55 protein-coding genes and 2 tRNA genes (1 of these 57 only partly in view) are annotated in these 55,524 nt (G+C 57.1%); 26 read left to right on the forward strand and 31 right to left on the reverse strand.

All coding sequences use genetic code 11. The annotated features are described in order from the left end of the window. Positions 1-200 precede the first annotated feature (200 nt). Complete coding sequence (locus EF096_RS07735) at positions 201-1,865, reverse strand: long-chain-fatty-acid--CoA ligase (RefSeq protein ID WP_123889056.1); 1,665 nt, start codon at positions 1,863-1,865, stop codon at positions 201-203. Between the two features lie 282 nt (positions 1,866-2,147). Here EF096_RS07735 and EF096_RS07740 point away from each other — a divergent pair, with 282 nt between their 5' ends. The 5 genes from EF096_RS07740 to EF096_RS07760 all read left to right on the forward strand — a co-directional run bounded on the left by EF096_RS07740 (position 2,148) and on the right by EF096_RS07760 (position 6,918). After that, positions 2,148-3,689 (forward strand): 2-isopropylmalate synthase, encoded by a 1,542-nt coding sequence (locus EF096_RS07740; protein ID WP_123889057.1) that lies wholly within the window; start codon positions 2,148-2,150, stop codon positions 3,687-3,689. Next, complete coding sequence (locus EF096_RS07745) at positions 3,689-4,468, forward strand: energy transducer TonB (protein ID WP_123889058.1); 780 nt, start codon at positions 3,689-3,691, stop codon at positions 4,466-4,468. Before EF096_RS07740 ends, EF096_RS07745 begins: the two co-directional genes overlap by 1 nt. Next, the gene (gene rimI, locus EF096_RS07750) at positions 4,465-4,917 is read left to right on the forward strand and encodes a ribosomal protein S18-alanine N-acetyltransferase (RefSeq protein ID WP_123889059.1); all 453 of its coding nucleotides are present in this window, start codon (positions 4,465-4,467) and stop codon (positions 4,915-4,917) included. The genes EF096_RS07745 and rimI overlap by 4 nt, the downstream gene beginning before the upstream one ends. A gap of 106 nt (positions 4,918-5,023) precedes the next feature. Continuing rightward, on the forward strand, positions 5,024-5,923 hold the full coding sequence (locus EF096_RS07755; protein ID WP_256671261.1) for a DMT family transporter: 900 nt from the start codon (positions 5,024-5,026) through the stop codon (positions 5,921-5,923). Next, positions 5,920-6,918, forward strand: coding sequence for an isocitrate/isopropylmalate family dehydrogenase (locus EF096_RS07760; RefSeq protein WP_123889061.1), 999 nt, complete (start codon positions 5,920-5,922; stop codon positions 6,916-6,918). The genes EF096_RS07755 and EF096_RS07760 overlap by 4 nt, the downstream gene beginning before the upstream one ends. A gap of 53 nt (positions 6,919-6,971) precedes the next feature. Here the strand turns inward: EF096_RS07760 and EF096_RS07765 are convergent. Next, positions 6,972-7,048 (reverse strand) — tRNA-Met (locus EF096_RS07765). Positions 7,049-7,197: 149 nt separating this feature from the next. Then, positions 7,198-10,182 carry a DUF748 domain-containing protein gene (locus EF096_RS07770; protein ID WP_123889062.1) on the reverse strand — a complete coding sequence of 995 codons (2,985 nt, stop codon included), beginning with the start codon at positions 10,180-10,182 and terminating at the stop codon, positions 7,198-7,200. Positions 10,183-10,438: 256 nt separating this feature from the next. On the opposite strand from EF096_RS07770, the gene EF096_RS07775 reads away from it, so the two are divergent. Further along, on the forward strand, positions 10,439-12,040 hold the full coding sequence (locus EF096_RS07775; protein ID WP_158611245.1) for an amidohydrolase: 1,602 nt from the start codon (positions 10,439-10,441) through the stop codon (positions 12,038-12,040). A 65-nt stretch (positions 12,041-12,105) separates the two neighbouring features. Here EF096_RS07775 and ychF read toward each other — a convergent pair whose 3' ends face one another. From ychF to EF096_RS07815, 8 genes are all read right to left on the reverse strand, one after another. After that, a complete protein-coding gene (gene ychF, locus EF096_RS07780) occupies positions 12,106-13,206 on the reverse strand; it encodes a redox-regulated ATPase YchF (RefSeq protein ID WP_123889064.1) in 1,101 nt (366 codons plus the stop codon). A gap of 38 nt (positions 13,207-13,244) precedes the next feature. Beyond that, entirely contained in the window at positions 13,245-13,832 is a 588-nt protein-coding gene (gene pth / locus EF096_RS07785; RefSeq protein ID WP_235869664.1) for an aminoacyl-tRNA hydrolase, read from the reverse strand. Between the two features lie 31 nt (positions 13,833-13,863). After that, the gene (locus tag EF096_RS07790) at positions 13,864-14,505 is read right to left on the reverse strand and encodes a 50S ribosomal protein L25/general stress protein Ctc (RefSeq protein ID WP_123889066.1); all 642 of its coding nucleotides are present in this window, start codon (positions 14,503-14,505) and stop codon (positions 13,864-13,866) included. A gap of 105 nt (positions 14,506-14,610) precedes the next feature. Further along, complete coding sequence (locus tag EF096_RS07795) at positions 14,611-15,552, reverse strand: ribose-phosphate pyrophosphokinase (protein WP_123889067.1); 942 nt, start codon at positions 15,550-15,552, stop codon at positions 14,611-14,613. Positions 15,553-15,669: 117 nt separating this feature from the next. Then, positions 15,670-15,744: transfer RNA gene (locus EF096_RS07800), tRNA-Gln, on the reverse strand. A gap of 35 nt (positions 15,745-15,779) precedes the next feature. Continuing rightward, complete coding sequence (gene ispE, locus EF096_RS07805) at positions 15,780-16,625, reverse strand: 4-(cytidine 5'-diphospho)-2-C-methyl-D-erythritol kinase (protein ID WP_123889068.1); 846 nt, start codon at positions 16,623-16,625, stop codon at positions 15,780-15,782. Further along, positions 16,622-17,239, reverse strand: a complete 618-nt coding sequence (gene lolB / locus EF096_RS07810) for a lipoprotein insertase outer membrane protein LolB (protein WP_123889069.1) — start codon at positions 17,237-17,239, stop codon at positions 16,622-16,624. The genes ispE and lolB overlap by 4 nt, the downstream gene beginning before the upstream one ends. 3 nt (positions 17,240-17,242) lie before the next feature. Further along, a complete protein-coding gene (locus tag EF096_RS07815; protein WP_235869665.1) occupies positions 17,243-18,961 on the reverse strand; it encodes a tetratricopeptide repeat protein in 1,719 nt (572 codons plus the stop codon). Positions 18,962-19,260: 299 nt separating this feature from the next. On the opposite strand from EF096_RS07815, the gene hemA reads away from it, so the two are divergent. The 6 genes from hemA (at position 19,261) to EF096_RS07845 (ending at position 24,648) form a co-directional block, all read left to right on the forward strand. Further along, positions 19,261-20,616: a glutamyl-tRNA reductase gene (hemA, locus tag EF096_RS07820; protein WP_123889070.1), complete on the forward strand. Its 1,356-nt coding sequence runs from the start codon at positions 19,261-19,263 to the stop codon at positions 20,614-20,616. After that, entirely contained in the window at positions 20,613-21,698 is a 1,086-nt protein-coding gene (gene prfA, locus EF096_RS07825) for a peptide chain release factor 1 (RefSeq protein WP_123889071.1), read from the forward strand. Before hemA ends, prfA begins: the two co-directional genes overlap by 4 nt. Further along, entirely contained in the window at positions 21,695-22,528 is an 834-nt protein-coding gene (prmC, locus tag EF096_RS07830; protein WP_123889072.1) for a peptide chain release factor N(5)-glutamine methyltransferase, read from the forward strand. The genes prfA and prmC overlap by 4 nt, the downstream gene beginning before the upstream one ends. Continuing rightward, positions 22,521-23,276 carry a molybdopterin-synthase adenylyltransferase MoeB gene (locus EF096_RS07835; RefSeq protein ID WP_177412308.1) on the forward strand — a complete coding sequence of 252 codons (756 nt, stop codon included), beginning with the start codon at positions 22,521-22,523 and terminating at the stop codon, positions 23,274-23,276. Before prmC ends, EF096_RS07835 begins: the two co-directional genes overlap by 8 nt. Next, on the forward strand, positions 23,273-24,058 hold the full coding sequence (murI, locus tag EF096_RS07840; RefSeq protein ID WP_123889073.1) for a glutamate racemase: 786 nt from the start codon (positions 23,273-23,275) through the stop codon (positions 24,056-24,058). Before EF096_RS07835 ends, murI begins: the two co-directional genes overlap by 4 nt. Before the next feature lie 62 nt (positions 24,059-24,120). Beyond that, positions 24,121-24,648 (forward strand): acyloxyacyl hydrolase, encoded by a 528-nt coding sequence (locus EF096_RS07845; protein WP_123889074.1) that lies wholly within the window; start codon positions 24,121-24,123, stop codon positions 24,646-24,648. A gap of 21 nt (positions 24,649-24,669) precedes the next feature. Here EF096_RS07845 and EF096_RS07850 read toward each other — a convergent pair whose 3' ends face one another. From EF096_RS07850 to EF096_RS07900, 11 genes are all read right to left on the reverse strand, one after another. Continuing rightward, positions 24,670-25,200: a DUF2878 domain-containing protein gene (locus tag EF096_RS07850; RefSeq protein ID WP_123889075.1), complete on the reverse strand. Its 531-nt coding sequence runs from the start codon at positions 25,198-25,200 to the stop codon at positions 24,670-24,672. A gap of 1 nt (position 25,201) precedes the next feature. Continuing rightward, positions 25,202-26,536, reverse strand: a complete 1,335-nt coding sequence (locus EF096_RS07855) for an SAM-dependent methyltransferase (RefSeq protein WP_123889076.1) — start codon at positions 26,534-26,536, stop codon at positions 25,202-25,204. Further along, positions 26,517-27,335, reverse strand: a complete 819-nt coding sequence (locus EF096_RS07860) for a DUF1365 domain-containing protein (protein WP_235869666.1) — start codon at positions 27,333-27,335, stop codon at positions 26,517-26,519. Before EF096_RS07860 ends, EF096_RS07855 begins: the two co-directional genes overlap by 20 nt. After that, positions 27,335-28,582, reverse strand: a complete 1,248-nt coding sequence (locus EF096_RS07865; protein WP_123889077.1) for an NAD(P)/FAD-dependent oxidoreductase — start codon at positions 28,580-28,582, stop codon at positions 27,335-27,337. The genes EF096_RS07860 and EF096_RS07865 overlap by 1 nt, the downstream gene beginning before the upstream one ends. After that, complete coding sequence (locus EF096_RS07870) at positions 28,582-29,355, reverse strand: SDR family NAD(P)-dependent oxidoreductase (RefSeq protein ID WP_123889078.1); 774 nt, start codon at positions 29,353-29,355, stop codon at positions 28,582-28,584. Before EF096_RS07870 ends, EF096_RS07865 begins: the two co-directional genes overlap by 1 nt. Beyond that, on the reverse strand, positions 29,352-29,783 hold the full coding sequence (locus EF096_RS07875; RefSeq protein ID WP_123889079.1) for a nuclear transport factor 2 family protein: 432 nt from the start codon (positions 29,781-29,783) through the stop codon (positions 29,352-29,354). The genes EF096_RS07870 and EF096_RS07875 overlap by 4 nt, the downstream gene beginning before the upstream one ends. Continuing rightward, positions 29,780-31,219 carry a deoxyribodipyrimidine photo-lyase gene (phrB, locus tag EF096_RS07880; protein ID WP_123889080.1) on the reverse strand — a complete coding sequence of 480 codons (1,440 nt, stop codon included), beginning with the start codon at positions 31,217-31,219 and terminating at the stop codon, positions 29,780-29,782. Before phrB ends, EF096_RS07875 begins: the two co-directional genes overlap by 4 nt. Further along, a complete protein-coding gene (locus EF096_RS07885; protein WP_123889081.1) occupies positions 31,216-32,121 on the reverse strand; it encodes a MerR family transcriptional regulator in 906 nt (301 codons plus the stop codon). The genes phrB and EF096_RS07885 overlap by 4 nt, the downstream gene beginning before the upstream one ends. A 7-nt stretch (positions 32,122-32,128) precedes the next feature. After that, complete coding sequence (locus tag EF096_RS07890; protein ID WP_123889082.1) at positions 32,129-33,091, reverse strand: YbgA family protein; 963 nt, start codon at positions 33,089-33,091, stop codon at positions 32,129-32,131. A 116-nt stretch (positions 33,092-33,207) separates the two neighbouring features. Beyond that, a complete protein-coding gene (locus tag EF096_RS07895) occupies positions 33,208-33,438 on the reverse strand; it encodes a TIGR02450 family Trp-rich protein (RefSeq protein ID WP_235869667.1) in 231 nt (76 codons plus the stop codon). Beyond that, a complete protein-coding gene (locus EF096_RS07900) occupies positions 33,435-34,421 on the reverse strand; it encodes an NAD(P)/FAD-dependent oxidoreductase (RefSeq protein ID WP_123889083.1) in 987 nt (328 codons plus the stop codon). The genes EF096_RS07895 and EF096_RS07900 overlap by 4 nt, the downstream gene beginning before the upstream one ends. 185 nt (positions 34,422-34,606) lie before the next feature. On the opposite strand from EF096_RS07900, the gene EF096_RS07905 reads away from it, so the two are divergent. Both EF096_RS07905 and hemH read left to right on the forward strand, forming a co-directional pair. Continuing rightward, a complete protein-coding gene (locus EF096_RS07905) occupies positions 34,607-35,497 on the forward strand; it encodes a TIGR01777 family oxidoreductase (protein WP_123889084.1) in 891 nt (296 codons plus the stop codon). Between the two features lie 31 nt (positions 35,498-35,528). Further along, positions 35,529-36,551, forward strand: coding sequence for a ferrochelatase (gene hemH / locus EF096_RS07910; RefSeq protein ID WP_123889085.1), 1,023 nt, complete (start codon positions 35,529-35,531; stop codon positions 36,549-36,551). 21 nt (positions 36,552-36,572) lie between these two features. Here the strand turns inward: hemH and EF096_RS07915 are convergent, their stop codons facing one another. Then, a complete protein-coding gene (locus EF096_RS07915) occupies positions 36,573-37,211 on the reverse strand; it encodes a LysE family translocator (protein WP_123889086.1) in 639 nt (212 codons plus the stop codon). A 66-nt stretch (positions 37,212-37,277) separates the two neighbouring features. Between EF096_RS07915 and EF096_RS07920 the strand changes: the two genes are divergently transcribed. The 6 genes from EF096_RS07920 to EF096_RS07945 all read left to right on the forward strand — a co-directional run bounded on the left by EF096_RS07920 (position 37,278) and on the right by EF096_RS07945 (position 43,483). Next, positions 37,278-38,240, forward strand: a complete 963-nt coding sequence (locus EF096_RS07920) for a 2-hydroxyacid dehydrogenase (protein WP_123889087.1) — start codon at positions 37,278-37,280, stop codon at positions 38,238-38,240. A gap of 147 nt (positions 38,241-38,387) precedes the next feature. After that, entirely contained in the window at positions 38,388-38,882 is a 495-nt protein-coding gene (pilV, locus tag EF096_RS07925; protein ID WP_123889088.1) for a type IV pilus modification protein PilV, read from the forward strand. Further along, positions 38,879-39,652 (forward strand): PilW family protein, encoded by a 774-nt coding sequence (locus tag EF096_RS07930; protein ID WP_123889089.1) that lies wholly within the window; start codon positions 38,879-38,881, stop codon positions 39,650-39,652. The genes pilV and EF096_RS07930 overlap by 4 nt, the downstream gene beginning before the upstream one ends. Positions 39,653-39,667: 15 nt before the next feature. Next, positions 39,668-40,171 (forward strand): pilus assembly PilX family protein, encoded by a 504-nt coding sequence (locus tag EF096_RS07935; RefSeq protein ID WP_123889090.1) that lies wholly within the window; start codon positions 39,668-39,670, stop codon positions 40,169-40,171. Further along, a complete protein-coding gene (locus EF096_RS20265) occupies positions 40,152-43,073 on the forward strand; it encodes a PilC/PilY family type IV pilus protein (RefSeq protein WP_158611246.1) in 2,922 nt (973 codons plus the stop codon). Before EF096_RS07935 ends, EF096_RS20265 begins: the two co-directional genes overlap by 20 nt. Next, a complete protein-coding gene (locus tag EF096_RS07945; protein ID WP_123889197.1) occupies positions 43,070-43,483 on the forward strand; it encodes a type IV pilin protein in 414 nt (137 codons plus the stop codon). Before EF096_RS20265 ends, EF096_RS07945 begins: the two co-directional genes overlap by 4 nt. Before the next feature lie 6 nt (positions 43,484-43,489). On the opposite strand, the gene EF096_RS07950 is transcribed toward EF096_RS07945, so the two are convergent. After that, complete coding sequence (locus EF096_RS07950; RefSeq protein WP_123889091.1) at positions 43,490-44,737, reverse strand: uracil-xanthine permease family protein; 1,248 nt, start codon at positions 44,735-44,737, stop codon at positions 43,490-43,492. Beyond that, the gene (gene upp, locus EF096_RS07955) at positions 44,737-45,378 is read right to left on the reverse strand and encodes a uracil phosphoribosyltransferase (protein WP_123889092.1); all 642 of its coding nucleotides are present in this window, start codon (positions 45,376-45,378) and stop codon (positions 44,737-44,739) included. Before upp ends, EF096_RS07950 begins: the two co-directional genes overlap by 1 nt. Before the next feature lie 169 nt (positions 45,379-45,547). On the opposite strand from upp, the gene EF096_RS07960 reads away from it, so the two are divergent. The 3 genes from EF096_RS07960 (at position 45,548) to EF096_RS07970 (ending at position 46,956) form a co-directional block, all read left to right on the forward strand. Further along, positions 45,548-46,105, forward strand: a complete 558-nt coding sequence (locus tag EF096_RS07960; RefSeq protein WP_123889093.1) for a hypoxanthine-guanine phosphoribosyltransferase — start codon at positions 45,548-45,550, stop codon at positions 46,103-46,105. Positions 46,106-46,109: 4 nt separating this feature from the next. Further along, positions 46,110-46,592: a hypothetical protein gene (locus EF096_RS07965; protein ID WP_123889094.1), complete on the forward strand. Its 483-nt coding sequence runs from the start codon at positions 46,110-46,112 to the stop codon at positions 46,590-46,592. A gap of 73 nt (positions 46,593-46,665) precedes the next feature. Continuing rightward, the gene (locus EF096_RS07970) at positions 46,666-46,956 is read left to right on the forward strand and encodes a PA4642 family protein (RefSeq protein ID WP_123889095.1); all 291 of its coding nucleotides are present in this window, start codon (positions 46,666-46,668) and stop codon (positions 46,954-46,956) included. A gap of 2 nt (positions 46,957-46,958) precedes the next feature. Here EF096_RS07970 and EF096_RS07975 read toward each other — a convergent pair whose 3' ends face one another. Then, positions 46,959-47,189 carry a hypothetical protein gene (locus EF096_RS07975; protein ID WP_123889096.1) on the reverse strand — a complete coding sequence of 77 codons (231 nt, stop codon included), beginning with the start codon at positions 47,187-47,189 and terminating at the stop codon, positions 46,959-46,961. 170 nt (positions 47,190-47,359) lie between these two features. Between EF096_RS07975 and EF096_RS07980 the strand changes: the two genes are divergently transcribed. Continuing rightward, positions 47,360-47,944, forward strand: coding sequence for a YajG family lipoprotein (locus tag EF096_RS07980; RefSeq protein WP_123889097.1), 585 nt, complete (start codon positions 47,360-47,362; stop codon positions 47,942-47,944). A 59-nt stretch (positions 47,945-48,003) separates the two neighbouring features. On the opposite strand, the gene EF096_RS07985 is transcribed toward EF096_RS07980, so the two are convergent. The 5 genes from EF096_RS07985 to gatC form a co-directional block, all read right to left on the reverse strand. Beyond that, entirely contained in the window at positions 48,004-50,061 is a 2,058-nt protein-coding gene (locus EF096_RS07985; RefSeq protein WP_123889098.1) for a BCCT family transporter, read from the reverse strand. 127 nt (positions 50,062-50,188) lie between these two features. Continuing rightward, positions 50,189-50,617, reverse strand: a complete 429-nt coding sequence (locus EF096_RS07990) for a septal ring lytic transglycosylase RlpA family protein (RefSeq protein ID WP_123889099.1) — start codon at positions 50,615-50,617, stop codon at positions 50,189-50,191. A gap of 63 nt (positions 50,618-50,680) precedes the next feature. Beyond that, complete coding sequence (gatB, locus tag EF096_RS07995; protein ID WP_123889100.1) at positions 50,681-52,129, reverse strand: Asp-tRNA(Asn)/Glu-tRNA(Gln) amidotransferase subunit GatB; 1,449 nt, start codon at positions 52,127-52,129, stop codon at positions 50,681-50,683. A gap of 14 nt (positions 52,130-52,143) precedes the next feature. Further along, complete coding sequence (gene gatA, locus EF096_RS08000; protein ID WP_123889101.1) at positions 52,144-53,595, reverse strand: Asp-tRNA(Asn)/Glu-tRNA(Gln) amidotransferase subunit GatA; 1,452 nt, start codon at positions 53,593-53,595, stop codon at positions 52,144-52,146. Positions 53,596-53,625: 30 nt separating this feature from the next. Then, on the reverse strand, positions 53,626-53,913 hold the full coding sequence (gatC, locus tag EF096_RS08005) for an Asp-tRNA(Asn)/Glu-tRNA(Gln) amidotransferase subunit GatC (protein WP_123889102.1): 288 nt from the start codon (positions 53,911-53,913) through the stop codon (positions 53,626-53,628). 305 nt (positions 53,914-54,218) lie between these two features. Here gatC and mreB point away from each other — a divergent pair, with 305 nt between their 5' ends. After that, positions 54,219-55,259 carry a rod shape-determining protein MreB gene (gene mreB / locus EF096_RS08010; RefSeq protein WP_123889103.1) on the forward strand — a complete coding sequence of 347 codons (1,041 nt, stop codon included), beginning with the start codon at positions 54,219-54,221 and terminating at the stop codon, positions 55,257-55,259. 111 nt (positions 55,260-55,370) lie between these two features. Beyond that, positions 55,371-55,524, forward strand: partial view of a rod shape-determining protein MreC gene (gene mreC / locus EF096_RS08015; protein WP_123889104.1) — the beginning only. It continues 782 nt past the right edge of the window; the window shows 154 of its 936 coding nt (coding positions 1-154); its start codon is at positions 55,371-55,373; its stop codon lies beyond the right edge, outside the window.

The following is a 55,524-nucleotide window of genomic DNA, read 5'->3' on the forward strand; positions in this document are numbered from 1 at the left end:
GGCTGGCGAGATAGCGCGATGGCTTCGCGCTTGAATTCAGGGCTGTATTTTCTGCGTTTGGACATGAACACTCCTTTGGCACATTGTGCCTCTTTTCAAGAGTGTCCGCAGTAACGGGGTAGAACCCCTTGCAGCTTGCAGCTTGCAGGGCAATAAAAAAGAGCGCCCTAGGGCGCTCTTGAGTGCAAAGCCGAGGGGAGTTAGGCTTCAGCGCGTCCCCACTCGATGTCCTGCAGGTGGCGCCACATGATCTTGCCCGTTGGCGACTTGGGAATGCTGTCGGCGAAGGAGACGATCTGCGGGCATTTGTAGGCAGCCATGTTTTCCTGGCACCAGTTGATAATGTCCTGCTCAGTTGTGTCTTGTTTGCCTGCACTCAGTACGACGACCGCCTTAACCGTTTCGCCGCGTCGCTCATGGGGTACAGAGATAATGCAGACTTCCTGAATGGCCGGGTGTGCGTACATGAGTGATTCAACTTCCGCGGGCCATACCTTGAAGCCCGACGCGTTGATCATTCGTTTTACGCGGTCTACCAGGAAAAAGTAGCCCTCTTCGTCATAATAGCCGAGGTCGCCAGAGCGGAAGAAGCGCTCGCCAGCTACCTCAACAAACGCCTCTTCGGTAGCATCAGGGCGGTTCCAGTAACCTTGGAAAATCTGTTCGCCGCGCATGATGATTTCACCGGTCACGCCGGGCTCGACTTCTTTTAACGTGTCAACGTCAATCACCCGTGAGTCAACACCAATGAAGGGAACACCCAGGCATTGGGGTTTGCAGGCATGGGGCGGATTTGCATGTGTTGCTGCGATCGTTTCGGACAACCCATAGCCTTCCATATAGATAAGGCCTGTCTTGTCCTGAAGCTTTTTAGCTACGGCTGCGGGCATAGCCGCTCCGCCACCGCCGATACCAGTGAGTGACCTGATGTCGTATTGATCGATATCGGGATCGGACAACATGTCGACCACCATCGTCGATATGTTGCGCCAGGTATTGATTTTCAGGCTTTCAATCAATTGTGCCGCTACCTTTCTATCCCAGCGGGTCATTACGACCAGGGTGCCGCCAGCGTAGAGAGTGGAGTTCATGCACGATTGCATACCAGTGACATGAAACATGGGTACCGACACCAGATGGATGCAGCTGTGCTGAGTGTTCACCCAGGCGGCTCCATACACAGTGGTAGCCATCGCGCTATGATGCGTGTGGACGCAGCCTTTTGGATTGCCGGTAGTGCCCGAGCTGTAAGGTATGACACACAGGTCATTTGGTCCTGCGGTTAAAGCGCTTGGCTTTATGTCAGCTTTCATCGCCGCTTGCCATGCAGTCAGCCCTGCTGCTGTAACCGGCTCGGCGGGCGCAGCCACGGCGTCGGGCAACGTAAGGTCTGTCGTTTCTACTACGTATTCGCTGTAGGCAGTGACAATCACTTCTTTTAACGCACTCTCGCCGATATGCGGCGCCACGAATTCGCTCAGCTCTTGCCCGCATAGCGCTACAGGCGCCTGGGTGTCTTCGATCAGGTAAGCGAGTTCGGCAGTGCGGTTCATGGGGTTAACCGGCACAACAACGGCGTTAGCACGCAAAATGGCGAAGTAGCCGATGATGTACTGTGGGCTATTCTGCATATACAGCAGTACGCGATCGCCGTTTTTTACGCCGGCTTGCTGTAGATAGCCCGCAAGGCGCTCGGCCTGATTCTGCAGCTCGCGGTAGCTGATGTTGCTACCGTAGTAGTGAATAGCTGGATGATCGGGGTAGCGAAGTGCGGAGACGGTGATGTTGTGGAACAAGTTGGTGGCGGGGACTTCAAGCTGCTTGGGTACTTGATCGGGCCACACGGCATAGTGACGGTCAAACATACATCCAATCTCCTGCTTTTTATGCAATTCAGACGAACCGTTCTCTGCGCGTTTTCAGCAGGACAGTCCTGTTATTAGATCAGCCGACAGAATAAGTCCCTACGTGAGACTAAGGAAGAATACTTTTGTTGTGCTGTTGTTACGTCATAAACCGCAGTGAGTTCCAAGGTGCTGGCTTTCCCAGTCGGTCGGGAGGATGCGGTATAGTATCGGCCTGACCCAGGCGCCTATGGGCGTGAAGCGAACGACAGTGTTCAGCGGTATTTGCGGAGGACCTTACATATGAATCAGGACCGGGTATTTATTTTTGATACCACGCTGCGAGATGGTGAGCAGAGCCCTGGCGCGTCCATGACCAAGGACGAAAAGCTGCGTATCGCGCGGGCGCTGGAGAAGCTGCAGGTGGACGTCATCGAAGCGGGGTTTGCCATTGCCAGTCCCGGCGACTTCGAGGCGGTCAAGGCGATTGCGGACAGCATTCAGGACAGCATTATCTGTAGTCTGTCGCGTGCGGTTGACGCGGACATTGACCGAGCAGCTGAAGCACTGGCCGGCGCTAACGCAGGGCGCATTCATACCTTTATTGCCACCAGTCCGATTCATATGCAGCATAAGTTGCGTTTACCGCCGGATCAGGTGGTTGAGCAAGCAGTGCGCGCAGTTAAGCGCGCGCGCAACCTGTGCGCTGATGTCGAGTTCTCATGCGAAGACGCAGGGCGCTCCGAGATCGACTTCCTTTGCCGAATTATCGAGGCGGCCATCGACGCAGGTGCCCGGACCATCAATATTCCTGACACCGTCGGCTATGCTATCCCGCACCAGTTCGCCGACACCATACGGCAGATAATGTCTCGCGTACCTAACGCCGATAAAGCCGTTTTTTCAGTGCATTGTCATAACGACCTGGGTCTGGCTGTTGCTAATTCACTGGCGGCGGTTACAGCCGGTGCCCGTCAGGTTGAATGCACTATCAACGGCTTGGGCGAGCGCGCCGGTAACGCTGCGCTGGAAGAGATCGTCATGGCAATCAAGACGCGGCAGGATCTGCTGGGTGTATATACCGGAGTTGTGACCGAGAATATTTTGCCTGCTTCGCGGCTTGTTTCAGGGATCACCGGCTTCCCGGTACAGCCCAACAAAGCTATTGTCGGCGCCAATGCCTTTGCTCACGAGTCAGGGATTCACCAGGATGGCGTGCTTAAGCACCGTGAAACCTACGAAATCATGAGCGCGCAGTCCGTGGGCTGGCACACCAACAAATTGTCGTTGGGCAAGTTGTCAGGGCGGAATGCTTTCCGCTCGCGTCTTGAAGAGCTGGGCATTGTTTTGAGCGGTGAAGATTTGAATGCGGCTTTTGTTCGCTTCAAACAGTTGGCCGATCGTAAGCATGAGATTTTTGATGAAGATCTGCAGGCGCTGGTGACTGATACGCTAACCGAGGTGGTCGAGCACATTCGCTTGGTTCATTTGGACGTCTCGTCCTGCATGGGCGAGGTACCGAATGCGCTGGTTCAGCTTAGTGTCGACGGAGTAGAGCAGGAAGCGCGCTCAGGGGGCTCTGGTCCGGTAGATGCCACGTTCAAGGCTATCGAGCAGGTAATCGGCTCGAACGCGACTCTTCAGCTGTATTCGGTAAACGCGATCACCGAGGGTACTGACTCGCAGGGTGAAGTGACGGTGCGCCTAGAAAAAAGTGGTCGCATCGTAAACGGTAACGGTGCTGATACCGATATTGTCGTGGCCTCGGCCAAAGCCTATATCAATGCGTTGAATCTGATGCGCGAAGGTGCATACCGCGCTCATCCTCAGGCAGCGGGGGTCTGATGCAGGAACAAGCGCGTCTGGCCTATCTTGAGGCCATGGGAGTAACGAACTGGATACCACGCAAAGCGTTGATTGGTGTGCCAGAACGTATCCCGTATACGCTACCCGCAGTGCAAGAGGCGCAGCCAACCCAGGAGCCCGATTCAGATCCCTCGGCAGCTCCGGTGACTGCGCCAGTCAGCAAGGCCCCCGCAGTTAAACCAGCCGCGTTGGTTAACAAGTTACGCGGCGAGGTCGCACAACCGAAAGCGCCCCAGCCTGAAGAAACTCCGGTGCAGGCGGCTCCTGTCGCTGCGGCCATTGAGCCCTTTTATTTGCAGCTTTGGTTGGCAGGCCCTTGCGCCCTTCTTACCGAGGCGCCTGAGCCTGGCCTCGAAAGCGCAACCCCTGCCTTTATTTTGCTGCAGGATATTCTGCGCGCAGTAGGGTTGCCATCGCGGCCACGGTTATTAGCTGATTTTCGTTGGCCGTTGAGTCGTAACCCACAGCTTGATCGTAGTGCAGAAGCAGCGAGCAGGGGATTGCTGGCTTTTATGCAAGGACGTCTGGAAGACCAGGAGTTAGTCTCGCTTGGCTGTTTTGGTCCTGCTACCGGGCTATTGGTAGAGTCGGACTTGGCAAAGGTCGATGAATTGGTTGGACGCGAAGTAGCACTTGAGGGTTTACCTGCGTGCTGGTTTGCAGATGATCTTGAGCTGTTGATGCGTGAACCGCAGCGCAAAGCGGCGCTATGGGCGCAGCTGAGACGAGTAAAGGCACGGTGGAAGGATAACGTATGAGTGCCCTGACTTTCCGACGCATGCAGGAGTCTGATCTGGATGCGGTGCTGGCTATTGAATTCTCCGCTTTCAGTCATCCTTGGACTCGCGGCATCTTTCTGGACTGCATCAAGTCAGGCCATGAGTGCTGGTTAGCCTTCGATGGCTTGCAGCAAATTGGGCACGGCGTACTGTCTGCGGCAGCGGGCGAATCTCATTTGTTGAACATCACCATTAGGCCCGAAAGTCAGGGCAATGGTTTTGGTCATGGCTTGCTTGAGCACCTTATGCAGCAAGCCAAGGTACGTGATGCTGAAGTCACCTTTTTGGAGGTGCGTGAGTCCAACCTTAATGCCGCGGGTTTGTATGAGAGCTTTGGCTTTAACGAAATCGGCCGGCGCAGAAATTACTATCCTGCTGTGGGTGGGCGTGAAGACGCTCTGGTTATGGCCTACTCGCTGGTCGATTGAGTAGAGGACTATTACCGCAGCACTGATACGTTTGCGGCTCGCACCTTCCGCTATTGGGTTTTTGGTAGGAGGTATGTTTGATGTTTGCTGTTTTCGGGAGATCCGCGTGAAGTTGTCCGCACGCGGCTGGGCCATTGCCGGACTACTTCTATGCGCAATGATCTGGGCTGGTAACGCCCTGGTCGCGCGCGCAACTGCTGGGTTATTGCCACCGATTGGTTTGTCATTTTGGCGATGGACTACGGCCCTGTTATTGATCTTACCTTTTACCCTGCGCGGATTGTGGCGCCAGCGGGCCTCATTACTGTTGCATTGGAAGCAGATTGCAACCTTGTCGGCGTTAAGCATTTCATCCTACAACACGCTTTTGTACCTGGCGGCGCAGAGTACCACCGCCATCAACATCACTTTGGTTAATACCGGGCTCCCGGTTGCTGCGTTTATATGGTCGGTTCTATTGTTGCGCCAGTGGCCAAGCCGGCAAACACTAGCCGGCACTCTGTTGTCCTTCACCGGGCTGTTGGTGATCCTCAGTACTGGGCAGCTGGGTAAGCTTGCGCACCTGGTTTTCAATCCGGGTGATTTAATCATGCTGGCGGCGGTAATGACGTGGGGGCTCTACTCTGTTCTTCTGCGTCGCTGGATGATTCCCGTTCCGGGAGTGACCTTGCTGACCGCGATGCTCTTGTGTGGCGTCCCGCTGCTGTTGCCGGTTTATCTATGGGAGTACAGCCAAACCGGGCCCATGCCGCTGACACTGGTGACACTTGGGGCCGTTAGCTACACAGCGCTGCTGGCTTCACTGTTCGCTTATCTTGCCTGGAATAACGGTGTGCGTATTCTCGGCCCAGCGACCGCCTCCCTATTCAGCTACCTGATGCCAGTGTTTACCGCTCTGCTCGGCGTATTGCTGCTCGGCGAACACTTGCACTGGTACCACCTCCTGGGAGGCACCCTGACCTTCTCTGGTCTCTTATTGGCAACCCGAAGAGCGTCCAAGGTATGAAGAAACTCTGCGTGATCCCCGGCGACGGTATTGGACCAGAGGTGGTGCCGGTCGCGGTAGAGGCCATTAAGCTGCTGGTGCCAGACCTGGAAGTAGTGCACGCGCAAGCGGGCTGGGCCTGCTTTCAACAGACCGGCTGTGCCGTGCCCGAGCGCACGCTCGATCTTATGCGCGAGTGCGGGGCCGGGCTGTTTGGCGCGGTGCAATCGCCAGCACATCAGGTAGCCGGTTATCGCAGCGCAATACTGACGTTGCGCCAACAGCTGGGTTTGTCAGTCAACTTACGTCCGGTGCGCAGCTGGCCCTTTATCTCGCCCAAGAGCGGGATAGATCTGATGGTATTGCGCGAGAACAGTGAAGGGCTTTATGTCGGGCGCGAGCATATGGCATCGCCAGATAAGGCTATAGCTGAGCGGCATATCAGTAGACAGGCGAGCGAGTTACTGGCGCAGCGCACAGCGCAGGTCGCTCAATTGCGGCAGGCAAGGCGCATAACCCTGGTGCATAAGGCCAATGTGCTACCGCTCACGTGCGGACTCTTTCGCGATAGCTGCCGCGCAGTGCTGGAAGCCCAAGGGTTGGGCTCGGTTCTGGATGAGCGCTTGGTTGATGTAGCCGCGCTGCAGTTGATCGAACAGCCGGAATCCTTTGACCTGGTTGTGACCACCAACCTGTTTGGCGATGTACTGTCCGATCTGGCCAGCTACTGGTCAGGCGGCCTGGCCACCGCGCCGTCGCTTAACTGGGGGCAGGGGATTGCGCTGGCTGAGCCGGTGCACGGTAGTGCGCCGGATATTGCCGGTAGCGGTAGAGCAAACCCCATAGCTGCGTTGCTCAGTGCCGCGCTTCTGCTGCGTTATCACTGGGAGTTGGACGACCAGGCATCTCGCCTGGAAGGCGCTGTAGACGATTTTTTAAAGGAATCGAAAGGCGTGGATTTAGGCGCGCAAACCACCCTGCGCGTATCAGCAGGGGTGCTGGAGCGGATCAAATAGTAGGAATAGAGGTATAAAAAAAGGCCTAGCCGAAGCTAAGCCTTTGAAATCGTTGGTGGCTACACCTGGACTTGAACCAGGGACCCCAGCATTATGAATGCTGTGCTCTAACCAACTGAGCTATGTAGCCATCCGAGGCTGCGCATTATTCATTTCCGCGCGGGGGTTGTCAAGCCTGCGTGCTTATTTTTTAACTGGCATTTCAACTGGTTAACTTTTCCATTTGGCACGAGTCGCGGGTTGCGCTGTTACCGTAACCGGGCAGTGCCTGGTTGCCGGTTATTCACTGCCCAAATGCAGTGCGGACGCTACGTGGCCGTCGCTCGCTTGTTCGGTGATGCTAACGTCTATCAGGTAAACGCGTTCGGGGTCCAGGCCGCCAGCGTCAACCAGATAGCTTTTTATTGCCGCGGCACGGCGCTGTGCCAGTTTGCGTAACATCAGGTTGCTGTGACTCCACAGGTCCAGCAACGCCTGTTCCATTTTTGCCGCGCGTTCCTCCTGGTTGAGTTGGCTCCATTCCTCCGGGGGCTGTTGTTTCAGGCGGGCGCGATAGATGCCTTCAAGCAGAGCAGGCTTATCTTCATCGTCGACCTCTATCAGCTCGCGAGAGGCGGGTACTTGTTCGCCCATGGCTTGTAGTGATTTGAACTGAAGTCGCTGGTATTCGCGGGCGAGGCGCTCGCTTGCCAGTTGCGGGCCGTCTACTGCTGCCGAGCTTATGCCCTCTACCTCCAGGGTGAGAGCCGGGCGCTGTTGCAGCGCGCTCGCCAGCGTTGTCAGTGTGCCTTCTGCGTCACGGCCAAGGGTCTCTCTACCCGCAGTGAAGCTGACTTCGCTCAGGTCTTGCTCGTTGCCGCCAACGAGGCCGGCAATAAACTTGAAGGGTGCCTGTGCGGCTCTGCCCACCAGATTGCGCAGCGTTTGCCAGATAATGGGCATGACGCTGAATTGCGGATCTTCTAGGTTGCCGGCTACCGGCAGTTGAATATCGATATTGCCTTTGCTGTCTTTAAGTAGGGCGATGGCCAAACGTACCGGTAGATCCACGGCATCCGGACTATCGACCTTTTCACCGAGCTGCAGCCCTTCCAGCAGCACCTTGTTTTCGGCATTCAGTTGGCCTTGCTCAATCCGGTAGTGCAGATCCAGGTTTAGTCTGCCTTTGCGAATGCGATAGCCAGCAAATTTGCCGGAATAGGGCGTGAGTGTGGTCAGCTCTACGTTGCGAAAGCTGGTCGCTATATCGAGGCTGTTGAGTGGGTCAAAGGGGGTCAGGCTACCTTTGATGCTGACCGGTGCGTAGCGGTCAATCTTGCCGGTCACGTTTACGCTGGCAGGTTTTGTACTCTGGTTATCCAAAGTGCCAATGTCGCCGTTGAGCTGGCCGATAGCTGCCGAGAAATCCGGCTGCAAACTGAAGTCGGCAAAATTGGCAGAGCCATCAGCAATGGTGACGCCACCAATACGAATAGCCATCGGAGCGCTGCTGCTTTGTTTCTGACTGGTGCCGGGTTGCTCAACGAGCAGGCCACTGAAGTTGGTGGTCAGGTTTTCGTTGATAATGAAACGGACATAGGGCTGCTGCAGCGCTACCTTATTGATTGTCAGTCTGTTGCCCTGATAATCGATGCTGCTGAGCTCAAGCTGTTGCCATTTCAGCAGGTCGCGCTCGCGCTCGGCATCAATGATGTGCAATTGGCTGACCTGTGCATCTCCGCTTACTTCAAGCGCTAGTGGTTCAAGTCCGTTTAAATTGATGTTGAGGTCGCTGTTGGCTAGTCCGCTGCGCAGCTGGATGCGCACCAGTGGCTCGAAATAGGGTCGAGCCAGTCGCAGGTCTATATTGCGCGTACTGGCTTTCAGAGTGGCACTCAGAGGCTTTAACTGTACCTGTCCGCTAGCGGATAGCTGCCCGTTGTTGTTGAGGCCGGTGGTCAGCTGCACGGAGAAGGGGGTGGTGCCAAGGCTATCGAACTGACTGATGCTGATATCGAGCGGGCCTACCTCCAAGGCAACTGGCTTACTTGGTACCCGATCAACCAGGTGTAGTTGGCTACCGTCCAGTGTCGCGTCCTTCAGTTGCACTCGCCATGGCGGGCTCTGAGTTGCAGGCGTCTGGGCTGCGGTAGCGGGGCTGGGCGCAGGATTGGCGACTTGCTGGGTGCTGTCTGTGACGTCAGCCGCTTGCGTTTGTCTGGTGCTCTGCTGGCTGGGCTCGGGTGTGCTCGTTTCCGCCTGGTTGGCGCTCGCTTGGGGTTTGCTGTCCAGTAGTGCCAGTAAGTCTATTGTTCCGTTTTGTTCGCGGGCGGCCCAAGCTTCCAGTTCACTGCTGTGCAGCTGACCAATAACGACCTCACGCTTGGCCAGGTTTAGCGCGCTGTCGCTGACGGCGAGGCTGGGCAGGCGCAGACGCGGTTTACCGTTGGCGTCGATACTGAGGGTGGTTAGCGCCAACTGCGCATTCTGTAATCTAAAGTCAGTTTGCTCTGAGAGGTCCAATTGATACTCGGTGCTCGCACTGAGCGCGCCGCTGTCGAGGTCCAGGTCGAACTGGTCACGAATATAGGGCCATAAGGTACTCAGTTGCGCATCCTGAATACTGAGGCTGCCGCTGGATGTGATGTTGGGAGCCAGGGTGGCGTTGCCTTGCCAGGCCAGGCGAGCACCGTTAGGGCCGCTGGCATTTAGCGTGATGGCGGTGGTTTCATCGGGCCTGGTGCTCAGGTTCTTGAGCTCCAGCGACAGGTCGTCATAGGCAAACTCGACTGCGGTTTGTGTGCGCTCGTCGATAAAATGCAGACTGTTTTTATTGAGCGCAACGCGGTCGATGCGCAGCGGGAAAAGGGTTTGGCTGGTATCGTCGCTAGCCGCCGCGTCCGCCTCAGGCAGGTTGAACAGCTTTGCCAGGTTGAGCGTGCCATCTTTGGCAAAGTGAACCTCGCCGTGCGCAGCATCCAGTTCAACGTCGGCCAAGTGCAGGGCCCCGGTCCACAGGCTATCGAGCTCGGCGTTCACGTAAAGTCGCTGAAAGGAGATATCTGGAGCGTCAGGGTCGCCGATCTGCAGATCCCAGAGCGTGGCTTGCATGCTGAAAGGATTGAACTCGACCCTGCCCAGTTGCGCAGGCACTGTCGCCAGCCTGGACAGTTGGCTATTGATGGTATGCAGCGCTATGGCTGGGACTAGCAGAAACCCTGCTGTTGTGTAGATAAAGCTGGCGATCAGTAGTCCGACCGCAAGGCTTTTCTTGCGTATACGCATGAGCTAGCCGTCTCGGATGCAATAAGTAGGGAGATTATGGCACGTGAAGGCCGGTTCTGCGGCCCATGTCAGGCAAATATCAAGGCTGTTGCGACCTACACGGTCGTGCTTTGATATACCTGAAAGCCCTTACAATGGTTCTATAAAAATAAATAAGCGAATGACCATGCAGATAAAAAGATCGGGGGCAGTAGCTCTCCTGGCGCTGTGTTTATTGGGTGTTTTGGGGTTTGTATGGCCTCACTCTGGCAACGATATGATTTTCTTCGGCGGCCCCATCCTGACTGTTAATGCGAGCAACGAGGTCGTTGAGGCGCTGGCGGTGCGTGATGGCATTATCGTTGCTGTCGGCAGTCTGGATGAGGTCATGGGCGTCCGGTCCGCAGACACGCAACTTGTCGATCTGCAGGGCAGAGCCTTGATGCCGGGGTTTGTTGCGGCTCATGAGCATCCCACGTTAACCGCTGTATTCAATGGCGCGCATGACCTGTCGGGATTCAGTTACAAGCATAATGCTGAGGTATGGGCGGCGTTGCGTGAGGCGATTGCGGCTACACCCAAAGGCGACTGGGTGTATGCCGGCGGCATTGATGCGATTCTGACGCCTGATCTGCAGGTGCCCATGCGCGAAGCGCTGGATCAGTTGGCGCCGGACAATCCGGTGCTGCTGATTTCGCAGACGCTGCATTCGGCCTGGGCCAATTCTGCCGCCTTTGCCGCAGCGGGCGTGACCCGCGATACGCCTGATCCGGGTAAAGGGTCGTATTACGAGCGTGATGCTAACGGCGATTTCACGGGCTTCATCGCTGAAACACGTGCAATGCAGCCCTTTGTCACAGGCCTGCGCTCGCCGTTGCGGCTGCTTGGGCGTTATACCGATACCCTGGACGGATATCTTGCCGAAGGTTTCACCTCGGTCGCCTCGCTAGGCTACAACGTGCCGCCTTTGCTGGCTCGGTTTGCCGCTTCGCGACACCTTCAGCCGCGCATCCGGCAGTTCTTTTATCTGGTTGAGAGTGAGCTCGATTACCTGCCGGATTTGCCAGATACGCGTAACCCGTTTTTTCGTGTGCTTGGCGTCAAACTGTGGCACGACGGTTCACCTTATACCGGCAGCATGTTCACCTCGGCACCTTACCTTGATAGTCGGTTGGGCCGCACATTGGGTATTGAAGCGGGCAGTCACGGTGCGGCGATGATTGCCGAGCAAGAGCTGATCGAAAAAATCCAGGGATACCGTTCACAGGGCTGGCAGGTAGCGATCCACAGTCAGGGCGATGAATCTAATCGTCAGGTGGCTAAGGCCATCCTGGCGGCAGGTCAGCCCGGTTCCGGCGACGCCCTTATCCGGCTGGAGCATGCTGTGCTGTTACCGGCGGATTTGATGCCGGCGCTGGCGGAGCAGGGCGTGACGGTCAGTTTTCACATTAACCATATTCGCTATTACGGCGATGCTCTGGCGGAATCGATCATCGGCCGCTGGGCGGCGCAGCAGGTATTGCCAATACGCACCGCAGTGGATCTGGATATGCAGCCATCGCTGCACGCAGACAGCCCTATGTTTCCGGCCGATGGATTTAGCCTGATGCAGACGGCCATCACTCGCAGAACCGATAGTGGTCGGGTCTTGAATGCCGATCAATCCATCGATGTTCGCCACGCGCTGCGTGCGATGACCGTCAACGCGGCCTACCAGCTCGGCATTGATCGTCAGGCGGGCAGTCTGGAGGTAGGCAAGTGGGCTGACCTGCAGGTTGTGACAGAGAGCCCGTACGAGGTTGACGCGCAAAAGCTGAACCGCGTGCAGACCGAGCAGGTGTATGTGTCTGGCCGGTTGGAATTTAATCAAGCACAGTAGTACTGACGTAAAAAGCCCCTGCTCACCAAAGGCGGGCAGGGGCTTTTCATGACAATCGCAACGCCTTAGACGTTGAAACGGAAGTGTATTACATCACCATCCTTGACGATGTATTCCTTACCTTCCAGGCGCCATTTTCCTGCTTCCTTGGCACCACTTTCGCCGTTGTATTGAATAAAGTCTTCGTAGGCGGTGACCTCGGCGCGGATAAAGCCTTTTTCAAAGTCGCTGTGAATCACGCCCGCAGCTTGTGGGGCTGTGGCGCCAATTTTTACCGTCCAGGCGCGTACTTCCTTAACGCCAGCGGTGAAGTAGGTCTGCAGGCCCAGTAGCTCGTAGCCCGCGCGAATGACGCGGTTCAGGCCAGGCTCTTCCATCCCCATGGTCTCAAGAAACATCTGCTTTTCTTCGTCGTCATCCAGTTCGGCGATTTCGGCTTCGATCTTGTTGCAGACCGGCACGACAATAGCGCCTTCTTCGGCAGCGATGGCCTTCACTACATCGAGTAGCGGGTTATCTTCAAAACCTTCTTCGGAGACGTTGGCGATGTACATGACCGGCTTGATGGTCAGTAGGTGGAATTGGCGCGCAGTGGCACGTTCTTCCGGGCTGAAGTCTTTCAGCAGGGTGCGCGCAGGCTTGCCTTCGCTAAAATGCGGAATCAGCTTTTCCAGCAGGGCTTTCTGGGCAATCGCCTCCTTGTCGCCGCCTTTGGCATTGCGGCTTACCCGGTATAACTGCTTCTCGCAGCTGTCGAGGTCGGCGAAGATCAGTTCCAGGTCGATAATCTCGATATCGCGCTTGGGATCAACACTGTTGGCGACGTGAATGACGTTCTCATCTTCGAAGCAGCGCACTACGTGGGCGATAGCATCGGTCTCGCGGATGTTGGCAAGAAACTTGTTACCCAGGCCTTCACCCTTGGAGGCGCCTTCGACCAAGCCGGCGATGTCCACAAATTCCATGGTCGTTGGCAACACTTTCTGCGGCTTGACGATGTCGGCCAGCGCATCCAGGCGTGGGTCGGGCATCGGCACGATGCCGCTGTTCGGCTCAATGGTGCAGAAAGGGAAGTTTTCTGCCGCGATGCCGGATTTGGTCAACGCATTGAACAGGGTGGATTTGCCAACGTTGGGCAGACCGACAATACCGCAATTGAAACCCATAGTGATGTCCTTTGCCGTGTGTGGCGGCGCAAATTGATTCAGGCTTTAAAGCTGTGCAGGCGTTGCATGACGGCTGACCACTGTCCCTGGCTGATGCCGGGTAGTTCGCGGATGGCTTCGTCGATGCAAGCGTCGAGTGCTTCCTGTTCGGCTTTGGGCGCGCGGCCCAGTACAAAGCCGGTCACCTGCGAGCTGTGGCCAGGATGGCCAATACCCAAGCGCAGGCGGTAAAAAGTATTCTGATTGCCCAATTGAGCAATGATGTCCCGCAAGCCGTTGTGTCCGCCATGACCGCCGCCCTTTTTGCACTTGACCACGCCAGGCGGTAGATCAAGCTCATCATGGGCTACCAGAATTTCTTCCGGCGTAATGCGATAGAAACCAGCCAGCGCGGCAACAGCTTGCCCACTGCGGTTCATAAAGGTGGTGGGGATCAACAGGCGAATATCCTGACCATCAATTGTCAGGCGGCCGGTAAGGCCAAAAAACTTGCTTTCAGCACGCAGGCCGACGTTATGCCGGTCAGCCAGGCGCTCAATAAAAAGGGCGCCAGCGTTGTGGCGGGTCAGGTCATATTCAGGACCGGGATTTCCCAGTCCTACGATTAACTTGATTCCCTGCGTCACAACGGGCGCCCCTCTCGAGTCAGGCGGGAGTTTACTCCGCAGACTCCTCACCTTCGTCAGCTGCTGGAGCATCTTCTTCAGCTTCAACGGCTACGCGAGCTGCGTGCACGTTGGCGACTGGAAGATCGTGATCAGCGCCTTGGGCCAGAGCAGGAATGCTCACGCCTTTTGGCAGCTTCAGGCTGGACAAGTGAACGATATCGCCCAGATCGACTTCAGCCATGTCCACTTCAATGAACTCTGGCAGGTCTTTCGGCAGGCAGTTAACTTCAACGTCGGTCATGGTGTGAGAGATCACGCCACCGCTTTTCTTGACGCCGACACAAGTGTCTTCGTTCAGGAAGTGCAGGGGAACGTGAACAGTCACTTCGTGACCAGCTACCACGCGCAGGAAGTCAGCATGCATAACCATCGGCTTGGCGGGGTGACGCTGCAGAGCTTTCAGCAGTACGTCTTCTTTTTTGCCGTCAACTGACAGCTTGATGACGTGGGAGTAGAAAGCTTCGTTTTCCAGTGCTTTGTTCAGCTCGCGAGCAGCGATAGAGATGCTCTGCGGCTCTTTGTTGCCACCGTAAACGATAGCGGGCACCAGTGCATCGTTACGACGCAGGCGGCGGCTCGCACCTTTCCCCAGGTCGTTACGGGTATTCGCATTCAGAGAGAAGTCGACCATAAGTAGTCTCCTTGCAAAAACATCCGGGCACTTGCGACCAGTGCGTCGGATGATTGATGAAAAACCCGAGCTTATGCCCGGGTCGTTAAATCAGCGTCTTGTTCCTTAACGGAACATGGCGCTGATGGATTCTTCGTTGCTGATACGACGCATCGCTTCGGCAACAATGGGTGCCATATCCAATTGGCGGATACGATCACAGGCAGCTGCCGCGGGAGACAAGGGGATAGTGTTGGTCACTACCAGTTGGTCCAGTACGGAGTTGCTGATGTTTTCGATTGCCTTGCCCGATAGAATCGGGTGCGTGCAATAGGCAAATACTTGCGCCGCGCCGTGGTCTTTCAGAGCTTTTGCGGCATGGCACAGTGTGCCTGCAGTATCAACCATGTCGTCTACCAGCACGCAGTTGCGACCTTCGATGTCACCGATGATATGCATCACTTCAGACTGGTTGGCCTTCGGTCGACGCTTATCGATGATCGCCAGGTCTACACCCAGGCTTTTTGCCACTGCACGGGCGCGCACAACGCCGCCGATGTCAGGGGAGACAATCATCAGATTGTCAAAACGTTGGTCCTGAATATCGTCAATCAGTACCGGTGAACCGTAGATATTGTCGACCGGAATGTCGAAAAAACCCTGGATCTGGTCGGCGTGCAGGTCAACGGTCAGCAGGCGGTCAACGCCTACAGTGTCGAGCATGTCTGCTACGACCTTGGCGCTAATAGCGACACGGGCAGAGCGGGGGCGACGATCCTGGCGAGCGTAACCGAAGTAGGGAACGACAGCGGTGATGCGTGAGGCGGATGAGCGACGCAGAGCGTCAGCCATAACCACCATTTCCATCAGGTTGTCGTTGGTCGGTGCGCAGGTTGGCTGCAGGATGAAGACGTCTTTGCCGCGCACATTCTCATTCAGTTCGACGTTAACTTCGCCGTCACTGAAGCGGCCAACAGTGGCATCGCCTAGAGGAATGTGTAGCTCACGCACGACGCGCCGTGCCAGATCGGGGTTGGCGTTCCCCGTGAATACCATCATCTTGGACACGCAGCATTACCTTTTTTGGGTAGTGGTCTTTGCGATTATGGATTCACGTCTGGAGTGCAGAAAGCATCAACCAGTCAGACGTGGATCACTCTGTCTTGATTGCTGCCGGAGAGAAAATGGCAGGGGCGGCTGGATTCGAACCAACGCATGGCAGGATCAAAACCTGCTGCCTTACCGCTTGGCTACGCCCCTGTAACTATCCGGATGCACGGCTGCATCCTTAGTGCTTACTTGTTGATCAATTGATGTAACGGTGAAACGTTACAACCCTTGGCAACAAAGCTTCGCAGTGTGGCTGGCAACCGGGCGCGAACTTTATCAGCTTCGCGTTCATTTGGGAAGGCCCCAAATAAGCAACTGCCAGTTCCGGTCATCTTAGCCTCACAATAATTGTTTAGCAAGATCAACGTGTTACGAATTTCTGGGTAACGCGCTGCAACAACCGGTAAGCAGTCATTCCGACCGCCGACCTCACGGAAGGCCGCTAATGTAATGGGCGATGTGTCGCGCGTCAACCTCTGATCTGAAAAAATCTCTGCAGTACTGACTGAATAGGGCGGAATAACCACCAGATACCAGGGTTCTTCCAGCTCTACCGGGGTTAGTTTTTCGCCCACGCCTTCCGCCCAGGCGGCCTTGCCGTGCACGAATACCGGCACGTCAGCGCCCAGGGCTATTCCGATAGCAGCCAACTGGTCGTCGTTTAGATTGCTTTCCCATAGACGATTTAGCCCTACCAGAGTGGTCGCAGCGTCAGAGCTGCCGCCGCCGATACCGCCACCCATGGGCAGGCGCTTCTCAAGCGTGATATCAGCGCCGAGTGATGTTCCTGTGGCGTTTTGCAGGCGTTTAGCGGCTTTGACGATCAGGTTGTCTTCTGGAGCGACGCCCGGCAGCTCGGTGTGCAAGTTTATCTGGCCGTCGTCGCGGCAACTAAAGTGCAGGGTGTCGCCATAGTCAACAAACTGAAACAGGGTCTGCAGGTTGTGGTAGCCGTCTGCGCGGCGCCCGGTTATATGCAGAAACAGGTTGAGTTTGGCTGGTGCCGGCAGGCTGAGTGTTGCTGTGTTCATTCAGGGATTCGGGGTTTCCAGTCAGTGACGACGAGGGTGAGTAGCAGATCGTGCCCGGAAATTTGCAGTCGCTGCGGCAGTTGTACTTCGCCGACCTGCTGGTAACGACTGTACTCGACGGTCCAGCCACTTTGGTTCAGCCGCGCGAGGCGGCTATGGGTGTCCAGCTGCAATCGGCTGGGTGCATCTGGTGCCGGTAGGCCGCGTACCCACCAGAGCAGGTGTTCGACCGGCAGACGCCAGCCAATTTGCTGCTCCAGTAATGCTTCGGCGGATTCGGCACTGACGGGTGCGCGACCGGCCACTTCAAGCGTGGTCTGTTTGTCGTCACCCTGAATGCGGGTCGCTCCGCGCCCCATGGGGCCGGACAGGCGAATGTCATAGTAATCATTGCGTTGCAGCCAGAAGAGGGTGCCGCTACCCGACTCTTGCGGTGCCCGCACGCCCAGTTTGCCCTGTAGTTCCCAGCTGTGGATGGGTTCTACCTGCTGACGATGGTGCTTCCATGCCTGAGGGTCACCGCCGAGCTCCAGCGTTTCCTTCTGGTGCAGGCTGCTGCAGGCTGCGAGAGTCGTGGCTAGCAGGATGACGGTCAGGGTGCGCATAAATGACATGATTTACTCAGCTTCCAGGCGTTCGCGGGTGGCAGGGATCAATTGGCTGTCAGGTGCCTGTTCCAGGCCTTGCTTCCAGACCTGGCGGGCCTCCCGTTTGTTCCCTTGGCGCCAGAGCACTTCGCCCAGATGAGCAGCGACTTCCTGGTCAGGGAAGTTGGTAAAGGCGTCCCTCAGTAACTGCTCTGCGCGATCAAGATTGCCGAGTCGATAGTGAACCCAGCCAAGGCTGTCGCGCACTGCCGGGTCATCCGGCGCTAGTGCGGCGGCCCGCTGCAGCAGGTCGAGCGCCTCGTCCAGCCTTTCATTACGGTCGGCAAGGGTGTAGCCGAGGGCGTTCAGGGCCATGGCGTTATCAGGTTCGCGCTCAATAATGGTACTGAGATCCTGCACTGCGGCCTCGGAGTTGCCAAGCTGCTCGTTCAGCATGGCGCGGGTATACAATAAGCTGCTTTCCACTGGGTAAGCACGCAGCGCAGCGTTGGTTCGCTCGATAGCTTGCTCGGGCTGGTCGGCAAGCGTTTCAATCTCAATCTGGTATAGCGTCAGTGCGTGCTGTGGATACTCTTCGCGGTCCTTTTGCAGTAGCTCGCTCAGGGCGTCCAGATGCCCCTGTTTAACCAGGAGCTGACTGATCTGCAGGCGAGAAGTCAGCAATTCCGTGCCGCTGTTGATGCTTTGCCAAGTCTCTAGTGCAGCATCCGGGTCGCCGTTAGCCAGTTGCGCGTTGCCCAAATGGTAGCGCGCTGTGTTGTTGTTTGGATTGGTGTCCAGCACCTGTTGCAGTTGATCAACGGCTTCAGCGCTGTCGCCGAGTTCCAGATAGACCAGCCCTAGAGACAGGCGCAGGTCAGGGTCGTCCGGATTATCCCTGACCAGTTTGGCGTATTGGGTGCTAGCGGCGCGGTAGTCGCCGGAGCTCACCAGCATGCGGGCCAAGAGTAAGCGCAAGCGGGTATCTGCCGGAAATGACTCCAGTCCGCGATAGAGGATTTCTTGGGCGCGCTTGGGATCGTTTTCTATTACCAGGCGGCTGTGCAGCAGGATGGCGGCGGGTGCCTTGTCCGTGCCGGGATGTTGCTCGAGTAGCTCAAGTGCTTCTTGTGAGCGGCCAGCCTGTTGCAGTAACAATGCCTTGGCAAAGGCTAATTGGGTGTTTTCAGGATGGCGTTGCAGCATCTGCGAAAGACTCTCAAGCAGCGCTTTGCGGGTTGGTTCGTCTGTTTCGGCTGCGGCCAGGGCGAGGAAGTCGAAGTGCGTCTCTCCATGCAGATCCAGAGCGCGCTGCATCATGTCCATGGCCTGCTCGTGCTGACCGGTACGAGCTAGGTGTATAGCCGCTGAGCGCAGGGCTTCCGGGTTCTGACTATCGAGTTCGACCCAAAGCAGCGCCATATCAAGCGCCGGTTTTTCAGCGCCGAGGAATTCGGCCACACGCATAGCTCGCTCGGTTACACCGGCATCGCGGGTCTCACGCGCCTGGTAGATATAGTTATCGAGCGCAATATCGAAGCGGTTGCGCTGCCCGGCAATCTCGGCGGTCAGCAGGTCGTAAAGCGTGTCCTGACGAAACTGGCCATACTCGACCGGTTCGGCCGGCTTTTCGACGGCTACGGCTGGTGCTGGCGCAGCTGGTTCCGGTGTTGACAGCGCACTGCAGCCGCCAAGCAGAAGTCCGCCCAGAGCCAACAGCAGCGGGGACGGAATAGATAAAGCCTTCATAGACACTCTCATACGCGACGTTTTGGTGGCTGTTGAACCGGTGCAGTATGGGGACGCTGCACCGCTGGGGATTGGTTAAGACGGCACGTGGAGGCCGCCGGCCAGGCTGGTTTCATCATGACACAGGATGTGACGCAAACCCATACTCTGCAAGGCGTGCGAGCGAAAACCGCGAAGGGCGCGGCGAATTGCCACCCCATAGGTTGGGAGCGGAAGCCAAGCGGTAATTGATCGACGTGGGGTAACATAGGACAATTAGTCGCTTTAGCAGTCGTTTCGTTCCGGCATCATGAGGCACCATGGGCTTTATTGCATTGGGCATCAATCACAAGACCGCAGGCGTGGAGGTACGCGAGCGCCTGTCGTTTGCACCTGAGCAGCTACCGGACGCGTTGTTGCGCCTGCGGGAAGAGACTGTCACTCAGGAAGTAGCCATTCTTTCTACCTGCAACCGCACCGAGCTTTATTGCGCTCAGGATCAGTTGGATGCAGACGGTCTGGTTAACTGGTTTGCTGCCTTTCACGGTATGACCGCTGACGAGGTGCGTCGTTGCAGCTATCTGCATCAGGATGCGGGGGCGGTTAATCACATGATGCGCGTTGCTGCCGGACTGGACTCCATGGTGCTGGGCGAGCCTCAGATTCTGGGGCAGATGAAGGACGCCTGGCAGGCGGCGCGCACCGCTGGCACGCTGGGGCCGCACCTTGATCGCTTGTTCCAGAGCACGTTCAATATGGCGAAGCAGGTGCGTACCGATACCCGTATTGGTGAAAACCCGGTCTCGGTCGCCTTTGCAGCGGTAAGCCTGTCCAAGCAGATTTTCTCTGATCTTGGTCGCAGCACAGCTTTGCTGATTGGTGCCGGTGAAACCATCGGTCTGGTTGCCCGTCACCTTTACGATCAGGGTGTAGGCAAGATTATCGTCGCCAACCGCACGCTCGAACGCGCTGCAGTACTGGCCGAGCCTCTGGGTGGGCAGTCAATCGTGCTTAACCAGATTCCAGACGTGCTGGCGCAGTGCGATGTGATCATCAGCTCCACCGCCAGCCCCTTACCCATTCTTGGTAAGGGCGCGGTAGAACGAGCGCTCAAGCAGCGCAAGCATAAGCCCATGTTTATGGTCGATATTGCGGTGCCGCGTGATATCGAGCCGGAGGTAGGCGATCTGGCTGACGTTTATCTTTACAGCGTGGATGACCTGCATCAGGTGATCGAGGAAAACCTGCGGTCGCGTCAGGGCGCAGCCAATGCGGCTGAGCGGCTGATTGAGGTAGGTACCGATGACTTTATGCAGCGGCTCCGCGCGTTGGCTGCGGTGGACATAGTGCGCGACTATCGCACCAAGGCCGAGCAACTGCGCGACCAGGAGCTGCTCAAGGCGCAACAGAAACTGCAGCGCGGCGTGGATCCTGCGCAAGTGCTGGCCGAAATGGCGCGCGGTCTGACCAACAAGCTATTGCATGATCCCAGCGTCAAGTTAAAGCAAATGAGCGCCCAGGGGCGGGTCGAGGCGTTGGCGTTGGCGCAAGAGCTGTTCGCCTTGGGCGGAACGGCCGCAGACGTTGGCAGCCAAAGCAACACATCTTCATCCGATGCCGCACCGAACGCAAGACCCTCGAGCGCTGCGCATACCATCTTACAAGGCAAACAATGAAAGCATCCCTGTTGAACCGTCTGGATACCCTGAGCGAGCGTTTTGAGGAATTGTCAGCGCTGCTCAGCGATGCCGAGGTGATCAGCGATCAGGATCGTTTTCGGGCCTATTCCAAGGAGTACGCCGAGCTTGAGGCCACGGTAAAATGTTATGAAACCTGGCGCAGCGTGAAAGGCGACCTGGAGGAAGCCCGCAGCTTGCTCAAGGACAGCGACCCTGATCTGCGTGAGATGGCTGAAGAGGACGCTGCGGCCAGCGAGGCGCAGTTGGTAGAGCTGGAAGAGGAGTTGAACCGCCTGTTGCTGCCCAAAGACCCGAACGATGGGCGCAATGTGTTTCTCGAGGTGCGCGCCGGCACCGGCGGTGATGAGGCGGCGATCTTTGCCGGTGATCTGTTTCGGATGTATAGCCGCTATGCCGAGCGTCAGGGCTGGCGTATCGAGATATTGTCGGAAAACCAGGGCGAACATGGTGGCTACAAAGAGATAATCGCGCGCGTAGAGGGTCAGAGCGTGTATGCCAAGCTGAAATTTGAATCAGGTGCTCACCGCGTGCAACGCGTGCCTGCGACTGAATCTCAAGGTCGCATTCATACCTCAGCCTGTACGGTCGCGATTCTGCCGGAGATGGACGCGCAGGCCGAGATTGAGATCAACGCCAATGACCTGCGCGTTGACACCTTCCGCGCCTCTGGTGCAGGTGGACAGCATATCAACAAGACCGACTCTGCAATTCGCCTGACCCACCTGCCGAGTGGCATGGTAGTCGAGTGTCAGGATGAGCGTTCGCAGCACAAGAACCGCGCGCGCGCCATGAGCCTGTTGCAGGCAAAGTTGGTGAATCAGCAACGCGAAGCGCAGGACAAGGAAATTTCCGATACACGGCGTTCACTGGTCGGCTCGGGCGATCGCTCCGAGCGTATTCGCACCTACAACTTTCCGCAGGGGCGGGTCACCGACCATCGTATCAACCTGACGTTGTACAGCCTGGATGAGGTTATTCAAGGTGGTCTGGATGCGGTGGTTGAGCCATTGTTGCGCGAGTATCAGGCTGACCAATTGGCGGCGCTGGAAAACGTATGAGCCTGACGGTTGCAGAGCTGCTGGCGCAAGCCAATCTGCCGGACTCCGAAAGCCCCGTTCTGGATGCCGAGCTGTTGTTATGTCATGTGCTGGGAAAGGGGCGCAGTTATCTGCGTACCTGGCCTGAAGCACAGCCGAGTGCTGAGCAGGTTGAGCGCTTTTTGGTGCTGCTGGCTCGTCGCCGCACCGGCGAACCTGTGGCTTATTTGCTAGGCGAGCGCGGCTTCTGGAGCCTGGATTTACAGGTGAGCCCCGCTACTTTGATACCCCGTGCCGATACTGAGCGTCTGGTTGAGCTTGGCCTGGAGTTGGGGCCGAGAGGCGTTGCGCAGGTGCTTGATCTGGGTACCGGCACCGGTGCGATTGCGCTGGCGCTGGCGGCGGAGCGGGGCGACTGGCAACTGACCGGCAGTGATCGAGTGCCTGACGCGGTAGCCTTGGCGCAAAGCAATGCCGAGCGGCTGCGGTTGAGCAATACTCGTTTTTTGTTAAGTAACTGGTTTTCAGCGCTGCAAGGGCAGTGTTTTGATCTGATTCTTTCCAATCCGCCCTATATTGCCGCAGACGATCCGCATCTTGCCCAGGGCGATGTGCGTTTTGAGCCGCGCAGTGCACTGGTTAGCGGTGCCGATGGGCTGGACGACATTCGATTGTTGGTTGCTGCGGCACCGGATCATCTCAAGCAGGGCGGCTGGTTTTTGCTTGAGCATGGTTGGCAACAGTCTGCAGCCGTTCAGGCACTGTTGGTTGAGCGCGGGTTTGTTGACGTTGATAGCTGGACTGATCTGGCCGGCCATCCCCGGGTTACTGGAGGGTGCTGGCGTGGATGATCAGACGTTACTGCGCTACAGCCGACAAATTCTGTTGCCGCAAATTGACATCGATGGCCAGCAACGGTTGCTTGAGAGCCGGGTTCTGATTGTCGGGCTGGGCGGTCTTGGTGCGCCGGTTGCACTTTATCTGGCCGCTGCGGGCGTTGGCACCCTGGTGCTGGCAGACCATGATCAGGTCGATCTGACCAACCTGCAGCGCCAGATTATTCATCATAGCGACAGCGTCGATCAGCTCAAGGTCGACTCTGCGCAAGAACGAGTACAGCAGCTCAACCCGCAGGTGGTGTGTCGTAAAATTCCCTCTGCCTTGGCAGGAGAGGCGTTGCATGAAGCCATTGCTCAGGTTGATCTGGTACTGGACTGTTCTGATAACTTTCCCACCCGGCAAGCGGTAAACGCGGCCTGTGTCGCATTAGCTAAGCCGCTGGTCTCGGGTGCGGCAATTCGGTTGGAAGGCCAGCTCAGTGTGTTTGATCCACGTGACCCGCTCAGCCCCTGCTACCAGTGCCTGTATGGCGAAGGTGATGATACTGCGTTGAGTTGCAGTGAGGCCGGTGTGCTCGGACCACTAGTGGGTCTGGTTGGCAGTTTGCAGGCACTCGAAGCGCTCAAGCTACTGGTAGGTTTCGGTAAGCCTCTGGTGGGGCGCCTGCTATTGATTGATGCGCTGGATACACGCTTTCGCGAGATGCGCGTACGGCGCGATCCGGCCTGCAGTTGCTGTTCCGGTAGGCCGCTGCCGTGAGTGCGCCCGTCGGTGTGTTCGACTCTGGCGTAGGCGGGTTGTCCGTGTTGCAGGAGATTCAGCAGCTACTGCCGTCCGAGTCACTGCTCTATGTCGCTGATAGTGCTTATGTGCCTTATGGCGAAAAGCCGCCAGAGCAGATTCGTGAGCGCAGCCGCCTGATTGCCCGGTTTTTGTTTGAGCAGGGCGCCAAAGCGCTGGTGCTAGCGTGTAATACCGCGACGGCGGCCGCGATCAACGAACTGCGTGGCGAGTTTGATATGCCCATTATCGGTATGGAGCCGGCAGTTAAGCCCGCTGCTCTGGCGACGCGCAACGGTGTAGTGGGTGTGCTGGCCACAACCGGTACGCTGCAGAGTGCAAAATTCGCTGCGCTACTTGATCGCTTTGCCGGCTCGGTGCGAGTGCTTACCCAGCCATGTCCGGGTCTGGTCGAGTGCGTTGAGCGTGGTGAGTTGAATGGCCCTGAGGTAGAAGCCTTACTGCAACGCTACACCGCGCCGCTGCTGGCTGCCGGATGTGACACCCTGATTCTCGGCTGCACCCATTACCCCTTTCTTCGACCTGCGCTGCAACGCATCTTGCCAGCACAGATACAAGTGGTGGACACCGGCGCAGCCGTTGCTCGGCAGTTACAGGTAAGGCTGGCTGAAAGCGGCCTGCTGGCTGAGCCCGGACAGGCCATAACGCGATTCTGGAGTAGTGGCGACCCGCAATTGATGGGTTCGATATTACCGACTTTACTGAAAGTGGACGGCGCGGTAGACATTCTGCCTGTTTGAGAACTTTTTGCCGAAACACAGTCTATTTACTGTGTTTTTAACGAGAAGCTAAGGATTAAAGGATGAGAAAACAGAGCTTGCTGCTGGGCAGTATGCTGTCAGTCATGGCGTTTAGTTCCTCTGCTTGGGCGCTGGATGGTTTGACTTTCGAGGTAGGTCAGACCAATGAGTCCACGCAGACCTATCGCGTGGGGGCGCAGTTTGATTTTACCAACCCCCTTTGGCGTAGTGACGGCGGCGCCGTCGCCTTGGGTGGCTACTGGGATGCCGGTTTGACTCACTGGAGTGGCCTGGGCAGCGATAGCATCTCTTTGACGCCTATGTTTCGCCTGGACTTTGGTCCGGATAATGGTGGTGTGACACCTTTTCTTGAGGCGGGTATAGGGGCCTCGGTGTTTTCTGAGCCAGACCTGGATGATGAGCGTGATCTGGGATCCAATTTCCAGTTTGAAGACCGCCTTGGCGCCGGTGTGCGGTTTGCCTCTGGTTCGGAATTAGGCTTGCGTTATTACCACTACTCGAACGCCGGTCTCGATGAGAGTAATCCAGGCATCAATAAGACGGCGCTCTATTATCGCTTCGACATCTAGCCGCCAGTTCGACGAGACTTTCTAGTCTCGTCGTGACATTTGCAGCAGCCGAAACTGCTCACGATAGAGATGAGCGAAACCGTGCAGCAGAGGGAATATGAGTGCCCATATCGGCGCAAGTATCAGGGCTGTATGCTGGGTTCCCAGGGGTAGCATCACCGAATCGTTCAGCGCGCTGCCAGTGAAGTAGGACAAAGGTCCTGATATGGCGCCCAGGATGCTTGCCAGCCAGATAGGTTTGGCGGTCCAGGCCAGGCAGTGATTGAGCGTGGTTGCCAATAGCGCCCAGAGCAATACGAGCCAAATGGGCACCAGCGTATCCGTGCTGGCGAAGTCAAATACCCCGAGTTGCAACAGAAAAGAGTCTATCGCCGCTCCTACCAGGGCGACGCTGACCACCAGCTTACCCTCCGCCGCCCATGAACTGATCCAGATGAAGTGAATCAGGAGCGCAGCCGTCGGTATCAGCAACCACCAACTGGTCCCCCCCATGACACAAGCGAACCAGGCTGCTTGAAATAGCAGGGCGTTGGCAATCAGCCGGATTGGCATTTCATTCCCCCATGGCGTAAAGGTCCAGCTTGGGTCTGGCGTCTGGCTTGCTCAACAATACTTGAGCAGTGCCAATCGAGCGCTCGATAAAACCTCCCTCGCAGTAGCAAAGGTAGAACTCCCAGAGCCGAAAAAAGGCGTCATCATACCCGAGATGCTGAAGCTCGCCACGTGCAGCAATCAGGTTGTGGTGCCAGTGGCGCAGGGTTCTGGCGTAGTGGCTGCCGATGTCTTCCAAGTGCAGCATAGCCAGGTCGGTATGTTTGCGCGTCAGCTCACCGATCAGACTGATGGAAGGGAGAGAGCCGCCCGGGAAGATATACCGCTGGATGAAATCGACGCTGCGTCGCGCCTGATCATAGCGTTGGTCACGGATGGTGATTGCCTGCAGCAGCATCAGTCCGTGTGGCTTGAGACGCGCGGCGCAGGTTTCAAAATAGTTGCGAAAGTATTCATGGCCAACCGCTTCGATCATTTCGATGGAGACGAGTTTGTCGTATTGCCCCTCCAGCTCGCGATAGTCCTTGAGCAGCAGGGTAATACGGTCCTCCAGACCCAGTTCGCGGATACGTTGGGCGGTAAAGGCGTATTGCTCGTCAGACAGGGTAGTCGTGGTGACGCGGCAGCCATAATGGGTGGCAGCGTAGATCGCCATGCTGCCCCAGCCGGTGCCAATCTCCAGCAGGTGGTCATCGGCGGTCAGCTCCAGCTTGTTGCAGATGCGCTTGAGTTTATTCCACTGCGCTTGCTCCAGGTCATCTTCGCTTGGCGGGAAGATGGCGGCGGAGTACATCATGCTGGGATCGAGGAAGTTCTCAAACAGTGAATTGCCCAGGTCGTAATGGGCCTGAATGTTGCGCCGCGATCCATCCAGCGTATTGCGATTTAGCCAGTGCAGCCACTTTAGCGCTGGAGCGCCAAGGCGAGCGATACCCGTTTCCATGGCATCGAGCACGTCCAGGTTGCGCACGAACAGGCGGGTGACTGCGGTCAGGTCTGGCGTCGACCAGAAGCCATGGATATAAGCTTCGCCGGAGCCCACGCTGCCGTTGCTGGCAATGGTGGAGTAGGCGGCAGCGTCGTGCACATGGATTTCGGCGTGCAGTCCATCGCTGTCAGCCTGGCCAAAATGCAGCGTTTGCCCGTTCTCGTGGACGCTGAGAGTGCCTCGATTCAGTGCCCTGAGCTGTCGCAAAACAGCTTGTCGACTGAGCCGGGTCAACCAGCTTTCCTTGTTGCTGCCAGCCAGGCTGCGGAGCGGTGCCGGCTGATTACTGCTAGTGCGTGAGCTCTTGGATGGAGACACGGGAGTTTGCTCAGGAGGTGTGTGTGTCATCGGACTGCTCCTTGGCTGTCGCGGCGGAGGAGGACTGCAGGGTGGTTTTAGTTTTTTGGTGGTCGAATATCGGCGTGCGTTTGAGCAGCAAACGTCCGGCCTCCCAGTAAATTGCGGCCAGCGTTTTCAACACCATAAACGGGAACGAGAGAGCCTCACGGCGCAGTAGCTTGCGGCTGAGCGGCTGGCGTTGCAGCGTCAGAGTGGCGTCAAATAGCCTGAGTGCTCCGTCCCAGTCTTCCATATGCACTCGCAGGTGTTCTGCGGGCTGGCTGAAGCGCATCCGGTAATCGAGGTCTTGTGGCAGAAACGGAGAAACGTGAAAAGCCTTTCGGGTTTCAACCTGTTGCTCTGTGCTATCCGGGTCTGCCTTGATGACATAGCAAAAGCGCTCATGCCACGGGGTGTTGGTTACTTCGGCGATGATTGCCTGCAGCAGACCCGCACGGTCGTAGCAGTAGAAAAACGAGACCGGGTTGAAGACGAAGCCAAAGCTGCGTACTTGAGTAAGTAGCTGTATCGAGCCATCAGCAATTACCCCCAGCTGGTCGGTTACCACACGCTGGGCACAGGCTTTCAGGGATTCGTCTGCAAGACGCTCGTTGCTCAGGTAGTCGCTTTCTCGAAAACGCATTGGTGAGAACCAGCGACCGGACCAGAGTTTACTCAGACTGAACACCTCACGCTGCTCATCCAGATCCAGCAGCAGCAGGCTGGTACGGTACTTGAACGCATGCTGGCGCGGAGCGTGCCTGCGGTGGCGGACAAGTCCGCTGTACAGTGCGCTGGCCAAGGCCATTAGATTGACTCACCAAAGGCTTCGGTAACACGCAGGGCACTGACCACGCCATCTTCATGAAAACCGTTTGCCCAGTAGGCTCCGCAGAAGAAACTGTGGTTTTTACCCAACAGTTCTTGCCAGCGCCCCTGGGCTTGGGCCGCGGCCAGGCTGAATTGCGGGTGGGCGTAGGTGAAGCGCCGCAGAATCTTGTCCGGGTTGATTTGCTCGGTCTGATTCAGGCTGACGCAGAAGGTTTCATCCGCCTCCAGACCCTGCAAAATGTTCATGTTGTAGGTGAGGGCAGCCGGTTTTTCCTGCGTATCGCCAAGCCGGTAGTTCCAGCTGGCCCAGGCCAGTTTCCGGCGCGGTAACACGCTGGCATCGGTATGCAGTACCACATCATTATCGGCATAACCGATGGCGCCCAGAATCTCTTGCTCCGCCGCCGTTGCGTCGGCCATTAGGGCCAGGGCCTGATCGCTGTGACAAGCAAATACCACCTTGTCGAAACGCTCTTCGCCCGCAGCGGTAAAAATGGCCACATCCCGCTCGTTGCGCTCCACCCGTTGTACTGGCGTAGATAGGCGAATACGGTCTTTGAAAGGCTCGATGAGCGGCGCCACATAGCTGCGCGAGCCACCACAGATCACGCGCCATTGAGGCCTGTCCTTGATAGCCAGCAGGCCATGATTGCGGAAAAAACGGACAAAAAATTCCAGCGGAAAGTTGAGCATATCCTTTAGCGGCATTGACCAGATCGCTGCGCCCATGGGCACGATGTAGTGCTCGGTAAAGCGTTTGCCGTAGCGCCGCTCGCGCAGGTAGTCACCCAGCGTCGGGTTTTGCCCCAGGGTGCCGTCGCGTAAGTCTTGCTGCGCCTCCTGATTGAAACGCAGGATATCGCGCAGCATCATCAGAAAACCCGGTGAAATCAGATTGCGTTTGCGCGCAAACAGGGTTCTCAGTGTATTGCCGTTGTACTCAACACCACTCTTGGGGTCACTGACCGAAAAGCTCATTTCGGTAGGCTGTGATTCCACCCCGAGTTGTTGCATCAACTTGATGAAGTTGGGATAAGTCCAGTCATTGAACACGATAAAGCCGGTATCGATGGCGTAATCGCGACCACCAACATTCACGTCCACGGTGTGGGTGTGGCCGCCGACCCAGTCGGAGGCTTCAAATACGGTCACCTCGTGACGGCGTGAGAGCAGGCGGGCGCAGACCAGCCCCGATATTCCTGATCCTATGATTGCAACGCGCATTAGTTACTGCCCTCTTCGCTGGCCGGTCGCGCCAGCCGGCGGGTTAAAAGTACCCGTAACGCCGCCGGCAAGCTGCCGATCAGGCGTAGGATGGAAATGAAAACGGTGGGGAAGCGTATTTCGCGCTGTCCGCGCTCAATGCCCCGCAGTATGGTGCGCGCAGCTTTCTCGCTGCTCACCTGCATGGGCATGGGAAAGTCGTTGGCAGCGGTCAGTGGTGTATCGACAAAGCCCGGGCTGACCAGGCTGACCTTGATATCCCACTGAGCCAGGTCCAGTTCCAGTGATTGAAACAGATAGCGCACTGCGGCCTTGGACGCGCCATAGGCCTCAGCGCGCGGCAGCGGAACGTAAGTGACACTGCTACCTACGCCAACCAGATGGGGTTTTGTGCCGGCACGCAGCAATGGCAGTGCCGCTTCAATGCAGTGCACCGTACCTTGTACGTTGGTTTGCATGACGCGGGCGAACAACGCCGAATCAAACGTCGGCAGGTCCATATACTCGCAGGTACCGGCGTTGAGAATCACCAGGTCCAGCGCCCCCCACGCAGAGTTGATTCGTTCGGCTGCGGTCTGTACGGCGTTGAGATCAGTCAAGTCGGCGGTAATAACCAGGATTTGCCCCGGATAGCGCTCGGCCAGCTCAAGCAGTGGTTTTGCACTGCGGGCTGTCAGTGCCAGTTTGTGGCCTTGTGCCGCCAGCTGTTCTGCCATGTTCAGCCCCATCCCGCTGGACGCGCCAGTCAACCAGACTCGCTTCTGTATGCTCATGCCAATCTCCTTTTGAGCCAGGCAATTACTCGGCCCAGCACGGGTAGGTGTTCGTAGAGCAGGGCGCCGGCGTCGTAGTAGTCGATATGGCGATACACTTTGCCGTCGCGAAACTGAATCAGAGTGCAGCCAGGGACGCAGATCGTCTTGCCGCCGGCTAACCTTGGGTGGCTGTAGCGCATGTTCCAGCGCAGCATTGCCTGGCCCTCATCAATACCGCTGCATTGCAGAAACTCGAACTGCAAGTCGCTGACATTGCTGTAGAGGTTTTCGCAGTAGCTGCGCAGCGCTTCCAGCCCATTTACATCGTGTAAGGGGTCGGTGAAATGAATCTGCGGATGATAAAGCTCGGCCAAGCGCGCAAGGTTATGCTTGTCTAACGCAGCGAAGCCCTCAGCAAACTCGTTGGCGAATTGGCTGGCGTTCATGGCGATTCTCCCAGGTTGCGAAAGGCATCGATGGCGCGTTGGCGACTGCTTTTCAGGTCGACGATGGGCGCGGGATAATCGAGTTGATTGAACATGTCTGCTGCCGGAGGGCTGTGAATCTGTTTAGCCGATAGTCCAGCGAGCGCAGGCAACCAGGTGCGAATAAAGCGGCCATCAGGATCGCACTTGAGTGACTGGCTGTGCGGGTTGAATACGCGGAAATAAGGTGCCGAATCGGTGCCGGTAGAAGCACTCCATTGCCAACCGCCGTTGTTGGCAGCCAGGTCACCGTCAATCAGGTGCTGCATAAACCAGCGCTCACCCTCGCGCCAGTCAATCAGCAGGTTTTTGCTCAAAAACATGGCGCTGATCATGCGCAGACGATTATGCATCCAGCCTGTTTGCAGCAGCTGCTGCATTGCAGCATCGACGATGGGAATACCGGTTTTACCCTGTTGCCAGGCGCGCAGACCTTCTGGGTCATTACGCCACTCCACCGCTTCGGTATCGGGTCGAAAGGCCCGGTGCATTGAAACTCTTGGGTAGCAGACCAGAATATGTTTGTAGAACTCGCGCCATAACAGCTCGTTTATCCAGCTGACGGCGCCTGGGTTGCCGCTATCAAATTCGCCCTGGTTCAGTTGTAGCGCAGCGTGCAGGCACTGGCGCGGCGAGAGCACGCCGGCAGCCAGATAAGCTGACAGTCGGCTGGTACCGTCGAGGTCAGGACGATCACGAGACTCTTCGTAATCTTCCAGCAGTTGTTCGCAGAAATACGACATGCGTCGTTGCGCCGCCTGTTCTCCGGCGGGCCAGAGCTGCTGCTGATCTTCGCTTGCCGGGGTATAGCCGCTGAAGTGATCAGCCAGCTCACTGCTTTCGATGCCTGTGTCCTCTTGCTTGGCTGGCGCTGGATAGCAGGTCGGCAAGTGTCTGTGCAGTGACTCGTAGGCTTTGCGTCTGAACTGACTGTAGACCTTGAACATGGTGTCAGACTGGGTTCTGAGGCTCCCGGGCACGAACAGCAGCTGGTCGGTAAAGCGCTCGCACTGCAAGCCAGCTTCTTGCCAGGTGTCTTGTGTTGCGTCGTCGCGAGCTTGTTCGTGCACGCCATATTCATCGTTGAAGAAGAGCGCATCTGCACCCAGCTTCTGCGCGCAGTCGAGCAGTTTTTTCGGGCATTGTGACCAGCTATCTGCGTGCAGAAGCAGCAGTGGAATATTCAACTTTTGCAGGTCTTTTCTCAGCGCAGCAAGGTTTCTACGCCAGAAGTCGACTTTGATCGGGGCATCGTCGTGTTCTTGCCAGGTGCTGGGTGTGGCGATAAAAACGGCGACTGCCGCGCCGCGCTCCGCGGCTTGATACAGAGCCTGGTTGTCGTTGACGCGCAGGTCTGCGCGCAGCCAACACAGAGATAGCGTCGCCGGTTTTGTCATGACAAGGCCTCCGGCGCTGCCAGTTGCTGATGCAGGAGTTCAAAGCTTTTAGCGGGGCTGTTGCTCAGAAGTTTAATACCGCTGGCGCTCAGCTCATTCGCGTGCATCTGGATGATGGGACCTACAGCGAAGCGCTGGCAGTCCGTTTGCGCATTGAGCCTCGGCAGCTCGCGTTCCAGCTGTGTTGACTCCATGCGCTGGCTGCTGATTAGCACCATCGCTTGCAGCGGACAGCGCTCGTGCAGCAGCGTCAGCTCGCTGGCGGGCACCTGACCTTCCAGCATCACCAGTTGATAGCCAGCGCTGCTGAGTAGCATGCAGAGTAAGCTTTGGCGCGGTTCTGGGCTGGTATCCGAGAGATTGGCGAGGACTAGTCGCGCGCCCTGGTTATGCTCCTGCTCCTGCGTCAAACGGGAAGTAAGTTGGTTATGCAGCCAGGATTGCAGGAACTGCTTTTCCAGTTGGTTGCCGTAGTGGTTTGCCGGACGCTGCTCCAGTTCATCGAGCACGGGCTCAAGTAACTGTGCACAGACCAGTTGTGCGGGATATAGCGCCATGAGCTCGCGGTATTGGCTTGCCAACTGGCGACCGTCAAAGCGCGAAAGGCTTAGCAGAAAGATGTCTATCTGGTGCTGCCACAGCGATAGTTCAGGCGTGCTCGGCTCTGGTTGCTCACGTAGCAGGGTCGCTACCTGGCTGATAGCCACGCCACGCTCCAGCCAGGTAAGGATTTGCTGTATTTGCTGTAGCTGGTCAGCGGAGTAGAGCCGGTGCCCCTTGGCGGTACGGTGCGGCTTTACCAGCCCGTAGCGTCTTTCCCAGGCGCGCAGGGTGACCGGGTTTACGCCCGTTTCCCGAGCGGCATCACGAATGGGCAGCATGGCAGGTTTATGGTTGGTCATGGTTGGCCTAGATGGCGTTGCGCAGGCTGAGTTCAGCCGGGTGCGGTTGCAGATAGGCCTGCTCTCCCAGATAAGGGTCTGGATGGTTGAGCAGATGATGTTTGAGCAGGGTGATAGGAACCACCAGTGGAACGGTTCCACGACGATAGTCATGGATCAGCTGGCTCAGCTCCTGTTTTTCCTGGGGTTTGAGCACTCTTTTGAAATGCCCAGCCAAATGTTGCAGGGCATTGCTATGGCCGCTGCGCTTTGCCGGTGTCTTCAAACATTGCATTAGCAGCGTGAAGTAACGTTCGGCCGTGGTGTACAGATCTGTTTGACGCAAGTCGGCGAGCAGGGGGCCAAGTTGCCGATAGAGATTTTGCTGATGAGCCATGGCCAGGTACTTGTGGCGGGCATGAAATGACAGCAGCCGCGTAGATGTCAGTCCATCGCGTTGCAGCGCCCGCCATTGCGAGTAGACGATGACTCGGGTAACGAAATTCTCGCAGAGTACCGGGTCGTGCAGACGTCCTTCCTCTTCTACCGGCAGTAGAGGATTGCGCGCCATTAACCGTGCGGCGAAAGCGCCGCTGCCGGTGCCATCAGCCGGGTGACCGTTGTCACGGTATACCTTCACCCGCTCCATGCCGCAGCTGGGTGACTTCTGCATCAGGATAAAACCACAAAGCTCAGGATGTGCCTGGCTGACCTGCTCGGCGTAGTGTTGCAACGGCACCGTCAGATCCATGTTTGGATTTTTGCTGCCTAGTACCCGCGGCGAGGCGGCCTCGCCAACGAGTCGAATGGCGGGGCGGGGCGTCGCCATGCCAATGGCCACCTCCGGGCAGAAAGGCTTCAACGCGAACAGACGTCCCAGCTTTTGGGTGCACAGCGGCGAATGTTTGTGGCTGGCGTTGAAGCGCACAGCGTCGCCCATCAGGCATTGGCTAATGCCTACGGGAATGGGCTGCTCGATAGTTGCCTGCATGTGGCACCTCTTGCTGTGATAATTGCCGTGCTTGTACGTCAATGTTTTTCGTGTACAAGAATAAGTGTACATAAGATCCATACTTGTACAAGTGATTTACAGGAATTATCTTCAGCCTACTTCCACCCCTGCTGCCAGGTATCGGCATCGTGTAAATCCTGCCAGTCAAGCTGCTGGCAGCGACCCGTCAGCACGGCTTCCAGCTCAATACTCAGCAGTGTGCTCTCGTCCTCGCTCCAGTGACAGGCGGTGACCATGAAGTGTTTTTCACGATGTTGCGGCTGCCGCGCTGTCCACTTTGAGCGCATCAGCTTGCGTGGGTTGAAGCGGTTTTGGCCGGCCATCATTGCACGCTCAGTACGGCATTCGCGGCTTGCTGACCGCTTACCCAGGCTGCCTCCAGTCGCCCCCCCAGGCACCAGTCGCCACAGACATAAATGCCTTGTTCAGGTGCGGCCAACGCGCCCCATTCGCAATCTGCAGCGGGGCGGGCATACAACCAGCGGTGGGCCTGCTGAAAGACAGGTGTGGGAATATGTATGCCCAGTACCTCACCCATGGCAGCAACGAGCGCATCTACGATCTGCGCGGGGTCATCGTCCAGATGGGCCTCAGCCCAGGCGGGGGTTGACTGCAAAACCCAGTTTTCACTGTTGGCTCGACCAGGCTTGCTGGCCTCGCGTGCAATCCAGTCGAGTGGGCCGCTGCGAACGAACACGGCGTCTGCGCTGCTATCCAGTTTCTGCGGCAGTGTGATCGCCACTGCCCAGCCCGGCTCCATGCTGCTGTTGCTCGCTGGTGCTACCAGGTTGGCAACGCCCGCAAGCAAGGGCGCTGCTTGTGCCGGTGGAACGGCAACTATTACCTGATCGTAGGGACCGTGCAGCGTTTGTTGGCTATCCACGAGGTGCCATTGCTGCGCCTGCCGCTCAAGGCGTTCTATGCGGGTGCCGCTGACCAGCTCGGAGCTTGCCAGCAGCCCACGGCTAAGTGCGGTCATGCGCGGTGTACCGACAAATCGTTGCTGGCTGTCGTCAGAGGGGATCAAGCCTTTCTCGTCGTAGCGAAATAGGCGCGGTTGCCAGGTACTGATCAGGCCGGCGTCTGCCCAGCTTGCCGCTGCAGCGGCGAAGCCTGGGTCGCGCGCTGTGAAGTATTGGGTACCCATGTCAAAGGTGCCAAAATCGGTGCGCTTGCTGCTCATGCGCCCACCACTGCCGCGGCTTTTATCAAACAGGGTGACTTGAACTCCTGCTTCACGCAGCTTGCTGGCGGCGCTTAAGCCCGACATGCCGGCGCCAATAATCGCTACTCTTGGAGTGTGGCTCATGGTGTTCCTCAATAAATGTTAATCAGTGTTATAGGTTAAAATTATACATAAAAATAGTTTTGTATAAGATATTCTCTTTGCCTGTATCATATTTCAGCAATGAACTGCGAACTGGTTTGTTTGCGGCGTATTGATAGCCGCAGGCAGAGGTGTTTAATTGGAATATTTATCGACAGGGGATAGTGATGAATATACTGCTCACCGGCGGTACCGGTCTGATAGGTCGAGCCTTGTGCCGACGTCTGCTGACTGAAGGGCACCAGCTCACTGTGTGGAGCCGACGCCCCGCTGAAGTGCCTTCGCTCTGTGGCGCGCAGGTTAAGGGTGTGGCAGAGCTGGAGCAGCTAGACGGCCAGGCATTCGATGCGGTGGTCAACCTCGCGGGTGCTCCCATCGCTGATAAGCCGTGGACAGCCAAACGCAAGGCCGAACTATGGGAAAGTCGAGTGTCGTTGACCGAGCAACTTGTACAGTGGATAGGGCGCCAATCGGAAAAGCCTGCCGTGCTGGTCAGCGGCTCGGCAGTTGGCTGGTATGGCGATGGGGGGAGTGCTGAAATTACCGAGCAAAGCCCGCCCAGATCGGAGTACACCCATACGCTGTGCGATGCCTGGGAGGCCGCCGCAAAGCGTGCCAACTCCTATGGCGTGCGCTTGTGTATCATGCGTACCGGTCTGGTATTGGCTACCAAAGACGGTTTTTTGGATCGCCTCAAGCTACCGTTCAAGTTGGGTTTGGGCGGTCCTATCGGCGGCGGCGAGCATTACATGCCTTGGGTTCATCTGGATGACGTTGTCAGCCTGATCGTATGGATGCTGCAAACACCTGATTGTCGTGGCCCTTACAACGCTACTGCGCCGCATCCGGCAACCAACCGGGAGTTTGTGCGCGCGCTGGGCAAGGCGCTGCACCGACCGGCTTTCATTCCTCTGCCGGGCTTTGTGCTCAAGCTGGCACTGGGAGAAATGTCCCGTCTGCTGCTGACCGGACAGCGGGCGCTGCCTGCCAAGGCAGAGGCTGAGGGCTTTAGTTTCAAGTACCCGCACCTGGACAAGGCGCTGGCGGCGGTTACTTAACCAAAAATGAATTGTAATAGCGGAGTATTCGATGTCTGAGCGTGGGATTTTGCTGGTTAATCTGGGGTCACCCAAGAGCACTCAAGTGAGTGATGTACGCCGCTATCTAAATCAGTTTTTGATGGACCCTTATGTAATCGATATTCCCTGGCCGCTGCGTCGGTTGTTGGTGGGCTTGATCCTGTTGACCCGGCCCAAGGCGTCTGCCCATGCCTATGCCTCTATCTGGTGGGAAGAGGGTTCGCCATTGGTGGTGATCAGCCGTCGGGTGCAGCAGGCGCTGCAGGCACGCCTTGATATGCCGGTTGAGTTGGCAATGCGCTATGGCGAACCGTCCATTGAGCAGGGGCTGCTTAAGCTGGCCGCCACGCCGGGGGTGAAAGAGGTGCTGTTCATGCCGCAGTACCCGCAATTTGCGGATAGCACCATCACCACGTCTATTGTCGAGGCCAAGCGTGTGATCGCGGCGCATGGGTTGCAGATCAAGTTGAATGTGCTGCCCCCTTTCTACGACCGCCCGGAATATTTGGATGCCCTGGCTCAGCGCACTCAGCCGCATTTGCAGCAAGGCTTCGATTTTCTGCTGTTGAGCTATCATGGCTTGCCCGAGCGGCATCTGCGAAAAGCGGACCCAACGGGTAGCCATTGTCTGGCGACGCCGGACTGCTGCTCTCGTCCGTCGCCAGCGCATGCGAGCTGCTATCGCGCGCAGTGCACCTCTGTGAGCCGAGCGCTCGCTGAACGCTTGGGCTTGCGTGATGATCAGTGGTCGCAGTCCTTCCAATCGCGCCTTGGACGCGACAAGTGGATTGAGCCTTATACCGAAGCGCGTATCGATGAGTTGGCGGCGCAGGGCGTGAAGCGCCTGTTGGTGGCTTGTCCGGCGTTTGTTACCGACTGCATCGAAACCCTGGAGGAGATTGGTGATCGAGCGCGCGAACAATTCATTGCCGCAGGTGGCGAGGAGTTGGTGCTGGTGCCTTGCCTGAATGATGATGCGCAGTGGCTCGATGTGTTGCAAGGCTGGAGCGAGAACACACCCGCTATGGCATAAGCGGGCGTGTAGGGGCGCGGCTTAGCCGCGCTTTAGCCACTGCGATAGTGCTAAATGCAGGCCCAATCCAATCAGAACAGTGCCCATCAAACGGTCGAACCAGTGTCCCATGCGATTGAAGCCGCGTCGCACTGAATCCCGGCTAAACAGCAGCGCCACCAGACAGAACCAGGCCCCCGTCGCGACGGCCAGGTAGAGGCCGTATCCAGCCTGAATCACCAGTGGCGTGTCGTGACTGATCACGACGGTAAACAGTGAAAGAAAAAACAGGGTTGCCTTGGGATTCAGGCCGTTGGTGATGAAGCCCTGTGCAATAGCCTGTCGCGCACTCATGCTCTTGAGTGGCGAGGCGATGTTGGTTTGCGCGCTGCTCTGCGGCTTGGCCCGTAACGCACGAATGCCGATGTATAGCAAATAAGCAGCGGCGAGCAATTTCATCAGATTGAACAGCCAGACTGACTGCGACACAATCAAGCCTATTCCCAGCAGCGAGTAGGTGACGTGAACGACGATGCCGCTGCCCAAGCCTAGCGCGGTAAATAGGCCGGCGCGCCGGCCACCGCTGACGCTATTGCGGATAACCACCGCAAAGTCGGGTCCTGGACTGATCACTGCCAGAAGGTGCACCAGGGCAACCAGCATAAATTCATTCCAATACATATCAGGGCTCCTTTTCGAGGCGGGTATTTTAACCACCCTCTGCCCGGACAGACAGGTACAGCGAGTATGCAAAATGCCTTCTCCATCGTTTTTTTAGATCAATCCACTCTGGATCAGGGTGACCTGGATATGCGGCCACTTACCGAGCTTGGCGCGCGCTACCAGAGCTATGCGATCACCGACCTTGAGCAGCGTATCGAGCGCATGCAGGATTGTGAGGTTGTGGTCACCAATAAGGTGCTGATAGATGCGCAGGTGATGGATGCCTGTCCGCAGCTAAAGTTGATTCTGCTGAGTGCAACGGGCACCAACAATGTTGATCTTGCCGCTGCTCGGGAACGTGGTATTGCCGTATCCAATTGCCAGGGTTATGGCACGCCTGCGGTGGCACAGCACACGCTGATGTTCATGTTGGTACTGATTACCCGGTTTGAATCCTATCGCCAGGCCGTGCGCGATGGTGCGTGGCAGCGTAGCAGTCAGTTTTGCTTGCTGGACTATCCAATTGGCGAATTGAGTGGTCGCACCTTGGGCATCCTGGGTTACGGTGAACTGGGGCAAGCGGTTGGTCGCCTGGCCGAGGCATTTGGTATGCGCCTGGTGGTGGGCGCACTACCCGGACGTGAAAAAGAGGGTAGGCCGGGGCTGGATCAACTGCTTGAGCAGGTCGATGTATTAAGCCTGCACTGCCCGCTGACCGAGCAAACACGCGACCTGATCAGCGCGCCTGAGTTAGCGCGCATGCGCCCTGGCAGTCTGCTGATCAATGCGGGTAGAGGCGGCCTGGTGAATGAGCAGGCGCTGGCGGATAGCCTGCGTGCAGGCCATCTGGGCGGCGCGGCTTGCGATGTGCTTACCAGCGAGCCGCCGCGTGACGGCAATCCCTTGTTGGCGGCAGATATACCTAATTTGCTGATCACTCCCCATAGTGCCTGGGGCAGTCGTGAAGCGCGGCAGCGCATTGTGGGTCAGTTGGCAGAGAATCTCCGGGCTTTCGCGCAAGGCGATGAGCTGCGCCGGGTTAATTGAGCGCGGATTACGCTAATTGTCGGGTAATACTCATTAGCGGCTCTGCACTCACCCAAATGGGTGGTGAGTAGTCAGGCATTTGGGCACTAGGGTGGTTTCCAGTAAAGGATAACCCTTGCCGTGGTTCAGCTGTCCCGGCTAATTCCCATGGATACGGGAACGCTGAATATGCCTGCTGCTTATCCCCAGTCCGCCCACTCAGGCGGCTTCTCTCTGCTGGAAGTGCTGATAGCAGTGCTGGTGCTTGCACTCGGTATTCTCGGTGCCGCGTCGCTGCAGCTCAACGCGCTGCGTTATCACTCCGGCGCGCTGTACGCGACCCAGGCCAACGTGCTGGCTCAGGACATGCTCGAGCGTATGCGGGCCAACCCGGGGCAGCTCTCCGATTACAACCTGACGGTTGCATCGCCTTGTCTGGAGGGCCAATCCCTTCAGTTGGCACCGATCGCTGGCAGCATTATCGAGCAGGACAAAATCGACTTTTCCCGCGCTGTAGCCTGTGAGCTGCCAGACGGCCGTGCCTGGCTGACGGTCAAGAATGGAGTAGCGCTGGTGCGTCTGAGTTGGTCTGAGGGCCGCCAGTTTGCAGATGCCCAGGATGCCGAGCTTGAGTTGTCTGCGCTGATTGGTGTGTCGCCATGACGACGGTTGATATTCGACTGAGTCGAGGCTTCAGTCTGGTCGAGTTGCTGATTGCCATGGCATTAGGGTTGATGCTGACCCTGGGAGTGCTGGACGTTTTTCTCGCAACCAAAGAGAGCTTTGTTTTGCAGCAGCGCTCCGCTGCGATGCAGGAAAATGCGCGTTTTCTATTAAGTCGTATGGCACAGGATATTCGTCAGGCGGGCCAGCTAGGTTGTCTTGATCTGCGCCGTTTACCGGCCGCTCAGCGCGCGGCCGTGCCGCCACAGGTGTCTGTGCCAGTAGCCTATCAGGGCGGCGTACTGCGCCTGGTCAGCGCGCAACCACTGTCGGCTGCTACTGCCACGGGGCAGCAAGTTTCTGCCGATAGCTTCGGCGCTCGGTGGCTGCTGGTCAGCAATTGTCTGAATCGGGCGCAGGTGCTAGAGGCGGATACACCGGTTACCGTTGGCCCTGACGACATGCTGATCCCTCTGCGCCTGCTGGAATACCGGCAACAGGGGCAGCGAATCCAGGTACGCAGCAATGGGCGCGGCAATTTTGAGACCTTGATTGAAGGCGTAGCCAGTTTTGAACTGAGCTTTGGTATGGCGGCGCAGGCGCCTGATGTGGGTGTCTACGCCAGTTCTGTGGCTGCCGCTGACGCCGAACGTATCCGCAGTGTCCGTTTGGCAATGGTGCTTAGCGAACGTCCTGGCGAAGCTAATCAGAGGGGGCTGCAAGCCCAGCGTTATGTGCAGGTAACGGCAATACGTAACAGGATCGAGTGAACAGGGAGGACTTGAATGCTGTGCTATTGGAAGCAGCGTCAGCGTGGCGCGGTGCTACTGGTCAGTTTGGTTTTTTTGCTGCTGATGTCACTGGCGGCGCTAGCGGGAGTTGGTTCGGCTGCCAGTCAGGAAAGGATGGTGGCCAATTTGCAGCAGCGTAACTTGAGCTTTCAAGCCGCCGAGGCCGGTATACGCTGGGTTGAACAGCAGATTCGTATTAGTGCCCTACCGCTGCCGACCCGGCGTTGTGAGCTGGCGTCGTGTGCGTCGGCCATTGTGCCAGCTGAGATAAAAGTCGGCTCAATGGCTGGTTGGCAACCCTTGCACATCAGTGAGGGCAGTAAGCTGCGCAGTGGTGATGTACAGCTTTGGTACCGCCTTGAGCGTATCGGCAAAAGCACCATTCCGGTTCGTGTCGCTGTCAGCTCGCCCAGCATGCTGTATCGCCTTTCGGTGTTGAGTTTAAGCGGCACCAGCCGCACTGTGCTGGAGGCCACCTATGCGCATACGCGTCTTTAATCGCGGTTGGTTGCGGCTACTCATGACAGGGCTGGGGAGTTTTATAGTCGCTGGCGCGCACGCTTTCACGCCCATCAGCGGGCCTATTGCTGCAGTGCCTCAGGTACCGGCGAATGTGGTGCTGGTGCTGGATAACTCGACCAGTATGGTCTTGAACAAGATCGGCAATGAAACCCGATTGGATCTGGCGCGACGCACCGCGCGGCAGGTTATGTCCGAGTATCGGCACCTGCGTTTTGGTCTGTTTTCTTTTCGCGCTACCGAAGGCAGTGGCGACAGTACGCGTGATGCGCCCGGTGGCGAGCTACTGGTCCCTGTTGACAGCATTGACGCGGACTCTTTGGCAGGGCGGCAGCATTGGCAGCGGCTAAATGCTGCAATGGACAAGTTGGAGCCGCACACGGGCGATAATCGCGACGCCTGGACCTGGGCGCCGCTGGCAGAAACCCACTACGAGGTAACCCGTTATCTGCGCGGTATGCGTGCGTTCTATCCGCAGTCGCGCGGCGAATTGGAGCGCGAGCAGTTTGAGAGCCCGATTGAGTATCGTTGCCAGCGCACCGCCGGGCTCATCCTCAGCAGTGGCCTGTCTACCTATGATCGAGAATTTCCGCGGGATCTGGCGCAGGACCCTGACGGCAGACGTCCAGAGCAGAGTGCTGGCTTTCACTTGCCAGACTGGGATCAGGATCCGCTAGGCGACCTCGATGGGAGTAGTCCGATGGCGGAGGGCAGTAGCTTCTATCTGGATGATATCGCCGCCTTTGCCCATGATATCGACCTCCGCCAGAACGGGCGCGGCGCCTCTACGGATGCTGCAGGCAAGAGCTGGGATGATCCCGCCTTTATGCGCCAGTCCATGCAAACCTACATTGTGGGATTCAACAAAGAAGACCAGCGCCTTGACGCCGCCGCAAGGGCCGGGGGAGGCCGCTATTTCTCGCTCGACGATGCACAAGAGCTGCCATCAGCCATGGCAAGTGCCCTGCTTGAGGTCAGCTCATCATCCGGTTCGGGCGCGGGTGCTGTCGTAGCGGGCAGCGTTTTGCAGGCGGGCAGCAGTCGCTATTACCACACCCGATACGATCCTGCAGACTGGAGCGGCAGTCTGCAGGCATCCGTTTTGGACCAGCAAGGCTTGCCGTCGCGCTTATTATGGAGCACCGATCGGACGCTGCCTCCGGGTCAGACTGTGGGTGTTTTGCAAAGCTGGCGCTGGGGCGAAGGGTCTCAGTCCGGGTCGCCTGTATCGCTGGATACTAGTGCTTTCCAGCGGTTTAACCTTGATCAACAAAACCAGCTGCACGCCGCTGCCAGCGCGCTGGGCCTAGAGGGTGTGGATGCTGGGCAGCGGCTGCTCGATTGGGCTCGTGGTGAACGTGTTGACGGCTTGCGCTCCCGCCGTCATCAGTTGGGCGACATAATCAACTCCGCGCCAGTGCTGTTATCGCAGGTACCGTCTATCGGCGTGGCAAGTGATCAATACCGGCAACACCTGGCGAAACGACAGACCATGCAGGAGCTTATTATGGTCGGCGCCAATGATGGCTTCTTGCGTATCTTTGATGCTGGCGGTCGTCAGGCTTACGCTTATCTGCCCGCCACTTTGCATCCACGCATAGGCGATTGGGCGCGAGCGGACTATGGTCGGAGTCAGCCTCACCTCAGTGGTGTAGATGGACGCATTAGCCTGGCGGATATTGAGCTATCGGGTGGTTGGGCAACCCTGGCGGCCAGTGGCCTGGGTGCGGGTGGTAAAGGCCTGTTTGCCCTCGAGGTCTTGGCCCCGGGGCGCACCGTTGCTCAACCTCGGGTACTTTGGGAGGTGAATGCCAATCAGCCTGGTTGGGATAGCCTTGGGTATGTATACGCCGAACCGCAGCTGGTTAATGCGGGCGGGAGAGCGTTGCTGCTGACGGGAAACGGTTACGGTAGCGAGCGCGCACTGGCAGAGCTGCTGGTCATTGATGCGACCAGTGGGCAGCTGCTGCGCAGCATTGCAGTCAGTGATCGAGCAGGTGTGGCCAGGGAAAACGGCCTGGCCGGTTTGACCCTGCAACGCGATGAGCAGGGGCGACTCACTGCCGCTTTTGCCGGTGACCAACACGGTCAGTTGTGGAAGTTTGATCTGAGTGATGCTGATTACCGGCATTGGTCGGTTGCGCATGGGGGATCGCCACTTTTTTCCGCGGCCGATGATCAGCCCATCAGTGTTGCACCTTTACTGCACTCGAGTGCTGCGGCGTTAGGCGATTTGCTGCTGTTTGGAACGGGCCAGTTTTTGCAGTCGCAGGATCTCATTGATATCCAGCCCCAGTCTTTCTATGCGGTATTGGACGCGGCCTCACCGCCAAGCGGTGGGCTGACGCCCGGGCATTTGCAGCAACAACGTATATTGACTGAGCAGCCAGCAGGCGTGTCGGACGCCACTGTTCGTCTGTCTTCTGCCGCGTCGGTGGACTGGTCGCACCAGTATGGTTGGTATCTAAGCTTGCCTGGGCGTGGTGAAAAGGTCACCCGTACGGCGCGTATTAAAGATTCGCGCGTATTGTTCAGTAGCGGCTTTGTCCTGGGCGATGGCAGCGACCCCTGCGTTAGCCAGGCGGGAGGTTGGCTGATGTCATTGGCGCTGGATACGGGCGCGATGCTGTCGGTTGCGATCATGGACTCTGATGGCGACGGGCATGTCGATGGTCAGGACCAACCGATAGCGGGTGTCAGTCTGGATATAGGGCTGCCGGGGGAGTTGAGCCCATTGGATTTACCCGTCCGTGCAGGCAGTAAGGCGCAAACCGATTGCAACCCAGAGCTCTACCTGGTGCAGGGTTCGGATAACACTGCCGCAGTTCAGGGGCAGTCGCACTGTCTGTTTCAGCGGATTTTGTGGCGGCAGTTGCTATGACGCCGCTCTCACCGAGCGTTTCTCGGGGTTTTACCCTGATCGAGTTGCTGGTAGCTCTGGTGATCGTTGGCATTTTATCGGCTATCGCTTACCCGTCCTATGTAGAGCATGTACGCAAAGTACATCGAGCTGAAGTGACCGGATTGCTGTTACAGAATGCGCACCGAATGGAGCGACACTTTGCTCGCCAGGGTAACTACGCTGAGGGGACAGTTGAGGGCTTGGCCAAGCAGAGCCCGGTTAACGGTAAGCCGGTGTATCGCTTGAGTCTGACGCTTGAAAAGCAGCGTTACGAACTGCGAGCCACTGCAGTGGCTGGGGGGGCTATGGCGGATGATGTCTGTGCTAACTATCGCATTAATCAGATGGGGCAACGCACGCCAGCAGACCCGCGCTGCTGGCGCCGTTGACAGCGGTTACTTGGTCAGCTCTGCCTGGCTTTTGTCTGCGGGCAGTACTAGGTTCAGGATAATCGCGACTACGCCGCACAGACTGATACCCTGCAGGCTCAGGCTGTCGTTGCCAATCGCCATACCGCCAATACCGAATACCAGGGTCACGGACACGATGCACAGGTTGCGTGCTTGTGACAGGTCGACCTGCTGACGGATCAGGGTGTTCATGCCTACGACCGCGATTGAGCCGAACAGCAGGCAGAGAATGCCGCCCATGACAGGAACCGGCATGCTCAGCAGTACGGCGCCGAATTTGTCGACAAAAGACAAACCGATAGCGAATACCGCCGCCCAGATCATTACGTTGGGATTGAAGTTACGAGTCAGCATCACTGCGCCGGTCACTTCCGAGTAGGTGGTATTAGGTGGGCCGCCAAAGAGGGCAGCAGCGGACGTGGCGAGACCGTCACCCAGCAGGGTGTTCTGCAGGCCAGGCTTTTGCAGGTAATCCTTGCCCGTCACGCCACCAATCGCCAGCACATCGCCGATATGCTCGATGGCCGGTGCAATGGCTACCGGGATCATGAAAAGTATGGCGGCCAGCTTGAACTCGGGGGTAACAAACTCGGGAACCGCCAGCCAGGGCGCGGTAGTTACACTATCCAGGCTGGTTACACCCAGTATCCAGGAGAGCCCATAGCCGACGATCACGCCCGCGAGGATGGGGACCAGGCGGAACAGTCCTTTCGCGTACACAGCGACAAAAATGGTAGTTGCCAGGGACGCCATTGAGATGATCAGCGCCAGGTTGGTATCGACCAGCTGTTGACTGCCGTCGCCCGATTTCCCCGTTGCCATGTTGACGGCCACTGAGGCCAGCCCCAAGCCGATCACCATGATGACCGGACCTACTACCACTGGCGGCAGCAGACGTTGAATAAAGCCGGGCCCCCGCCAGCGAATTACCAGACTCAGCAAAATATAGGTAATGCCGGCAGCGAGCAGCCCGCCGAGGGTGGCGGGCAAGCCCCAGGTCTGGTTGCTGTAAAGAATAGGGGCGATGAAAGCGAAACTGGAGGCGAGAAAAATCGGGATCTGGCGGCGCGTGGTGAACTGAAAAATCAGCGTGCCGATACCCGCTGTGAACAGTGCCACGCTGGGGTCCATACTGGTGATCAATGGCATCAGTACCAGGGCACCAAAGGCGACAAACAGCATTTGCGAGCCAGCTAGCGCAGTGCGCCAGCCGTGAGTCTGAACGCCCTCCATCAAACGATATCCTTCTGCTTGGTACCGAAGATCTTATCGCCGGCATCACCGAGGCCGGGAATGATATAGCCCTGCTCGTTCAAGCGCTGATCCACCGAGGCGGTATAGATTTCCACGTCAGGGTGGGCTGCGTTGACACGTTCAATGCCCTCGGGTGCGGCAACCAGCACCAACGCGCGAATCTCGCGAGCCCCGGCCTTCTTCAACATGTCGATGGTAGCGATCATCGAGCCGCCGGTAGCCAGCATAGGATCGATGATGAGTGCGGTACGCTGGTTCAGTTCGCCTACCAACTTTTCCAGATAGGTATCGGCTTCCAGGGTTTCCTCATTACGAGCCAGACCGATGACGCTGACCTTGGCACTGGGGATAAGGCTGAGTACACCGTCGAGCATGCCCAGGCCAGCGCGCAGGATGGGCACCACGGTGACTTTTTTACCGCTCAGTTTTTCGACCTGAACGTCGCCACACCAGCCCTGAATGGTATGCGTTTCAACCAGCATGTCTTGCGTGGCTTCATAGGTCAGTAGCGCGGCGACTTCCTGGGCCAGCTCGCGGAAATTCTTGGTGCTGATTTCGTCGCGGCGCATCAGGCCCAGTTTGTGGCGGATCAGAGGATGACGGATTTCTTTGACATTCATTAGGGGCTCTCTCGTGCTGGCGTCAAGCGGGCGTGGAAAAATACTGCTATAGACTAAACGAATGTGAACAAGCGGTCATCTTCCGCAAAAGCTCCGTTATACTTGCGCATCGCACGCAACATCAGTATTTTTCGCCCCCTTTCTTATCATCCAGCTCTGGAGGTTCTGCATGTCGGCAGATCTGCAACACATTAAACAGGTCATGGCCGAGGCGGATTGCCTGTTCACCGAGGCTCAGGTAGAGGCCGCGCTAGACGGTCTGGCTGCTGATATTTGCGACCGCCTGGTGGACAGTAACCCGATTGTCTACAGCGTTATGAACGGTGGTTTGATCATTACTGGAAAGCTGTTGCCCAAGTTGCCTTTCCCGATGGAAGTCAGCTATCTGCATGCGACCCGTTATCGCAACAAACTGTCCGGTGGTGAGCTGTTCTGGAAGGCGCGCGCGGAGCATTCGCTGGTCGGGCGCACGGTATTGATCGTCGATGACATTCTGGATGAGGGCCACACTCTGGCAGCTATCGTTGAGTATTGCCGCGATGCAGGCGCGGATAAGGTCTTCACCGCGGTGCTGCTCGACAAGCAGCATGATCGTAAAGCCTACGCCGGTATGCGGGCCGACTTTACCGGGCTGGATGTCGAAGACCGCTATATCTTTGGTTACGGTCTCGATTACAAGGGGTACTGGCGTAACGCGGCGGGTATCTTCGCGCTCAAGGGGCACTGACAACATGCGTCTGTGCGTATTGATCGCGCTGGCTATTATCAGCTGCTATACGTTAGCAGCTCCGGTGACGCTGCCGCATGATGAATACATGCCGGCAGATGTTTACAGCCTACGGCAGGACAAGCCTGAGCAAATACTCTTTCAGGTAGAGCAGTATCGGGTTTTGTTTGCCACTGAACAGCGTCCAGGCGTTGTTTCTTCTACGCCAGAGGCGAGCAGTTTATTGTTTCTGCAGGGGCGGTCGTTGCTGCCAGGCGCTGCGATTACGCGAGCGCAAGTGAGCTTTGTGCCGCCAGGGGTAACCTTGCGTCCGGCGCAGCTGGATGGCCGTAGCCAGACACTGATGCTTATGTATCCCGAGTCGATGCTGCCGCTACTTTTGCAGCAGCTGGAAAGCCCCGGCGCGGAGTACGTGCAGGCTCGCTTTTACGGCAATGGCCTGATTTGGGGTGATATTCATTCCGCGGCTCAGGTAGCGCGACCCTGATAATACTGCGCTGGTGAGCATCGGTCCGGGTGGTTACAATGCCTGCTTTCCAGCCTGCCAATGAGGAATTGTTATGCGTAAAGATAAAGAAAAAGTGATTGGCGAGCCGATGACCGATGAGCAGGTGGCAGTCTTTCTGCAGGCTCGGCCTTATGCGGATGAGTCGGCGGATCTGCATGTACTGGTGCGCGCTTATCGCGGCTTGCGGGTTGAGGACTTCGAGCGTTTTCTAGTGATGTTCAAGGCGGAAGGCTTTGATCTCAACGCCACTGATGAGCAGGGCCGCACTTTCTTGCAGACGGCTAAAAATCATGCTCAGAGTGAAGATTATGTTGCGGTGTTGGAAGCGGCAGGCGCACGCTGAATCTAGATGTGCTGTAGAGGCCAGCGCTGACTGCTCGTAACCGTCTGTGCTGGCAACAATGCATGGCGGGGTAGCGGTGCGCCAATCCAGCGAAAGTTGATTTCAGTAACGCGAGCCCAGTTGTCACCGGCAGGGGCTCGCTTCAGCTCCCACAGTGCGACACAGCGACCGCGTTGATCCAGTTGAGCATAGTATTGGCGTTGACGACGCAGAAGCAGGCTTAAGCCAAACATGGAGTGTCCTCCGCTGTGTGTTTGTACCTAGTCTAGGTAGCCGCCATTGCAGCTTTATGACAGCTCAGGCAGCTGTTTCCGCGCTGGGAACCGGCGTATGCTGCGCCTGTCGAAGGTTTCAAGTATCTTTTTATTATCCCCTTTTGATTTAACGGCAGGAGTCCCGCGTTATGCTCAAGCGTGCAGGTATTTTTATGTTGGCTATGGTTACCATTGGCTTGGTGGGCTGCGCCCACAGCCCTCAGCAGCTCAATGTTCAGCCACAGATTAACAAGCCGCTCAATTCAGTGGCGCGACAGCAGCCAGTGGTGGTGACAGTTCAGGATGTGCGTCAATCAAAGATTCTAGGCACTCGCGGTGGCATTTACCCTGACTCCAGCAGCATTACCCTGAGTGACAACACGATCAATGCGGTGCGTCAGCAGGTAGAGCAGGGCGTGCGTCAGCTGGGCTTCAATGTCGTGCCTGAGGGTACGCCAAACGCGAATCATCTTACGGTTGGTTTGAGCGACATGACGTATCAGTCGCCGAAAGGCACTGCCTATGTTACCCAGGCCGACTTGAGTGCCACCTTTACGGCCGAGGCGCGCAATATGAACAAGAACTACCAGGGGCGTTACAGCTCATCGTTGCAGCAGCGTTTTGGTTATGCGCCTAATCAGGCAACTAATACCAAAATGGTGACGGATGTGATGAGTGATGCCTTGACTCGCGTTTTTCAGGATCAACAGCTGATTCAGATTCTTCAGCAGTAGTTATTCAAGGCCACAAAAAAACCAGCCTGCGGGCTGGTTTTTTTGTGGCTGGATGCGCCCTAGCTGGCAGGTGCCGGTGGCTCGTCCTGCAGCATCTCGTCATGCTCTGTCATATTCCAGGGCAGTACACCCGGAGAAATATGCAGGAAGTGCAGATACTTCTCGAAGTGATCGAGTATGTCGCCGATGATTTCCTGCTCGTCATAGCCGTAAACATCGTACGTCTGGCCACCGCGGCGTAGGAAGACTTCGGCGCGATAATAATACTGATCGCTTTCTCCCTCGCGTTGCATTTCAGGATAGGCAAACGTTGGGCGGCTGTACTCGCGCAGGCGCACCTCGTAGATAAAGTCCAACTGATCAGGTTTGTTGATCTCCAGATAAGCGCGGCCATGCTCGGTGTCGAGTTTGGCCTCCGCTGGCCAGCCTTGCTCAATCAGACTTTGGCTCAGGCGCTGCATTCCCGGCATTACCGTTTTGTCGATGAACCCTTCTACGTCATTACGATCGGGAAAGTTGACGATCCCCGCCAGACGTTTTTTCCAGTTCGCCGCCAGACTGTCTTCGCTATAGCGGCTGACCTGCATATGATGCAGCAGACTGACATCACGATGCCCCTCGATGACCAGGGCCCGCCACATCCCCAACATGGCGATGATCATGATGATGGCAAAAGGCAGGGCCGTAACGATGGTCATGGTTTGCAGCGCACTCAGGCCGCCCGCCATCAGCAGTACCGCGGCAACCACACCTTCGAGGATGGCCCAGAACGCCCGCTGTAGTGCAGGTGTATGCATCAGGCCGCCTGAAGCGAGCGAGTCGATAACCAGGGACCCGGAGTCCGAAGAGGTGACGAAGAACGTGACGATCAGGATAACCGTGATAAAGGAGACGATAGACGTCAGCGGTAAGTGTTCAAAGAGCTTGAACAGCGCTATCGCTTTGTCGTTCTGCACCTCGGTGATCAGCGCGGTATAGCCTTCGTTCATGATCAGGTGCAGGGCGGTATCACCGAACACTGAAAACCACATAAAGGTAAAGATCGTCGGCACCAGCATGACGCCGAATACAAATTGGCGGATGGTGCGGCCGCGGCTGATTTTGGCGATAAACAGGCCAACAAATGGTGCCCAGGCAATGGTCCAGCCAAAGATAAAGAGGGTCCAGTTGCCGATCCAGTCGCTGTGGGTGTAGGCCTGCAGGTTGAAGGTGCGCTCGACAATATTATTCAGGTAGCTGCCGGTATTTTGCAGGAAAGCTTCCAGAATAAAGATCGATGGACCCACCAGAAACACGAACAGCATCAGGGTAACGGCCAGTACCATGTTGAGAATCGACAGGTTCTTAACACCCTTGTCCAGGCCTGCGACGACTGAGATCAAGGCCAGGGCAGTAACTGCCGCAATAGTAATAACCTGAACAGTATTGCTGATGGGGATGCTCGGCCACAGGTAGTGCAGCCCTGCGTTGATCTGCGCAACGGACAAACCCAGTGTGGTGGCGATACCAAAGAGCGTGCCAAGGATAGCGACCACGTCGACGGTGTGACCGATCGGGCCATAAATTTTGTCGCCGATTAAAGGGTAAAGCGCAGAACGCATTGATAACGGCAGACCGTGACGGAAGGAAAAGTACGCCAGTACCAGGCCAACCAGGCCATAGATGGCCCAGATATGAAAGCCCCAGTGAAAGAAGGCAATTTGCATCGCCTGCTTGGCAGCATCCAGTGTTTCGGCCGTGCCTGCGGGGGGATTGGCGAAGTGGGTTACTGGTTCAGCAACGCCAAAGAAAAGTAGCGCGATGCCGTAGCCTGCTGAGAACAGCATGGCAAACCAGGCTGGAAAGCTGTATTGCGGCGCGGCGTGGTCCGGGCCCAGCTTGATATTGCCCCAGCTGCTGCAGGCAACGATCACGATGAACAGCAGGAAACTGGCCACGGCCAACATGTAAAACCAGCCAAAGGTTTCGGTGATGTAAGCCAGTGTGACGGAAAAAACGTCGCCGGCTAGCTCTGGGCTACTTATGGTACCTATTACCAGTAGTAAGGTGACGATGACGGCAGGCGCGAATACGGGGACCAGAATGGTCGAGCGCCAGCCGGATTTGGCTTCTGTCATGAACGGCTCCTTCTTCGAATTCAGGTCGCCAATTCTCCGCGGCGACCGGGTCGGCTAGCGCCGAGCCTGTCATCAGTATAGTGATGAGCAGGACTTCGCCATCCTCCTTATGAGAATAAGCGCAGGGTCAGTCTACTGATTGCTCCTCTGCTTCGTCTTCATCGTTATAGTATTCGACCCGCACGCGCACGCTGCCTGTACGGATCATGCCAAGTTGCTCAGCCGCTATCTGTGACACATCAATAACGCGATGGCCGACAAATGGACCGCGGTCGTTTACCCGCAACACAACGCTGCGGTCGTTGTATAGATTGGTAACCTTGATCAAGGTTCCGAAGGGGAGTGTCGGATGGGCTGCGGTGAGCGCCGTTTCGTCGTAGGGTTCGCCGCTAGCGGTACGCCGGCCATGCAGGCGGGAGGAGTAGTAGGAGGCCTTGCCTACCTGCGTCCACTGCTCTCCCTCCTGGCTCTCAAGGTGATCGGCGTAAGCAAAGGCCGGGCCGCCTCTCAGCGACAGCAATAGCAATATGGCTATCCAAAGCGCTGCTTGGCGCATGGCTGGATCCTCGAATAGGGTCGGGGGTACAAGGAGCTATGACCCTGTAACCCCCTGATCGGTTCAGCTATCCAGTTTTTTGCGCAATAGCTCGTTGACCTGCTGCGGGTTTGCTTTGCCTTTGGAGGCTTTCATTGCCTGACCAACGAAGAAGCCGAACATTTTGCCGCGCTTGGCTTCTTCCGCCGCACGGTATTGCTCTACTTGCTCGGCATTGGTAGCCAGCACTTCGTCCAGCATAGCTTCAATGGCGCCGCTGTCAGTGACCTGCTTCAAGCCCTTTGCTGCAATGATGACGTCGGCGCTGTCCCCTTCACCGTTGGCCAGTGCCTCAAACACCATCTTGGCAATCTTGCCGGAGATAGTGTTGTCCTTGATGCGCAGGATCATGCCGCCCAGTTGGGCCGCACTGACGGGAGACTGCTCGATGTCCAGGTCGGCTTTGTTTAGCAGGCTGGACAGTTCACCCATCACCCAGTTGGCAGCCAGCTTGGCGTCACCGCATACGCGCTGTACTTCTTCGAAGTAATCCGCCAGTTCACGTTGCGCTGACAGCACGCTGGCATCGTAAGTTGACAGGCCAAACTCGCTTTCAAAGCGCTCGCGCTTTTGTTGCGGCAGCTCAGGCAACTCGGCCCGTACTTCCTCAAGGAAAGCTGGCTCCAAAACCACGGGCAATAGATCAGGGCAGGGGAAGTAGCGGTAATCGTTGGCTTCTTCCTTGCTGCGCATGGAGCGGGTTTCGTCTTTGTTTGGATCGTACAGGCGGGTTTCCTGCACCACCTTGCCGCCGTCCTCGATCAGCTCGATCTGGCGCTGTACTTCGGTGTTGATCGCCTTCTCGATAAAGCGGAACGAGTTGACGTTCTTGATCTCGCAGCGGGTGCCAAATTCGGCCTGACCCTTGGGACGGATAGACACGTTGCAATCGCAACGCAGCGACCCTTCGGCCATATTGCCATCACAAATGCCCAGGTAGCGCACCAGTGAGTGAATAGTCTTGGCGTAGGCGACCGCTTCTTTAGCGCTGCGCATATCCGGTTCTGAGACGATTTCCAGAAGCGGGGTGCCGGCGCGGTTGAGGTCGATGCCACTCATACCTTGAAAGTCTTCGTGCAGGCTCTTGCCGGCATCCTCTTCCAGGTGCGCCCGGGTGACGCCAACGCGTTTTACCGTGCCGTCTTCCAGGGTGATGTCGAGATAGCCCTTGCCGACGATGGGGTGATCCATCTGGCTGGTCTGATAGCCCTTGGGTAGATCCGGATAGAAATAGTTTTTGCGCGCAAATACGTTGGTCATGCCGATCTCGGCATCAATTGCCAGGCCGAATTTGACGGCCTTGCGCACGGCCTGGGCGTTCAGCACCGGCAGAGTACCAGGCATGCCCAGGTCGATCAGGCTGGCCTGGGTGTTAGGCTCGGCACCAAAGGCGGTGGCACTGCCGGAGAAGATCTTCGACGCGGTGGTGAGCTGGGCGTGTATTTCCAGCCCGATGACGATTTCCCATTGCATAGCTGTCAATCCTCTCAGTAACCGGCCGGAGCGCGTTGGTGCCAATCAGTGACCTGCTGGTACTGATGCGCAATGTTAAGCAGGCGGGCTTCGCTGAAATAGGGCCCAAGTAACTGCATGCCCAGCGGCAGACCGTTGGCAAACCCGGCAGGCAGGGCAATGCCCGGTACACCGGCGAGGTTGGCGGTAATGGTGTAAATGTCGGTTAGATAAAGACTGACTGGATCGTCGATCTTCTCGCCAATTTTAAAGGCAGGCGTTGGTGAGGTCGGGCACAAAATGACATCGACCTGCTCGTAGGCAGCCATGAAGTCGTTCTTGATCAGGCGGCGAATTTTCTGCGCCTGCAAGTAGTAGGCATCGTAATAGCCGGCTGACAACGCATAGGCGCCGACCATGATGCGGCGTTTTACTTCCGCGCCAAAGCCTTCGCCGCGTGAGCGTTTGTACAGATCGGTCAGATCGGCCGGATTGTCACAGCGATAGCCAAAACGCACGCCGTCAAAGCGCGACAGGTTGGAGGACGCTTCAGCAGGCGCGATGACGTAGTAGGCCGGGATCGCCAGTTCGGCGTTGGGCAGACTGATTTCCTTCACCTCGGCGCCTAGTGCCTGGAATTGTTTGACCGCTGCATCAATGGCGTCTGCAGTAGCCGCGTCAAGACCGCTGGCGAAGTACTCTTTAGGTAGACCAATGCGCAGTCCCTTGAGCGAGTCGTTCAGGCTGGCGCTGTAGTTGTCGACCGGTTGATCGACGCTGGTCGAGTCTTTTTCATCAAAACCCGCCATCACCTGCAGCATCAGTGCGCAGTCTTCGGCCGTGCGAGCCATGGGGCCGCCCTGGTCAAGGCTGGATGCGTAGGCAATCATGCCCCAGCGCGATACGCGCCCGTAGGTTGGCTTTAGGCCAGTCAACGCGGTAAAACCGGCTGGTTGGCGAATTGAGCCACCGGTATCGGTCCCTGTGGCCGCAGCGCAAAGACGCGCTGCTATGGCAGCAGCGGAACCGCCGGAGGAACCGCCGGGCACGCGTTCAGTATCCCACGGGTTGCGGGTCGGGCCGTAGAAGCTGGACTCGGTAGAGGAGCCCATGGCGAACTCATCCAGGTTGGTCTTGCCCAGGGTTACAGCGCCAGCATCAATAAAGCGTTGGGTGACGGTCGACTCGTAGGGCGAGATGAAGTTGTCGAGCATCTTTGAGCCACAGCTGGTGCGCAGGCCTTGGGTGCAAAACAGGTCCTTGTGCGCCAGTGGGATGCCGGTTAGTGCCGATGCTTCACCTTTGGCGATAACTTCATCGGCCGCTGCGGCCTGGCGCAGGGCCAGTTCCGGCGATACCGTGATGTAACTGTTCAGCTCACCGTCAAACTGCTCAATGCGGGTGAGGTAGTGCTGGGTCAGCTCGACACTGGATAGTGTCTTGCTCTGCAGGGCCTGGGACAGTTCGGCCAGCGTTTTCTCGTGCATGGGGTAGTCTCTCGTCTGGGCGCGGCAGGATTATTCGATGACCTTGGGAACCAGGTAGAGTCCTGATTCTGTCGCCGGGGCGATGGTTTGGTAGTCGTCGCGGTGATTGCTCTCGGTTACAGCGTCCGGGCGCAGGCGCTGAGTGGTTTCCAGCGGATGAGCAAGGGGCGCGACGCCGTCGGTGTCCACTGCCTGCATCTTGTCGATCAGGTCTAGAATGCCTGACAGCTTGGCGGTAGTAGCGGGTATCTCGTCATCGCTTATCGCTATTCTTGCAAGATGAGCGATCTTTTCCACATCTGTGCGGTCCAAGGACATGTATTGAGCTCCATGTAGCCGGGTATGATCCGGTATATTGCTGGCGACGGGCGCCGTTAGGCGGTTTCCAGGCGGAATTGCGGACAAAGGCGCGAATTTACCACAGTCGTGCCTTGCCCAAAAACCCCGCCGTTGTTAGAGTTGCGACACTTTCAGAAGTACCGATCAGTTACCTGCTGGACCCTATTCTCTGGGCCATTCATCCGGGCCTTTTGCCACCGTTTCATTTTGGTGTGACTGCGGGCAGGTGATTTATCAGTACTTCCTTTTAATTAACCCACGCGTCCTCGGGGTATATTCAACGCATGTTCAAAAAAATTCGTGGCATGTTTTCCAGTGATTTGTCCATCGACCTGGGCACTGCCAACACGCTTATTTACGTTCGGGATCGCGGTATTGTACTGGACGAGCCATCGGTTGTGGCAATTCGTACCACCGCCGGTAATCAGAAAAGCGTTGTGGCTGTCGGTACTGATGCCAAACGCATGCTTGGCCGTACGCCCGGTAACATTCAGGCTATCCGTCCAATGAAGGATGGTGTTATTGCCGACTTCAGCGTGTGCGAGAAGATGTTGCAGTACTTTATTAACAAAGTGCATGAAAACAGCTTCATCCAGCCTAGCCCACGCGTGCTGATCTGCGTGCCCTGCAAGTCCACTCAGGTTGAGCGTCGGGCCATTCGTGAGTCTGCGCTGGGCGCAGGCGCGCGTGAGGTGTACTTGATTGAAGAGCCAATGGCTGCCGCCATTGGTGCCGGTTTGCCGGTCGAAGAGGCGCGCGGCTCGATGGTTGTCGATATCGGCGGTGGTACCACCGAAATCGCGCTGATCTCGCTCAATGGCGTCGTTTATGCCGAGTCTGTGCGGGTTGGTGGTGACCGTTTTGATGAAGCGATTGTGACCTATGTGCGTCGCAACTACGGCAGCCTGATCGGTGAGTCCACCGCAGAGCGCATCAAGCAGGAAATCGGTGTTGCCTTCCCAGGTGGCGAAGTGCTCGAGGTTGATGTGCGCGGCCGAAACTTGGCGGAAGGCGTGCCACGTGCCTTTACCCTGAATTCCAACGAGGTGCTTGAAGCCTTGCAGGAGTCTCTGGCGACTATCGTTCAGGCTGTTAAAAGCGCGCTGGAGCAATCTCCGCCCGAGCTGGCGTCTGACATTGCTGAGCGTGGTTTGATTCTCACCGGTGGTGGTGCGTTGCTGCGTGACCTCGACAAGCTGCTGGCGCAGGAAACCGGTTTGCCGGTCATTGTGGCGGAAGAGCCGCTGACCTGTGTGGCTCGGGGTGGCGGTAAGGCCCTGGAGATGATGGATCAGCACACTATGGATCTGCTCTCGACCGAATAAGTCGCCGGCGGCAGGAGGACTCTTCGCGCCGGACTTTTCCGGCAATGTCCGGCTTGCCGCTGATCGCATCAAGCTTGTGGCTGCGAGGAGCTTGCCATTAAACCGTTATTTATCAAAGGCCCTTCGCTGGGCGTCCGTCTGGTCGTTTTGACCACTTTATCCATCGCCCTGATGGTCGTCGACGCCCGCTTTGACGCACTTAAACCCCTGCGCTCGCAATTGGGGCTGTTTGTTTCTCCTTTGTATTATGTCGCCGAGTTGCCGG

The sequence above is a fragment of the Pseudomonas neustonica genome, from assembly GCF_003797945.1.
Lineage (GTDB): Bacteria > Pseudomonadota > Gammaproteobacteria > Pseudomonadales > Pseudomonadaceae > Halopseudomonas > Halopseudomonas neustonica.

Bases quoted from the DNA above. Each gene is read 5' to 3' on its own strand.
- EF096_RS07760 (WP_123889061.1), top strand. From the start codon at position 5,920: ATGAAGAAACTCTGCGTGATCCCCGGCGACGGTATTGGACCAGAGGTG.
- upp (WP_123889092.1), bottom strand. From the start codon at position 45,378: ATGAATGTCAAAGAAATCCGTCATCCTCTGATCCGCCACAAACTGGGC.
- EF096_RS07885 (WP_123889081.1), bottom strand. From the start codon at position 32,121: ATGACCAACCATAAACCTGCCATGCTGCCCATTCGTGATGCCGCTCGG.
- EF096_RS07815 (WP_235869665.1), bottom strand. From the start codon at position 18,961: ATGAAGGCTTTATCTATTCCGTCCCCGCTGCTGTTGGCTCTGGGCGGA.
- mreB (WP_123889103.1), top strand. From the start codon at position 54,219: ATGTTCAAAAAAATTCGTGGCATGTTTTCCAGTGATTTGTCCATCGAC.
- EF096_RS07950 (WP_123889091.1), bottom strand. From the start codon at position 44,737: ATGGAGGGCGTTCAGACTCACGGCTGGCGCACTGCGCTAGCTGGCTCG.
- pilV (WP_123889088.1), top strand. From the start codon at position 38,388: ATGGATACGGGAACGCTGAATATGCCTGCTGCTTATCCCCAGTCCGCC.
- EF096_RS07860 (WP_235869666.1), bottom strand. From the start codon at position 27,335: ATGGCCTTGGCCAGCGCACTGTACAGCGGACTTGTCCGCCACCGCAGG.
- gatC (WP_123889102.1), bottom strand. From the start codon at position 53,913: ATGTCCTTGGACCGCACAGATGTGGAAAAGATCGCTCATCTTGCAAGA.
- EF096_RS07790 (WP_123889066.1), bottom strand. From the start codon at position 14,505: ATGGTCGACTTCTCTCTGAATGCGAATACCCGTAACGACCTGGGGAAA.
- EF096_RS07960 (WP_123889093.1), top strand. From the start codon at position 45,548: ATGTCGGCAGATCTGCAACACATTAAACAGGTCATGGCCGAGGCGGAT.
- prmC (WP_123889072.1), top strand. From the start codon at position 21,695: ATGAGCCTGACGGTTGCAGAGCTGCTGGCGCAAGCCAATCTGCCGGAC.
- EF096_RS07855 (WP_123889076.1), bottom strand. From the start codon at position 26,536: ATGACACACACACCTCCTGAGCAAACTCCCGTGTCTCCATCCAAGAGC.
- EF096_RS07890 (WP_123889082.1), bottom strand. From the start codon at position 33,091: ATGCAGGCAACTATCGAGCAGCCCATTCCCGTAGGCATTAGCCAATGC.
- EF096_RS07945 (WP_123889197.1), top strand. From the start codon at position 43,070: ATGACGCCGCTCTCACCGAGCGTTTCTCGGGGTTTTACCCTGATCGAG.
- EF096_RS07775 (WP_158611245.1), top strand. From the start codon at position 10,439: ATGATTTTCTTCGGCGGCCCCATCCTGACTGTTAATGCGAGCAACGAG.
- EF096_RS20265 (WP_158611246.1), top strand. From the start codon at position 40,152: ATGCGCATACGCGTCTTTAATCGCGGTTGGTTGCGGCTACTCATGACA.
- gatB (WP_123889100.1), bottom strand. From the start codon at position 52,129: ATGCAATGGGAAATCGTCATCGGGCTGGAAATACACGCCCAGCTCACC.
- EF096_RS07935 (WP_123889090.1), top strand. From the start codon at position 39,668: ATGCTGTGCTATTGGAAGCAGCGTCAGCGTGGCGCGGTGCTACTGGTC.
- EF096_RS07975 (WP_123889096.1), bottom strand. From the start codon at position 47,189: ATGTTTGGCTTAAGCCTGCTTCTGCGTCGTCAACGCCAATACTATGCT.
- EF096_RS07875 (WP_123889079.1), bottom strand. From the start codon at position 29,783: ATGAACGCCAGCCAATTCGCCAACGAGTTTGCTGAGGGCTTCGCTGCG.
- gatA (WP_123889101.1), bottom strand. From the start codon at position 53,595: ATGCACGAGAAAACGCTGGCCGAACTGTCCCAGGCCCTGCAGAGCAAG.
- EF096_RS07965 (WP_123889094.1), top strand. From the start codon at position 46,110: ATGCGTCTGTGCGTATTGATCGCGCTGGCTATTATCAGCTGCTATACG.
- ychF (WP_123889064.1), bottom strand. From the start codon at position 13,206: ATGGGTTTCAATTGCGGTATTGTCGGTCTGCCCAACGTTGGCAAATCC.
- EF096_RS07905 (WP_123889084.1), top strand. From the start codon at position 34,607: ATGAATATACTGCTCACCGGCGGTACCGGTCTGATAGGTCGAGCCTTG.
- EF096_RS07990 (WP_123889099.1), bottom strand. From the start codon at position 50,617: ATGCGCCAAGCAGCGCTTTGGATAGCCATATTGCTATTGCTGTCGCTG.
- EF096_RS07920 (WP_123889087.1), top strand. From the start codon at position 37,278: ATGCAAAATGCCTTCTCCATCGTTTTTTTAGATCAATCCACTCTGGAT.
- EF096_RS07735 (WP_123889056.1), bottom strand. From the start codon at position 1,865: ATGTTTGACCGTCACTATGCCGTGTGGCCCGATCAAGTACCCAAGCAG.
- ispE (WP_123889068.1), bottom strand. From the start codon at position 16,625: ATGAACACAGCAACACTCAGCCTGCCGGCACCAGCCAAACTCAACCTG.
- EF096_RS07895 (WP_235869667.1), bottom strand. From the start codon at position 33,438: ATGATGGCCGGCCAAAACCGCTTCAACCCACGCAAGCTGATGCGCTCA.
- EF096_RS07770 (WP_123889062.1), bottom strand. From the start codon at position 10,182: ATGCGTATACGCAAGAAAAGCCTTGCGGTCGGACTACTGATCGCCAGC.
- EF096_RS07915 (WP_123889086.1), bottom strand. From the start codon at position 37,211: ATGTATTGGAATGAATTTATGCTGGTTGCCCTGGTGCACCTTCTGGCA.
- EF096_RS07980 (WP_123889097.1), top strand. From the start codon at position 47,360: ATGCTCAAGCGTGCAGGTATTTTTATGTTGGCTATGGTTACCATTGGC.
- hemH (WP_123889085.1), top strand. From the start codon at position 35,529: ATGTCTGAGCGTGGGATTTTGCTGGTTAATCTGGGGTCACCCAAGAGC.
- EF096_RS07900 (WP_123889083.1), bottom strand. From the start codon at position 34,421: ATGAGCCACACTCCAAGAGTAGCGATTATTGGCGCCGGCATGTCGGGC.
- EF096_RS07745 (WP_123889058.1), top strand. From the start codon at position 3,689: ATGCAGGAACAAGCGCGTCTGGCCTATCTTGAGGCCATGGGAGTAACG.
- EF096_RS07865 (WP_123889077.1), bottom strand. From the start codon at position 28,582: ATGCGCGTTGCAATCATAGGATCAGGAATATCGGGGCTGGTCTGCGCC.
- rimI (WP_123889059.1), top strand. From the start codon at position 4,465: ATGAGTGCCCTGACTTTCCGACGCATGCAGGAGTCTGATCTGGATGCG.
- EF096_RS07870 (WP_123889078.1), bottom strand. From the start codon at position 29,355: ATGAGCATACAGAAGCGAGTCTGGTTGACTGGCGCGTCCAGCGGGATG.
- EF096_RS07985 (WP_123889098.1), bottom strand. From the start codon at position 50,061: ATGACAGAAGCCAAATCCGGCTGGCGCTCGACCATTCTGGTCCCCGTA.
- EF096_RS07970 (WP_123889095.1), top strand. From the start codon at position 46,666: ATGCGTAAAGATAAAGAAAAAGTGATTGGCGAGCCGATGACCGATGAG.
- hemA (WP_123889070.1), top strand. From the start codon at position 19,261: ATGGGCTTTATTGCATTGGGCATCAATCACAAGACCGCAGGCGTGGAG.
- EF096_RS07930 (WP_123889089.1), top strand. From the start codon at position 38,879: ATGACGACGGTTGATATTCGACTGAGTCGAGGCTTCAGTCTGGTCGAG.
- EF096_RS07845 (WP_123889074.1), top strand. From the start codon at position 24,121: ATGAGAAAACAGAGCTTGCTGCTGGGCAGTATGCTGTCAGTCATGGCG.
- phrB (WP_123889080.1), bottom strand. From the start codon at position 31,219: ATGACAAAACCGGCGACGCTATCTCTGTGTTGGCTGCGCGCAGACCTG.
- lolB (WP_123889069.1), bottom strand. From the start codon at position 17,239: ATGTCATTTATGCGCACCCTGACCGTCATCCTGCTAGCCACGACTCTC.
- EF096_RS07850 (WP_123889075.1), bottom strand. From the start codon at position 25,200: ATGCCAATCCGGCTGATTGCCAACGCCCTGCTATTTCAAGCAGCCTGG.
- EF096_RS07740 (WP_123889057.1), top strand. From the start codon at position 2,148: ATGAATCAGGACCGGGTATTTATTTTTGATACCACGCTGCGAGATGGT.
- prfA (WP_123889071.1), top strand. From the start codon at position 20,613: ATGAAAGCATCCCTGTTGAACCGTCTGGATACCCTGAGCGAGCGTTTT.